The sequence below is a fragment of the Methylobacterium sp. A52T genome (assembly GCF_053346095.1).
This window is the reverse complement of record NZ_JBKFBI010000011.1, coordinates 1-57671: the sequence shown is the minus strand read 5'-3', so window position 1 is coordinate 57671 and position 57671 is coordinate 1. Positions and strand designations below refer to the sequence as shown.

Below are 57671 nucleotides of genomic sequence, written 5' to 3'. Positions count from 1 at the left end.
AGATCGAGGCGGAGCGCCTCGCCCTCGCGGCTCTCTTCGAGGCCGCGCCGGTCCCAGATATGCCGGTGAGTTCGGGCGGCGAGGCGCTGGCCCTCTATGCCGCCCATCTCGGCCGGACCTGGCCGGAGGCACCGCTGCGGGTTCTCGCGACGGCGCTGGAGGGCTGAGCGCCGGTCAGCCTTCTCCGCTCCGCCAACGCCGGACGCCGGGTGCATCGATGTCGAACAGGTCGAGAACCCGCCCGATCGTATGGTCCACCATTTCTGCGAGGCTCTCCGGACGCGCGTAGAAGGCCGGAACCGGAGGGGCGATGATCGCCCCCATTTCCGAGAGCGCCGTCATGGTGCGGAGGTGGCCGGTGTGGAGGGGAGTCTCCCGCACCATCAGGACGAGGCGGCGGCGCTCCTTCAGGGTCACGTCGGCGGCCCGCGTCAGCAGGCCGGATGTCACGCCGGTCGCGATCTCGGCCTGGCTCCGCATGGAGCAGGGAGCCACGACCATGCCGCGGGTCCGGAAGGAGCCGGAGGCGATTGAGGCGCCGATGTCCCCCTGGGCGTAGGTCTTGGCGGCCAGGGCGCGGACGTCGGCGACCTTGAGGTCGGTCTCATGGGCCAGCGTCACCTCGGCCGAGCGCGACATCACGAGATGGGCCGGGATCGCGAGGTCGCGCAGGATTTCCAGGAGACGGATCCCATAGATCACCCCCGAAGCACCCGAGATGCCGACCACAAGGGGCAGCGGTGTCATCGTTCCTCCCGGCCGCAACGGGCGCGGCGACCTTGCCGGTGACAGTATCGGGGTGTGCTCGCCCGTGTCGAATAACGTCGGCTGATCGCTGCCATCAGTCCGGGGGGCTCAACCGGTGATGATATGGGCCTGGAGTGCGGCCGCCGCCGCGTTCAACTCCTCCTCAAGGATACCGATGAGGAGCTGCGCCGCGTAACTGAGCGGTTTCTGCGGATGGTGGATGATCACCAATTCGCGGGCGATGCGCGGCGCGACGATGCGGTAGGCCTTGAGGGACCCGTCGGCGAGCTGTCGGCTGACGGCGATGCTCGGCAGCACAGTGAAACGCGTCGAGCGCGCCACAAAGTCCGCGATCGCGGGGGGCAGGTCGAGTTCGAGCTTTGGGCACAGGGTCACGTCCGCGGCGGCGACACGGCGGTCGAGTTCGACGCGCAGGCCGTGTCGGGTCGAAGGCAGGATCAGGTCGAGGGCGGCGAGGTCCGCCATCCGGATGGGCAGGGGCACCGGCAACGGTGTGTCGCGCCCGCCGACCACGACCATTTCCTCGTCGAGGAGGGGGGCCATGACGAGGCCGAGGCGTCGGGCCGGCCGGTTGATCACAGCGAGGTCAAGGGCGCCGGTGCCGACGCCCTCGATGAAGGTGCTGCTGTAGCCATCGGCCAGCGATAGCTCGACCTCTGGGTAGGCCGCCGCGAAGCGAGCGAGGACGCTGGGGATCACGCTCATCGACAGGGACGACAGGATGCCCGCCGTGACGCGGCCCGACACTGTTTGGGACAGGCGCGCCATGGCCGCCCGGGCGTCGGCGACATCCCGCTGGATCGGGTGGACCAGCCGGTGCAGCGTCCGGCCGGCGGCTGTCGGCACCATGGCCTTCGGCTGGCGGTCGAACAGGCGCTGGCCGAGTTCCCGTTCCAGCTTGGCGATCTGCATGCTGAGCGCGGGCTGGACGACGTTCATCCGCTGCGCGGCGCGGGTGACGCTGCCCTCCTCGAACAGGGCGACGAAGTAGGAGATCTGACGGAGATCCATACACGGGACCCAGGCGACACGAGCAACGCGCCAGAGGACCATGTGCGGGCCGGTCGGCGCAATTCAAACCGGCTGATGGGCGGCATCACCAATCGTTATTTTTCCCGCCTGCGAGAAGAGCTTAACGCTTACTCCCATGGCAAGCTTGGTTGAGAAGACCCCGCCGTGAGGACAGCATGAACGCGCCCAATCCCGTCCGTTCCCTCCGCGACTGGCTCGATCGGCTGTCCGGGGATGGGCGCCTCGCCATCGCGCGGCCGGGAATCGGCTTGCGCCACGAGGCAGCGGCGGTGGCGAACCGCCTCGACGGCCGGCAGGCCAGCCTATTTCCGCAGCCCGGGGGGCATCCGGGCACCATCGTCTCCGGGCTCGTGTCGAGCCGGGCCTGGATGGCGGAAGCCCTCGGCACCACGCAGGATCACCTCGTCGCCCATTTCCAGCAGGCCGCCGCCCAGCCGTTCCCCTGGCACGAACACAACTCCGCCCCCGCGCAGGAGGTCGTCCACCGGGAGGGACTCGACATCCTGAAGATCCTGCCGGTGCCGACTCTGAACGAGCACGACAGCGGCCCCTACATCTCGGCGGGCCTGATGATCTCCCGGGACCCAGAGACCGGCCTGCAGAACGTCGCCATCCTGCGCTGCCAAATCAGCGGTCCGGACAGGATCGGCGTGCTGGTCCTGCCCCGGCATACCGACAATTTCTACCGCAAGGCCGAGGCCCAGGGCCGGGGCCTCGAAGTCGCCCTCGTGGTCGGCGTCGATCCCGCCTGCCTCCTCGCCTCCCAGGCCATCGTGCCCCTCGGCCACGACGAGTTGGAGATCGCCGGGGCGCTCACCGGCCAACCCCTCGACGTGGTCAAGTGCCTGACGAACGGCGTGCGCGTTCCGGCGAACGCAGAGATTGTGATCGAGGGCCGCCTCCTGCCCGAAATCCGCGAGCCGGAAGGGCCATTCGGAGAATTCCCGCAATATTACGGGGAGCGGGCCAAGCGGCACGTCATGCAGGTCGATGCGGTGACGCACCGGCGCGATCCGATCTTTCATATGATCGTCGGCGGCGGCCTTGAGCATCTGCTGCTGGGGGCGATCCCCCGGGAGGCCACGATCCTCGCAACGCTGCAGCGCAGCTTCCCCGGTGTCGAGGACGTGCATCTGTCCCTGGGGGGAGTTGGCCGTTACCACCTCTACGTCCGCCTGCGGAAGACACAGGAGGGTGAGGCCAAGAACGTGCTGCTCGGGGCCTTCGCGGCCCACTACGACATCAAGCACGCAGTCGTGGTCGATACGGATGTCGACATCCACGTCCCGCAAGAAGTCGAATGGGCGGTCTCGACGCGGTTCCAGGCGGACCGAGACCTCGTCGTCATCCCTCACGCCCAAGGCTCGAAGCTCGATCCATCAGGCCGCGAGGGGGTCGGCGCGAAGATGGGTCTCGACGCGACCGTTCCGCTGGACGCGCCCCCCATGAAATTCAAGCGCATCCGTGTTCCCGGCGAGGCCGAGGTCGATCTCGACGCGGTGCTCGTGTCCGGCGCCGACTGGCGCGCGGCGATCGGCTGATCCCATGAACGCCTTGCCCGAAACGGTCGACGTGTTGATCGTCGGCGGGGGCTCTGCCGGCTGCGTGATGGCCCACCGGCTCTCCGCCGACCCGCGGCGCCGGGTGCTCCTCGTCGAAGCCGGCATCGATACACCGCCGGGCCGGGTGCCGGCGGAGATTCTCGACAGCTATCCGATGCCGCTGTTCCATGGCGACACCTACATCTGGCCGGGGCTCGACGCGGCGGTCACCCGCGACTCCCGCGGTCGCATGCGGCGGCGGGCCTATGAGCAGGGCCGGGTGATGGGCGGCTCGTCCAGCATCAACGTCCAGGCGGCCAACCGCGGGCTGCCCCGCGATTACGAGGCCTGGGCCGCGCTCGGCGCCGAGGGCTGGGCCTGGGACGACGTACTGCCGTATTTCCGCAGGCTCGAGACCGACCTCGATTGCGGCGGTCCGCTGCACGGCCATGATGGGCCGCTCCCGATCCGGCGCATCCTGGAGCCCGCATGGCCTCCCTTCGCCCATGCGGTCGCCCGCGCCTTCGATGCGACGGGGCTGCCCCGGCGCGTCGATCAGAACGGCGAGTTCGAGGACGGGATCTTCCCGCCGGCCTTCTCCAACCGGGACGACGCGCGGGTCTCGGCCGCCGCCGCGTATTTGGATGTGGGTACGCGGGCCCGGCCGAATCTCACCATCGCCGCCGGCCTCGAGGTCCGTTCGCTGGTGATGGACGGGCGCCGCGCGACCGGGGCCGTGCTGCGGCGGGGCGACGGATCCGAGCAACAAGTGAGCGCCGCCTCCGTAGTCCTGTGCGCCGGCGCTCTTCAATCGCCGGTGCTCCTCCTGCGTGCCGGGATCGGCCCGGGCGATGCGCTCTCCGCCTGCGGGATATCCGTCCGGCTGGATCGTTCGGGCGTCGGCGAGAACCTGCGGGACCATCCCGCTTTGACGATGGCCCAGGTCCTTCCCCGCCCGCTCCGGCTGCCCGAGACCTTCCGGCGCGCGAGCTTGCTGGCCCTGCGCTATTCGTCCGGCCATCCCGAAGGCTGCGCCTCCGATATGTATCTCACTGCCTCCGCCCGTGCCGGCTGGCACGCCCTCGGCGGACGCCTTGCGCTCTACTTCCTCTGGGTGAACCAACCGCACTCGGTCGGGCGCCTGCGCCTCGATCCGGCGAACCCGTCCGGCCCGCCCGACATCGATCTCGGCCTGCTCTCGGATCGCCGCGATCTCGAACGCCTCGCCTCGGGGATTCGGCTGCTCAGCGACCTCGTGGTCTCGCCCACGCTGAACCCCCGCTCCGACGACCTCTTCCCCGCGAACTATTCGCCGCTGATCCGCCGGTTGAGCGCCGTCTCCCCTCGCAACCGGTGGCTCACCGGCCTCCTCGCCCCCGTGTTCGATGCACCGGCCATGCTGCGCGCCCCGCTGCTGCGCGCCGTCCTAGGCGGCCACGCTTGGGCGACAGTGCTTCAGGACGATGGCGCTCTCGACGACTTTGTCCGGGACAACGTCTTCGGGGTCTGGCATGCGAGCGGTACGTGCCGCATGGGCCGGGCCGACGATCCCGGCGCGGTGGTCAATCCGGGGGGACACGTCATCGGAACCGACAACCTGTCCGTCGCCGACGCATCGGTGATGCCCCGCCTTCCTAGCGCAAACACGAACGTCCCGACCTTGATGATTGCGGAAAAGATCGCGGAGAGGATGATGGTGGAGATGGGATGATCCCTCTCGACACATTCGGCGCCTTTGCGGTGGCCGACCTACGGCTGGAATACCGTTTTGTCGGTCCGCAGCCGGACTTGGCGCCGACGCTGGTGTTGCTTCATGAGGGTCTCGGTTCTGCCACGCAGTGGGGCCCGCTGCCGGAAATTCTGGTCGAGAAGACCGGATGCGGTGTCCTGGCTTTCTCGCGCCAGGGTTATGGGGCCTCGAGTCCGGTGCCTCTGCCCCGCCGGACCGACTTTCTCGAACATGAAGCCTGCACCATACTTCCCCAGGTCCTCGACCTCGCGGGACTGCGAAGCGGCCTGCTGATCGGCCATTCCGATGGCGCCTCGATCGCGGCCCTCGCGTTGGCGGAGGGCGACACCCGCGTGCGGGGCGGCATCCTCATCGCGCCCCATTTTTTCGTCGAGGAGGCGACGCTGGCCGGGGCCCGACGGGCCCGGGACGCCTACGACAATGGCGATCTGAAGGTCCGTCTCGGCCGTCGGCATACCGATGTCGAGGGAGCCTTTCGCGGCTGGAACGACGCCTGGTTGGATCCGGCTCGGCGCGGATGGACAATCGAGACAGCCCTTACGCGATGGACCGTCCCGGCAATCATCATCCAGGGGACGAAGGATGCTTACGGAACTAAGGCCCAGATTGGTGCCGCTCGCAGACTTTGCCCCGCCGGTCTGCTGACTGTTTATGAGATGCCGAATGTTGGGCATCACCCACATCGCGAAGCGTTGGCAGAAACTGCCGACGTCATCGCCCGCTTCGTCACACCTGTCTTGAGCAGAAATTAAGTCTCCACAAGACAATGTCTGATTGGCCTTGAAACACACAGTCGCGAGGCCGGGTGCCGGCCCCCTTTCCCGTGGGGGGGGCAGGAGGCGGTGTCAGGTTCGTTGACAGGGTTATTTGGAGTCACCTGCCTCCCAGGCCTCATCCAGATCGAGCTTTCCAAATCCGGGCGAGGACAAAGCCCAGCCGTGGTACTGGGCACGTTCGCCCACGTTGCCGCCCGACAGCTTTCGGCGGGTTCGCGTCCTCGACGGAATGACCGGATTGGATCGGGTAAGAAGCTGTCCCTTTTTCCAGCAAGCCCCCTCCAAAGCGGACCGGCCGCTTTCGGCCAGCTCCGGGCTTCTCAGTAGGCGCCCCTAGACGACTGGGTCGGGTGGATCTTTGCCGTTCCGCTTTCGGACGCGACCATGGAAAAAGCAGACGCCCGGTGATCGTCCGAGTATGGTCGGAAGCCGCTAGCCCAATTTGAAGCCAAAGCTGCAGTTGAACTGTTGCGACCGTAAAGATCTTAATTTGATCCCGGCATTCAAGATCACCATCATCATCGCCCTACCGCAACTTATCGCGCCAGTTGATCGCCAATCGATAGCCGCCCTGATGATCCGGTTTAAGACCTCAATGTTCCGCGCCGGATTAGCCTAAGTAAGCGAGGAGCCGCTGGTCAATAAGGGGCTCCTCGCGTTCGTCCATTAGAGATTTCAGAGGCGGCAGCGACGTCAGGCCGCGGTCAATAGGGACGGTCGTCGACTATGGCTTGCCGCTCGGCGCCACGAACGGGTTCCTCTCGGCTGCCGAGCCGTTCTTGGCGTCGCATTCTTCCAGCCGGTCGAGTGCGGCGGCGCTTTTATCCAGCGCCACCTTGATGGTCGCGCCCTCGCCCTTCACGTCCAGGCCGTCGGCGAGCTTCAGCGACTTGAGGAACCGCTCGTCCTTGACCGGCAACGACACCGCGTTGCCGGAGGCAGCGACGTCCGCCTGCAGCGTGGAGGATCCGGCCACCAACTCGACCGGATAGCTCTTCCCGCGCCCGAGCCTCCATTTCGCCGAACTCATCGTCAGGTCGAGCCCCGCCGCGTCGCGGGTGAACCGGACCTCGACGCCGTCGTCCGTCGTCCGGGTCATCGTGCAACGGTCGAACTTCTGGCCTTTCAAGACGGCGTCGACCTTCCAGGGACCGATGGCGATGGCATCCGCCGGAGCCTCGGCACGGGCTGCGATGGATACAGCCGACAGGGCGAGGGCGGCAATGGCAAGGCGCATGTGGGTCTCCCGGTTCCGTGGACGGGACCATCTCATGAGAAGTCAGGGGGTTCCCGGACGCCAAGCCGCCCTCGGCCGAGGTCACGAACAACAAAGAGACAAGTCTCTCGGTTGAACGCGTCGGCGCACCGGACCCGCCGCAGCCTACCTCCTGCGCTCGCTCTGCGAGCGGCCAGTCACTCTCCCTCGCCCGGTCCTTTGACATCGGATGACGGGTCGCGCTCGTCCGGAGCCGGCGGTAGGTGAGCCGGCGGCAATCGCCCCAGACTGGGCGGCGTCGGCAGGCCGGCATCCTCGTCCGCCGGCGGCAGTTCGTCGGGTCCGGGCCTGTCACTCATCGTGATGTCTCCCATGATCGCGCCGACGCGACGGGCGTCACGCGTTTCCCCTGAAACTGGGGCCGCCCCTGCCTCCGCGCCATCGCGTTTCGGCACCTCAGGTCTTCGGGATCTCCATGCCGCGCCTCACCGCCGGCCGTTCGCCTACCCGCCCCAGCCAAGCGTGCACGTTCGCGATGTCGGCCAAGGTCCCCTCTAGCGGTTCCTTCAGGAACGACGTGGCCGCCAGCGTCCAGGCGTAGCAGGCCATATCGGCGATGGAGTAGTCCGTTCCCGCAAGGTACGGCCCATCGCCAAGGCGCCGGTCCATGACGTGCAGCAGGCGGTCGGCCTCTTCGGTGAACCGCTTAATGGCCAGCGGCGCCTTCTCGTCGGAACGTACCGCGAAGAAGCCGAGCTGGCCCAGCATCGGCCCGAGGCCGCCCATCTGCCAGTGCAGCCATTCCAGCGCCTTGTAACGGGCAGGCCCCGAGGGGGCGAGGAAGCGTCCCGTTTTCTCGGCGAGGTAGGTGAGGATCGCGCCGCTCTCGAACACCGACAGGGGACCGCCTTCCGCCTCGTCGTCGACGATGGCCGGGATCTTGTTGTTGGGCGAGACCTTCAGGAAGTCGGGCGCGAACTGCTCGTCCTTGCCGATGTCCACCGGCACCACGGTGTAGGGTAGCCCGCACTCCTCCAGCATAATCGGGATCTTGCGGCCGTTCGGGGTCGACCAAGTATAGAGCGTGATCATACGGTCCCTTCCGACTCGCGGCTTCCGTAGGACCCAACCACTATCGCAAGGTCGGGGATTCGCCGGGCTTGAGGTGGGGATCGCCGCCATCGGGACCGCCGAGCGACACGTGGTCGTTGAGGCGGCCGAGGTGTTCAAAGACATGCTCGAAGGCATCGGTCACGGCCCGCTCGAAGGAGCCGTCTCCCTTGCCTTGTGCGTCCCTCAGGGCGCTCAGCAGCGCGCGGTGCTTCTCGGTATCCGTCGACATCGCGTTTCTCCCGGTTGGCTGTTGATTTGGCTCAGAAGGCCAATTTGCCCGCGCCGTGCAGGTTCCCCAGGGCTTCCGTGGCCTCCCCTCTGGTGACCGCTCCGGATCGGACGAGGCTCTTCGCCCAAGCGCGTCGTCGCCGTCGGCGAGCCGACGAAAAAGTCGCGCCCGTCATCCGGTTTCGGCATCAGGTGTCAGGTATCGGACATCTTTGCGCCAGGAAGTCCGCTAGTGGACAACCCGACCGCCGGCGCCGCGACCATTCCCCGTGAATATCCGAACCTCGTCCACCATCGACGGCAACCTGCTGCTCGAAGCCCTCGATGCCGACGACCGCGCCCTGTTGGCGCCGTACGCCGAGCGCCGAGAGGTCCGTCGCGGCGACGTACTGTTCCGCGCCGGCGACGACGTCAGCCACGTTACCTTCCCTTCCCACCATTGCGTCGTCACCCTGGTCGTGCCGCTCATGGACGGGAAGTCGGTCGAGACCGCCACTGTCGGTCGCGAGGGCGCCATGGGAGGCGTCGTCAGCCACGGCTACCTGCCGGCGTTCGGGCAGGCCGTGGTCCAGGTCAGCGGCCCGGTCATCCGGATCGACGCAGTACGCCTGTCCGAGGCCAAGCAGGCCTCGAAGGGCGTCCGCGACCTGTTCGTGCGCTACGCCGACTGCCTGCTCGCCCAGGTCCTGCAATCGGTCGCCTGCAACGCCGCGCACACCATCGAGCGGCGATGCCTGCGCTGGCTCCTGACACTGCAGGACCGGATCGGCACGCCCGAATTGCCGGTCACCCACGAACTCCTCGCCGACATGCTCGGGGTGCGTCGCGCCTACCTCACCGAGGTTCTCGGGCGCATGCAGCGCGACGGCCTGATCACCATCGGCCACGGACGCATCACCCTCCCGGACCGGAAACGCGCCGAAGCCGGCTCGTGCGAGTGCCACGCCGCGGTTCGGCGCCACTTCGAGGAGGTGATGGGTGCCGTCTACGCGCCCGGCGGTCGCATCGTCGCCGTCGATGTCGGCGACCCGGAGCGGCTAAGGCCCCCGTCCGCACTCGTGAAGGACGCGACCCCGTGAACCAGGTCACGCGTCCCGCCCGGGTCGAGGAGGACGCGCGGCTGGCCGCGCTCGCCGCGTTCGACATCCTCGACACCCCGCCCGAGCGCGGCTTCGACGACATCGTCCATCTCGCGCGCCGCCTCTGCGCCGCGCCGGTGGCCCTAGTCAGCCTGGTCGACCGCGACCGCCAGTGGTTCAAGGCGCGCGCAGGCTTCCCGCCCTGCGAGACCGACCTCGACCGCTCGGTGTGCAAGTTCGTGCTTGCCGAACCCGGCGTCCTGCAGATCCCGGACCTGACGCGCGACCCCCGCACCCGCGCCAACCCGCTGGTGACCGGCGAACCGCGCCTGCGCTTCTACGCCGGCGCGCCCCTACGCACGCCCGAGGGGCAGGTGCTCGGCAGCCTGTGCGTCATCGACCACGTGCCGCGCCCGGGCGGCCTCTCCCCGGAACAGGTTGTGGACCTTGAGGCGCTCGCCCGGCAGGTCATGGACCAGCTCCTGCTGCGCCGGTCACTCTCGGATCGCGACCGCGTCGGGCGCCAGGGCGAGGCTGTCGCCGCGACCCTGGCCGGCGTCGCGGCGGCGGGGGGCGACCTCGACGAGAGCTTCCGGGCTGTGCTGGCGGGCGCGATGCGCGCCGTCCCCGCCGCCGAGGCCGGCACGGTCGAGATCCGCGAGGGCAATTCCCTTGTCTACCGCGCAGTCACGGACGGCCTCACACCGCATCTCGGCCTTCGCGTCCCGCTCCGGGGTAGCCTCGCGGGTGCCTGCTACCGGGAAGGCGTCCCGCTTCTCGTTCCCGATGTCCTGACCGATGACCGGGTCGAGCCTGAACTGGCCGAGCGGCTTCGCCAGCGCTCGTGCATGCTGGTGCCCGTCCGCCGCGGCGGTGTCGTGGTCGGGGTCCTGAAGCTGCAATCGAGCCGCCCGAACGCCTTCGCCGAGGAGGATCTGCAGGTTCTCGGCGTCCTCGCCGGTTCCGTCGCCTCCGGCCTTGCAGAGGCCGGCGAGCGCGCCGCCAACCGAGCGGCAGCCCTGACCGAGTACCGTCGTCGCGCCGTGTTCGACAGCGCGCAGGACTACGCCATCATCCTGCTCGACCTCGACGGCCGGATCACGGACTGGAACGCGGGCGCGACCCGGATCCTCGGCTGGCGTCCCGAGGAGATGTGCAGCGAGACCGCCGACGCGTTCTTCACGCCGGAGGACCGGCGCGATGGCATCCCCGCCATGGAGATGCAGTCCGCCCTGGAGACGGGCACCGGCGTCGACGAGCGCTGGCACCTGCGCCGCGACGGCGAGCGGTTCTGGGCCAACGGCGAGATGATGGTGCTGCGCGACGAGGCCGGCGCAGCAATCGGCTTCATCAAGATCCTGCGCGACCGGACGGAGCAGAAGGAGGCCGCCGCCCGCCTGCAGGAAAGCCAGGAACGCTACCAACTGGCGGCGCGCGCGACCAACGACGCAATCTGGGACTGGAACCTCGCCACCAACCACGTCCTGTGGAACGAGGCTCTGACCGAGGCCTACGGCCATGCTCCTGCGACGGTCGAGCCGACCGGAGAGTGGTGGATCGCGCAGGTCCATCCCGAGGACCGCAACCGCATCGACGCCTCGATCCACGCCGTCATCGACGGCGTCGGCACGACCTGGACGGAAGAGTACCGCTTCCGGCGCGCCGACGACTCCTACGCGCACGTGCTCGACCGCGGCCACGTCATGCGGGACGCGGACGGCCGGGCCTGCCGCATGATCGGCGCGATGCTCGACCTGACCGCGCGCATGCGGGCCGAGGACGCCCTGCGCACGAGCGAGCGCCGCTTAGGGCTCGAACGAGGACTGCTGGAGGCGATCTTCCGCCAGGCGCCGGTCGGTATCTCCATCGCCGGAGCCGACGCCGGGAGGCCATCGTCCCTGAACGCCAAGGCCGAGGAGATCCTCGGCCACGGGCTCGGGACCCAGGGCGACGCCCGGTACGTCTCCTACGGCGCCCTGCACCCGGATGGTCGCCGGTACGAGCCCACCGAGTACCCAACCCTCCGCGCCCTGCGGAAGGGCGAGACGGTGCGCGGCGAGGAGATGCGCTATCGCAACGCCGAGACGGGCGAGCTACACCTCCTAGAGGTGTCGAGCGGACCCGTGCGTGACGACGAGGGCGCGATCCAGGCTGCGGTGACCGTGCTGGTCGACGTCGGGGACCAGCGCCGGGCGGATGCCGAGACGCGCCGCCTCGCCGCCCTGGTCGAGCAGAGCCAGGACTTCATCGGCCTGGCGGCGCCCGACGGGAGCGTCGACTTCGTTAACGAGGCCGGTCGGCGCCTCATCGGGCTGCCCGACCTCGCCGCGGCCAGGGCCATGCCCATCGTGGACTACTTCGTGCCGGGGGAGCGCGCGCGCGTCCTCGAACAGGTGCTGCCGGCGGTCGAGCGGGACGGGTTCTGGGAGGGCGAGCTCAACTTTCGTCACGTGGTCACGGGGGCTGCGGTCCCGGTCCTGTACAACCTCTTCCCCGTGCGCGACGCCGACGGGCGCAAGCTCGGCTACGGCACCGTCACGCGCGACCTCACGGAACAGAAGAAGGCGCGCCAGGCCCTGCAAGCCAGCGAGGCGACGCTGCGCGCCGTACTCGACACGGTACCGGTCGGCATCCTGTTCGCGGAGGCGCCGTCCGGTCGTATCGTCGCCGGCAACCGGCGGCTGGAGGAGATCTTCCGCCATCCGATACTGCCGTCGCCCAACGCCGACAGCTACGGCGAATGGGTCGCCTTCCACGAGGACGGTCGCCGGGTCGCTCCGGAGGAGTACCCGCTCAGCCGCCTCATCCGGGAAGGGGTCGAGCACGCCGAGATGCGCTGCGAGTACCAGCGTGGCGACGGTACCCGGCTCTGGATCGAGATCGCCGGTGCGCCGATGCGCGACGACACCGGCGCGGTGGTCGGCGCGGTTGTGGCGGTCGCCGACATCGACACCCGCCGCCGGGCCGAGGAACGGCAGGATCTGCTCAACCAAGAGCTCTCGCACCGGATGAAGAACCTGCTGGCGATGGTGCAGGCCATCGCCGCCTCGACCCTGCGCGGCGCCACCGACATGGACGCGGCGCGGGAGGTCCTCGGCAGCCGGCTGGTCGCGCTCGGCAAGGCGCACGACGTACTTCTCGGGGGCGCTGCCGAGAGTGCTTCCCTTGCGGCTGTGGTCCGGGAAGGCGTCGGCGTTCAGGAATCGGCCAGTCGGCGCGTCGCGTACGAGGGCCCGGACGTCGAGATCGGCGGCAAGGCCGCGCTGTCCCTCGCCCTCACCCTGCACGAGCTGACCACGAACGCGGTCAAGTACGGCGCGCTATCGGTGCCCGACGGCAAGGTCTCCCTGACGGCCTCGCTGGTCGGGCCGGCGGACGCGCCGCGCCTGCGCATCGCATGGATGGAAACCGGCGGTCCTCCGGTCGTGCCGCCATCGCGAAAGGGGTTCGGGTCGCGCCTGATCGAGCGCGGTCTGACGGCGCAGGTCAACGCCAACCTCTCGCTCGACTACCGCCCAGAGGGAGTGGCGTGCGTCGTCGAGGCGGCGCTGGCCGATTTTCAGGCGCTGGCCTGACGTTGCGGCGCAACGAAGGGTCGGGCGGGCCGTTGCCGCTTGCCATGACCGATGCCCCGAACGCGAAGACGGCCCTGGTGGTCGAGGACGAAATGCTCTTCCGCCTGGAGGTCCGCGACCTTCTCGAAGCGGAGGGTTATGCCGTGGTCGAGGCCAGCAACGCCGCCCAGGCACTCGACCGGCTCGTCGACGGGGTCGTGCTGGTGGTCACCGACGTGCGCATGCCGGGCCGGATGGATGGCCTGGCGCTCGCCCGCGAGGTCACCCGTCGACGATCCGACGTGGCCGTCGTCGTCGTGTCGGCGCAGGTGACACCTCAACCTGGTGACCTGCCCGACCAAGTCCCTTTCGTCGAACGCCCGTTCTCGGAGAACCGCTTCCGCGAGGCAGTCGACAGGGCCGTAGCGGCAATGACCGCGGGCCTGTGATGCAGTCGAATTCCGCGACTGCCGGGCGGCGCGACGCCGAGACCTGACCAAACGACGCACCCGATTTTCGCCCCGGCGTCGCCGAAGGCGTTGGCCCCCCCACGGACGCCGGTTAGAGACCGAGGCCATGAGCATCGAGGATCTTCGGGGGGAGGTCGAGCGGCTGCGCCAGCGCGAGAGTGAGTTGGTGGCGGAAGTCGCCCGCCTGCGCGCCGGTCGGGAGCCGGATGCCCCCTCGACCGCGAGCGCGGCGGGCGTCGGGACACTCAGGCCCGACCTGCTGTTCACCGCCGCCGACAAGACGCGGATGGCGATGATCGTCACCGACCCCAACCTGCCGGACAACCCCATCGTCTTCGCCAATCGAGCCTTCCTAGAGCTCTCTGGCTACGCGGCCGAGGAACTCGTGGGGCGCAACTGCCGCTTCCTCCAGGGCCCGGAGACCGATCCGGCCCATGTCGACCGCATCCGTGAGGCGGTCGCAGCACGGCGGGACGTGGTGGTCGAGTTGCTGAATTATCGGCGCGACGGCAGCACCTTCGTCAACGAGCTGTACGTCAGCCCGGTCTTTGGCCCGCACGGCGAGCTCCTGTTCTTCTTCGGAAGCCAACTCGACCTCACGCGCTTCCGAGAGCAGGAGGGGCACGCCGTCCGGCGGGTCGCATCCTTCCGCAGCCTGCTTGAGGACGGCGAGGCCGGGTTCTGCATCATCGAGATGCGGTTCGACGGGGAAGGCCGGGCCGAAGACTACCGCTTCGTCGAGGTCAACGCCGCCTTTGAGCGCCAGTCCGGGCTCGCGAATGTCGAGGGCCGCTGGATGCGCGATCTGGAACCCGAGATTGAACGGCATTGGTTTGACACTTACGGCGAGGTCGCCCGTACGGGACGCGACGCGCGGTTCAGGAGCGCCGCGTCGAGGCTGGGACGTGTCTTCGACGTTCACGCGGTGCGCATCGGCAGCCAAGCGCAGAACCGGGTGGCGGTGCTGTTCGAGGACGCCACCGCCAAGCAGAAGGGCGAGGAGCGGCGGGAGGCCAGGGACCGCGACCATCTGTTCGAGCGCGACCTAGTCTGGCGGACGAGCCGCGACCTGCTCGTGGTCTGCGGCCTCGACGGGACCATCCGTGCCGTCGGCCCGGCTTGGACCGAGACGCTCGGCTGGCCGGCCGGCAGCCTGGTCGGGGTCCGGATCGACACGCTCGTGCACGCGGACGACCGGGAGGCCGCGTCTCGTGCATTCGCGACCCTGCGCGACGGGCGACCCCTGGTCGACCTCGACGTCCGGTTCAGGACCGCGGACGGCGGCCACCGATGGATCTCCTGGAACGCCATACCGCAGGGGGACCGCTTCCACGCCACCGGCCGGGACGTGACCGAGCGCAGGGCGCTTGAGGAGCAACTGCGCCAGTCCCAGAAGATGGAGGCGGTAGGGCAGCTCACCGGCGGCGTGGCGCACGATTTCAACAACCTGCTGACCGTCATCAAGTCGTCGACCGACCTGCTGAAGCGACCGAGCCTGAGCGACGAGCGCCGGGGCCGCTACGTCGAGGCCATCTCCGACACGGTCGACCGCGCCGCCAGGTTAACCAGTCAGTTGCTGTCCTTCGCCCGGCGGCAGGCATTGCGCCCGACGGTGTTTGACGCCGCGCAGTCGGTGGGCGCCATCGCCGACATGGTCCGTACGCTGACCGGGGCCCGCATCCGCGTCGAGACCGACACCGATGCCGGCCAGGACGAAGCCGGCCGACCACTGCCCTGCCACGTCGATGCCGACCCCAGCCAATTCGACACGGCACTCGTCAACCTCGTCGTGAACGCCCGCGACGCGATGCAGGGCGAAGGACGGCTGCGCATCGCGGTCAGGCGGGCCGACCGCCTCCCGGCCCTGCGCGCGCATCCGGCCGTGTCGGGCGACTTCGTGGCGGTGTCGGTCTCGGACACAGGTGCCGGCATCGACGCGGACCTGATGGAGCGCATCTTCGAGCCGTTCTTCACGACGAAGGGTGTTGGGCACGGCACCGGGCTCGGCCTCAGCCAGGTGTTCGGGTTCGCCAAGCAGTCCGGCGGCGACGTCGCGGTCGACAGCGAGGTCGGCGTCGGGACCACCTTCACCCTGTTCCTCCCACGCTCCCCCCAGACCGAGGCGTTGGACCCCGTCCCGGACGATCCGGGACCCCTCTCCGAGGGGCACGGCACGCCGGTCCTGGTCGTCGAGGACAACCTGGACGTAGGCGCGTTCGCCACCCAGGCACTCGGGGAACTCGGCTACCAAGCCGTCTGGGTGAAGGACGCTCAGTCTGCCCTGGCCGAGATCGAGGCCTCCGGCCAGCGGTTCGAGGTGGTCTTCTCCGACGTGGTGATGCCCGGCATGAACGGGGTCGACCTAGCCAGGGAGATCCGACGGCGGTGGCCCTACCTGCCGGTGGTGCTGACCTCCGGGTACAGCCACGTCCTGGCCTCGGAGGGCACCGACGGCTTCCCGCTGCTGGGCAAGCCCTACTCGGTCGCCGACCTCAGCCGGGCGCTGCGCAAGGCGTTGCGGCAGCGGTTGGCGCTGACGTTCGGCTGATAGTGGCCGAGGCGGCGGAAAGCGCCGGCCGAGGGCGCATCCGTGGGGCATCGCATGCGTTGTCGTCCGGCGTCCATGGCGCACGCGAAGGGGTTTCCACCATGCAATCGGATACGCCACGCCCGGGGGACGACCCGCTGCCACCCATCGGCGATCCGCCGCCGGACCCGGCGCCGCCTGACGGTGACCCGCCGACCGAGCCGCCGGCACCGCAGACGCCCGGCGCAATCAACGCGTCCTGAGCCCCATGCGATCCGAGGGCATCGAGGACATGACCATCGAGCGCAAGCTGGTCTATGTCGCGTCGAACGACGACCGCTGGTTCCTCTGCCTCGGGCACGCACCGACGGACGTGTTCGTTCTGCATGAGCCGAACGGTCCCTCGGGCGGGAAGCCATCCCGCGTCGAGCTGCACGATTTCCTGGCCTCCGCGGTAGGTAGTCCAGAGCGGCTCGCGCTCCTCGCTATGATCGGTTCGCTCGTTGCGGTCCCCGACGCCGCCGTGCCCGCGTCCTCGACCGAACCGGAACCCGGCGCCGCCGGCGCCGAACCGTCGCCGGGCGAGGAGGCCTCGTTGGCCTGAAGCGGTCCACCGCGCTGCGGGTTGACGCGTCCTACGGTTTGAGGGGCGGGCAGGCATGGACACCCTCCACCCCGCCAAGCCCGGCCGGTGGGAAGCCGTTACAGCCCTTTCGCGACCCATTCTCGAGGCCGGCGCTCCCCGAAGATGATCCGCCAAGCGGGCCACGACGAGCATGACGCTGGGGCCGTTATAGCTTACCGCCTCTGATCAGGCTTCCGACGTCTCCGGTGACTGACCTTGTTCAGGACGCGGGAAATCTGTTCGGCGGAATAAGGCTTGTGGAGGAGCTCGAAGCCATGGGCGCCCTTCTCCGCCAGGACGTGGCTGTACCCCGAAGCCAGCACCACGGGCAGTTCGGGCAGGCGGCGGCGTAGTTCCTCGGCTAGCGCAACGCCACCCATGCCCGGCATGACCACGTCCGAGAAGACCGCGTCGAAGCCGGCGCCGTCGCCGCCGAGCCGATCCAGGGCCTCCTCCGCGTTGGCGGCCAGCGCTGTCACGTAACCCAGGTCTTCCAGGATCTGCGTGGCGAAGCGGCCGACCTCGATGTTGTCCTCGACCACGAGCACGCGGCGCCCCTCGCCCCAGGCGAGCTCCCCGGCATCATTGGGCACCGGCGCGTCGACCGGGTCCACCTGCGGAAGGTAGAGGGTGAAGGTCGTGCCCTTTCCGACCGCGCTGTCCACGTCGACGTCACCGCCGGACTGCTTGGCGAAGCCGATGACCTGAGAAAGGCCGAGGCCCGTACCCTTGCCCACCTCCTTCGTGGTGAAGAACGGCTCGAAGATGCGGGCCAGCGTGTCGGGGGCAATGCCGCTGCCGGTGTCGGAGACGCTGACGGCCGCGAACGGGTTGCGGGACGGGCCGTGTCCGCGGATGGCCGGCATCGCCTGGTCGCAGGCGAGGCGCAGGGTCAGCGTGCCCTCGCCCTCCATCGCGTCGCGGGCGTTGATGGCCATGTTGACGAGCGCCGTCTCGAACTGGCTGGCGTCGGCGCAGATGAAGCAAGGGTGCTCCGGCACCTCGACCACGACCCGGATACGGGCGCCGGTGACGGTGTCGACCATCTCGGCCACGGCCTGGAGCCGCGCGCCGACGTCGAAGGTCTCGGGCTTCAGCGCCTGCCGCCGGGCGAAGGCGAGGAGCTGACCGGTGAGCTTCGCCGCCCGATCTACAGTGTCAGACACCGCGTCCATGTACCGGGCTCGCCGATCCTCCGGCAGGTCCGGTCGGCGCAGGAAGTCGACCGAGGAGCGAATGATGGTCAGCAGGTTGTTGAAATCGTGCGCCACGCCGCCGGTGAGCTGGCCGACCGCCTCCATCTTCTGCGACTGCCGCAGCGCCTCCTCGGCCTGGGCGAGGCTGACCGCGTGGGCACGCTTGTCGGTCACGTCGCGCGCGACGCAGTACAGGCGCCCATCTGCCGGCACCGCCGTCCACGACAGCGTCCGGTAGCTGTCGTCACGGGTGCGGAAGCGGTTCTCGAAGGCCAGCGTGGTCGCGCCTCCGGCAAGCCGCCGAACCTCGGCGCGGGTTTTCTCTCGGTCGTCGGGATGCTCCAGCCATTCCGAGGTGCGTCCAACGACGTCCCGCGCCTGCCAACCCAGGATCTGGGTCCAGGCTGGGTTGACTGCCAGCCAGATGCCGTCGGCATCGGCGACGCCGAGCATATCGTGACTGACCTGCCAGATCCGGTCGCGCTCGGCCGTGCGGGCGGCGACTTCCCGCTCCAGGTCCTCGTTGACCCGGCGCAGGGCGTCCGCCGCCTCGCGCCTCACGCGGGCAAGCTGGAGGTTCGCGCCGACGCGCGCGATCAGCTCCCGCGCCGAGAACGGCTTCGTCAGGTAATCGTCGGCACCCGCATCGAGCCCCTCGACTTTGGCCTCGTCGCCGGCTCTCGCCGAGAGCATGATGACGGGCAGATCGCTCATGGCCGGGTCGGCCCGCACGGCAGCGAGCAGGCCGAAGCCGTCGAGGCGGGGCATCATCACGTCGGTGAGCAAGAGGTCGGGCCGACGCGCACGGGCGGCGACGAGCGCCATCTGACCGTCCGGCACGGCCTCGACGTCGTATCCCTGGGCCTTGAGCAGGCGGGCGACGTGCTCGCGCATATCGGCGTTGTCGTCGGCCAGCAGGACATGGCCCGTGGACGAGACACCATGGCTGACCGGCTCGACGTCGAGGATCAGGTCCTCCGCCCCGGCGCCGCCGTCGATCCAACGCTTGGCCTCGGCCACGAATGCCTCGACCCGTGCCGCGGTCAGGCTTGGCGTGAAGCCTTCCACTGCCGTGCCGACGCCGTCCTGCGCGAGGGGGAGCGAAACCCGGAACGTGCTGCCCCGGCCCGGCTCGCTCTCGACGTGGATGGAGCCGTGGTGGAGGCGGACCATCTCCTGCACCAGGGCGAGGCCGATGCCCGTCCCCTCGAAGGTGCGCCCCTGGGCTCCCTCGACCCGGTGGAACCGGTCGAACAGCCGAGGAAGCTCTTCGGCGGGGATGCCCGTGCCGGTGTCGGCGACGGTGAGCACGGCGCACTCGCCCTCCCGCTCGATTCGCACGGTGATCCTTCCTTCGAGCGTGAACTTGAAGGCGTTGGAAAGGAGGTTGAGCACCACCTTCTCCCACATCTCCGGATCGAGCGGCACGAGCGCGTCGAGGTGTGGGCAGTCGACGGTCAGCGTCAGGCCCGCCTGCTCGCACAGCGAGCGGAAGTTGCCGGCGAGTTCGGCAGTGAACCGAGGCAGGTCGGTGAGCCGGAAGGCGGCCCGGGCTCGGCCGGCTTCGACCCGGGAGAAGTCGAGCAGGCCGTTGACGAGGCGCAGCAGCCTGAGGCCGTTGCGGTGGGCGACGGTAGCCAGCGCCCGGTTGTCGGGCAGCACGCCGGCCGGCGGCTTGGCGAGGATCTCCTCCAGCGGGCTGAGCATCAGCGTCAGCGGCGTGCGGAACTCGTGGCTGACGTTGGAGAAGAAGGCCGTTTTGGCCCGGTCGATCTCGGCCAGGCGCTCCGCGCGGGCCCGTTCCTCCTGGTAGGCGAGCGCGTTGGTGACGGCTGCGCTGAGGTTGGAGGCGACTTGCTCGCAGAAGACCTGGTAGCGCTCGTCGAACCGCAGGCGCGGGCTGATGCCGATGACCGCGATCCCGCTGGTGCGGCCGCCCGTTCCGGACGTGACGGGCATGACCCGCGCCTGGGTGACCGGCTCCGGCCATGGCCCGCCCGGCAGGCCGGGCATCCGCGCGTCGAGCCCTTCCAGCAGCAAAGGCGTCCCGGTGGCGGCCACCTTGCGCAGGGACCAGGGGTCGCCGTCCGCCTCGCTCGCCGGGGCTAGGTGGGTCATCGCGTCCGGCATGCCGACCTGGCCCGTCAGGATCAGGCCCTCGCCGTCGGCATCGAAGGTGTAGAGCAGCGCGAAGGGCACGTCGTGCGGGTCGCCTGCGAGCACCTCGGCGGCGACGGCGTAGGCCTCCGTGGTCGTTTTCGCCTCTATGGACCGGGCGGCCAGGTCGCGCAGGAGACGCGTGCGGCGGTCGGCGACGACCCGGAGTGTCGTCTCGGCCACCGCCGTGAAGATGCCCTCGACGCGGCCCTGCTCGCCGCGGATCGGGCTGTATGAGTAGTAGAAGTAGCACTCCTCGACGTAGCCGAAGCGGTTCAGAGGCAGGAGCTGGTCGTCGGACCACGTCGCCTCGCCCGTTTCGAAGACCGTGTCGAACATCGGGCCGATGATGTCCCAAATCTCGGCCCAAACCTCGGTGCCGGCGCGGCCGAACGACCAGGGATGCTTGTCGCCGACGACCGGCCGCCATGCGTCGTTATAGATCAACGCCCGCTCGGGCCCGTAGTACAGCACGACGGGGAAACGGGTGGTCAGGCAGATGCTGACCGCCGAACGCAGGGACTGGGACCAGCCGGAGACCGGACCGAACGAGGTCTGCGACCAGTCCATGGACCGCATGAGCGCGCCCATCTCGCCGCCGCCCGCCATGAAGCCGGTGTCGACATGTGCCTCGGCCGCGTCAAACGGGATGCCGGCCTGCCGCAGCAGCTCCCGAAGCCTGGCGTTCTCAACCAGGATTTTCTGGTCGGCGCCTTCCGCGCGCACGAAGGGAAGCACTTTATCGGACACGGATCCCGGTCAAATCCATTGGTCGGCAAGGAAGCCGATATCGGTCAGTTGATGAACTAAACCAAGGCCGTGCCCGGGGCATCGGCCTTCATATGCCGGCGTACCAAGCGTAGCCCTGATCCTCCCAGTAGCCGCCCTTGCCCTCGCCGATGTCGGCGAAGCTCTCCAGCACCTCGATGCGCATCACGTACTTGGCCTGCTTGTAGCCGAGGTTGCGTTCGAGACGCAGCCGCAAGGGGGCGCCGTTCGCCACGGGCAGGGCTTTTCCGTTCAGCTCGTAGGCGAGGATAGTCTGGGGATGGAAGGCGTCCACGAGGTCGATGCTCTCGTAGTAGCGAACGGGCGCGTCGTCGCCGGTGGAGGTTCCCTCGGCGGCTTGCTGGCCCCCGGAATCACGCTTGTCCTCCCCCTCGCCCGATTGCTTCGTCATCGCAGGGTTGGCGTTGCCGCCGGACGAGACGTCCTCCGTCCCGTCCCCTTCGGCGCCCTCGTCCTCGCCCTGGTCCATCGTGTCGGCGCAGCGGAACACGACGTAGCGCGCCTGCGGTTTGAGCCGTGCCCGGTCCAGGATCTCGGACAGGGGCACGCCGGTCCACTTGCCGATGCAGCTCCACCCCTCGACGCAGTCATGCCGGGTGATCTGCGTCCGGGAAGGAAGCTTGCGCAGCTCGGCCAGGGAGAGCTTCAGCGGGGTCTCGACGAGGCCGCCCACCTCCAGCCGGTAGTCCGCGAACTTGCGCCGCTCCAGCGCCTTGTAGGCCTTGTCGGGCGGGTCCTCGGTGCCGTTCGGCTTGAACCATGGCGAGATGTCCGCCTCGGCGTACTCGGGCGCGAGCGTCCGCTTAGTGAGGAGCAGCCGTTGCACGAACTGGTTGGCGTCCTCGCCGGTCTTGAGCGTGCGCCGGAACCAGTCGGCCTCGCCGAGACGGTCGCAGCCCCCAAGCATCGCGGTACCGGCCGCTGCGGTGGCGCCGAGCAGGAGGAAGCGTCGGCTGGGAGGCTGGATCATGCGCGGTGCTCCCGGACATCATCCCCCGCCGCGGGCTCGATCCGGCGCTCGATCACGAACCAGCCGGTGAGCATGCCGCGCATGTTGTTCCAGAAGCCCGACAGCACGACGAGGGCGACGTGGACGACGACGAACAGCACCAGCAGGGCCGCGACGACAAAGTGGACGGTCCGCGCCGACTGCCGCCCGTCGAACAGCGTCAACAGGAACGGGAACGCCGCGTCCATCGCGGGCGACATCGCCAGGCCGGCCAACACCTGCACCGGCAGCAGCACGAACAGGACGACGGCGTAGGTGAGCTTCTGGATGACGTTGTAGCGCTTAGCCTCGTCCCCTTCAGGGAAGCGCAGCGTCAGGTGCTCCCAAACCGAGGCGGCGAAATGCCGGACTTGGTCGCGCTGCGGGACGACGCGGAAGCGCAACTGCCCGCTGAACAGGCCGTAGAGCAGGTGAAAGGTGCCGTTCAGGACGAAAGCCCAGGCGAAGAAGAAGTGCCAACTGCGGCCGCCGGTGAGGTCCTGGTCGCTCGGCAGCGTCAGCCACGACGGGAAGCCGCGGTCGGCCGCCTCGCCGTCCGCACCGGTCGATGAGCCGAGATAACCGGTGGTGTCGAACGTGTGGCCCAGGACCGTCGTCACGCCCTTGGGCGGGTCGTCATCGGTCTGGGACATCGCCAGCAGCGGCGTGTCGAATGTCGAGACCTTGCCCCAATACAGGGCCGGGTGGGCGTTGAAGATCTGCAGGCCGCTCGTCAGCAGAACGAGGAGGCAGAGGGCGTTGACCCAGTGGGTGATCCGGATGACCGCGGGGTGCCGGAACATCCAGCGCCGATGCTCGACCTCGCCGGTGTCAGGGGCGGAGCGCGTCAGGTAGGTCCGTGGCACGTGGGCGACGTATCCTGGTGAACCGCGGGGCGCGGCGACCGGCCCGAAGGTCGAGCCGCCGCGTTCGGGATGGCCGCTTACATGCGGTTCATCATCATCTTCCGCTTCATCATCCGGCGCTTCATCATCTTCTTATGCATCATGCGCTTCTTCATCATCATTCGCTCGCTGTGCGTCATGCGGACCTGGGTGACGCCGGCGGGGGCCGCCTGAAGGCCGTTCGGGCCCATCGGTGCGGCCGAGGCGGCACCGGTGCCGAGCGCGAGGCCGCCGAGGACCGAGGCGGCGAGGGCGAGGGCGGTGATCTTCATTCGATGTCTCCTGTTCGGGGAAGGAATCCCCTGTCGCACAGGGAGGCAAGGCGATGCACCCACCGTAAGTTCCTGATTTTCTGAATAAATTACCTGCGGACGATGGCCGTCAGACACGGTTTTGGGGGCGCCGAAGCGAAGCCTCGCGCCGCGCCCTGACCGGGCGTATGCCCGTCCGTACGAAGGCTTGTCCTGAAAGGTTTCAGCTTGGGCCGGGAAAGGCGTCCCTGCCGTCATGCCGACGTTGGCATGATGGTGGGATCAGGTCCCAACCCGCCATGCGCGGCGTCATACCAGTTCCATGGGGCCAGGATGCGCCAATCGGCGCGGATGCGACGTCCCGCCTCGATCCGCACCGTGAACCCCCGTCCATCGAAGAACTCCAGGAGCGGCATGGTCAGGTTGCGGCCGATGCCGGCCGTCTCGCGAAACCGCCCGACCGTCAGCAGGCCCTCGGGATGCTCCCGCGCCACCGCGTCCGCGATGCGCGCCAGTTCGGCGACTGCCTCCGGCAGCGCGTAGTAGCTATTCGAGACACGCACGAGCCAGCCGAGGCGGCCGACCTTGTCGAGGAGGCGGCGGAGTTCGTCGGGCTGGCGGCCCAGGCGCTCGGCGAGCACGGTGAGGCGGGGCTGGTCCAAGCCCGCCTCCTCCAGCACGGCGCGAACGGTATCGTAGACGACGGCGTCGGCCGGACGCAGGCGCGCCACGTGGCCGGGCAGGTGCAGGAGCGCGCCGCGTCGTAGGACCCGTTCCGTCCGGACGAGGCCGTCGAGGGCGGCCGGGAGGGCCGGACGGTCCCCGGCCTCCAGCGTCGATGCGATCTCGTCGTGAGCGAGCCCGGGGTTGTCGGGCTGCGCCATATGCGTCCGGGCGAGTTCGGACATTACGCGCGCGGCCAGCACGGCGATCCGCGAACCCTGGAACGCGAGCCGCGGGCCATCCTCAGCGACGACCGCACCCTCCTCCGCGACGAGGGCGTCCAGCGTCGCCGCGGGCAAATTGCGCAGGCGGGCGAGGCGGGCGAGGTCGACCCCGGGTCTGGAGGTGGCGAGGAGGCCTCGGAGGGCGCGGCCGTCATCCACGGTGTCGAGCGCCGCGACGACCGCCCGGCGTTCCGGCGTCCAGGGGCCCCGGCGCGGTCCGTCCACGTCGAGCACCCGACCGCCCCCGAGCGTACGCACGGCCGAGACGTCGCGCAGGACGAAGCGGTCCCCGGCCAGGGCGCCGATCTCGCGGTCGAGCGTGATCACCGCCCGGGCGGTCGCGCCCGGTTCGACCGAGCCAGCCCCGGGGAGCAACAACCGTCCCGTCACCGCGGCCGCCCCGAGATGGAGATGCATCGGGGTACGGTGGCGCAGGGGCCGACCCTCGTGCGGCAGCACGCGCACGGAGACGTCGAGGCGGGTCGCCGGGCCGTGCAGGTTCGGCGCCAGGACCCATGTGCCCCGACCCACGTCGTCGAGGGACAGCCGGGGACCGACCAGGTTCAAGGCGCAGCGCTCCCCGGCGCGCGCGGCCTCGGCCACCGCGTCGTGGACGCGCACGCCGCGCACCCGGACCTCGCGTGCGCCGGGCGAGACGAGCAGCCGGTCGCCCACGCGGACCGTGCCGGCATGCACCGCGCCGGTCACGACCAAGCCGGCACCGGGCACGGTGAAGTGCCGGTCGACGGCGAGCCGGAAGCCACGGTCAGCACCGGTCGGGACGTGGGAGCCTGCCGTGGCCTCCAGCAGGCGGGCGAGGTCGTCGATGCCCGACCCCGTCAGCGCCGAACAGGCGACGACCGGCGCTCCCGCGAGGCCGGTACCTGCGAGGAGGGCATGTATCTCCGCGGTCACCGCGGCGATGCGCTCCGGGTCGGCGCGGTCGGCCTTCGTCACGGCGACGATGCCACGGTCGAGGCCGAGAAGGTCGAGGATGACGGCGTGCTCGCGGGTCTGCGGCATCACTCCGTCGTCGGCCGCGACCACCAGCAGCGCGCAGGACACACCGGTGGCGCCCGCCACCATGGTTCGTACCAGGCGTTCGTGCCCCGGCACGTCGACGAAGCCGAGCGGGACCCGCAGGCGGCCGTCCAGCGGCGCGTAGGCGAAGCCGAGATCGAGAGTGATGCCCCGGACCTTCTCCTCGGGCAGTCGGTCGGCGTCGATGCCGGTGAGCGCCTTCACCAACGCGGTCTTGCCGTGGTCGATGTGGCCGGCGGTGGCGACGATCATGCGGCCTTCTCGTCCGCGGAAGGTGGCGGCGCGGGAGCCCCCCGCGCCGCCTTCCGCCTCAACCCTTGATCCGGGTCTCGGCGAGTTCGGACATGCAGGTGTCGTAGGGCGTGAACGCCACTCGGTCCGACACTGCGAACAGGGTGAAGGGCGAATACAGGAACAGGGCCTTGGCCTCGTCCTGCAGGTACCGCTCCACCTCGCGCACCACACCCTCCGTCCCGGTCTCCGGCGTATGCAGGAGCTTGTCGTAGAGGGCGTCGAACCTCGGGTCCTCCGGACCCTGGCGCAGGGTCGCGTCCTTCCCGAAGAACTCACGGTGCACGCAGGCCACCGGATATTGCGGCGTCCAGTCGAAATACCATTCGAGCTTGACGTCGAACTCCTCCGGCAGGTCGCCCCGGTCGCTGACGAAGCGGCAGCCCAGGCCGACCTTGGCGAGGCACTGGCCGATGGCCTCCACCACGCCCTTCCAGGCGGGCGAGGCCACGAAGACCAACTCCCGCCCCCCGAGGCCCAGGCCGTCGAGCGTGCGCTTGGCACCTTCGGGGTCGTGTAGCATCGGCTTCATGTCCGGGTCCGCGCCGTAGCGGCCGGGCTGGATGAAGGCCGGGATCACCGTGCCGTAGCCATGCGCTCCGTGCTCCAGCACGAAGGCCTGGTCGATGGCGAGGTTGAGCGCCCGACGGGCCTCCGGGTTGCGCCAGGGCGAGTCCGGACGGTTCTCGTTGAAGACGCCCGTCAGGATCGTCTTCGCCTTCTTCGTCTGGATCTTGCCCTTGTCGCTCGCTGGGAAGGCGTGCGCCTCGTCCGGCGTCAGGTCGAACACCACGTCGACCCGGCCGTCACCGGCCGCCACCGACTTGATGCCCTCGGCCTTGCCGATCAGGTTGTCGTAGACGATCCGGACCGTCGGCCTGCGGGCCGGGTTCCAGTACGTCGGGTTGGGCTCCATGACCACGCGGTCGGAGCGGCTATCGATGAGCGAGACGCCCTCGGTGAGCACGAACGGGCCAGTCCCCCACGGACCAGGCGCGTCGATGACTCACCAATGACCTTCGGCCGAACCCGTCTTCGGGTCGACGAAGCCCCACTCGTTCCAGAACCGCGTAGACGGTAGGTGCATGCCGCGCAGCTTCATCAGCGCCGCGGAGTCCCCGCCGGGGAAGCGCATGCGGATGGTGCGCTCGTCCACCGCCTCGCAGGTCACGTCCCGGGCGAAGTTAAGGAAGGCGCCCGGCGGGTGCGGGTTGGTCCATTCCTGAACCTTGTCGAAGCCGAGCTTGAACATCGCCGCGTTGAAGGGCTCGCCGTCCTGGTAGACCGCGTCCCGCATCGTGAGTTCGAGGGTCTCCTTATCGAGCCAACGCCAGCTCTCGGCGAGGCTCGGCTGGCCGATGCCGTCGTGGTCGACGCGGTTGGCCTCCTCCATCGTGTTCCAGGTGATGGAAAGCCAATTCACCGGCGACGGGTCGACCACCGTCACCGTGTTGTGGGGTCCCCAGGGCTGGCCGCCCCCTGGATCCCCGGTCGCTTGGGCGTCCATGTTTCCTCCTGTGTTCGACCCGCATGGCGTGCGGGCATCGTCCGGCCCATCACGAGCCGACAAGTTGGAGGGCGCCGGCAATGACGCATGGCCCTCGATAGATCCGCCCGGGTCGCCGGCCATCCCGCCGTCGAACCCACGCAGGAAAAGTTCGCCTCCGCAGGGAGCATCGCCGCCTGCGCGCGGTGCATCCTCAGTCTGGGTCGTCGTCCCGGGCCATGCCCGTCGCGGCGACGCGGTCGGCGAGTTCCTTCAACTCCTGGCGCAGGTCGGCGAGGTCGCGGTCGTCTAGCCCGGTGCGGCAGACTACGGCCTGCTGAGCCTCCGAGACCCTGACTTCCAACGACCGGCCCGTCTCCGTCAGGGCGACGAGGACGACGCGCCGGTCATCGGCACGGGCGCGAGTGACGAAACCTGCAGCCTCCAGCCGGTCGACCAGGGGCGTGATCGCGCTGGACGCGAGTTGCAGCCGAGTGGCCAGGTCATGCACCGCCGTCACGCCGTCCTGCCAGAGCGCCAGCATGACGAGGTACTGCGGGTAGGTCAGCCCGAGCTCGCCCAGTAGCGGCCGGTAGGCGCGCACGACCGAGTTCGTCGCGGCGTAAAGGGCGAAGCAAAGTTGGTCGTCAAGCCTGAGCCCAGGCTGCTTGGTCGATGTCGCCATTGAGCGGCGCTCCGTTCAGACCTGAATCATTCACGCGTGAACGATGCTGTCAACCCGTCGGTTTCCCTGGCCGCATCGGAGAACGACCCCGGCGCGAAGGTCGCCCAAATGCGCGGCGATTGGGTCAACAGGACCGGAAATGGTGAAATTTTGGCACGAGAGAGAAGGGGGGAGGATTAAAGGCCGGCCTGATACGTTTAACTTGCCCCTGAATAGATACGGCAATGTCGTTGCCGTCTTCTAGTCGGGACCACTTAGTCTAGCTGGCATCAGAAAATGATTTGAAGCAGCTTTAGCTCGCGATGTGACTTGGATGATACATCGGCGACATGCGTTATCGTCTAACTTGCGGCGCGATTGGTGTCACGAACAAGAGATTGCCGTGATTAAAAACCTGCTTGGTATTCTGGTTGCGAGCACCGCTCTGACCGGCGCCGCCTCGGCCGCCGACCTGCCGCGCCGCGCCGCGCCGCAGCCGGTGTTCACCCCCGTCCCGGTCTTCACCTGGACCGGCGCCAACTTCGGTATCAACGCGGGCTACGCCTACACCGAGTCGGACACGATCCGGACCGTCGGCATCGGCGCCCTTCAGAGCAACGTGAACAACCTGCTGCGCAGCCCGGCCGTCCGCCTGCCGCAGGACGGGTTCTCTGCCGGTGGTCAGGTCGGGTACAATTACCAGCTCACCCCCGGCTCCGGCATCGTCGTCGGTATCGAGGCTGACGCCCAGTACATGGATCTGCAGCGCACCGGCGTGCAGTCGATCTTCCGCCCGGCCTTCAACCCGAACGTCCTGACCAACACGTACCGGACGGACCTGAGCTTCCTCGGCACCGTCCGCGGCCGCGTCGGCTACGCCTTCGACCGCGTCTTCGTGTACGGCACCGGCGGCTTCGCCTACGGCGACGTGATCCAGCGCGTCGGCTTCCAGACCGCCGCGCCGCTGACCTATTTCGGCAGCCGCTCGCGGATCGACACCGGCTACTCCTACGGCGGCGGCATCGAGTACGCGTTGCCCACCGACTCGTTCCTGAACTTCTTCCGGTCGAACGCGGTGACGATCAAGGCCGAGTACCTGCGCTACGACCTCGGCAGCCACAACCTGCTGGTTGGCTCCGTCGGCGGCCCGGGTGTCGGCTACATCTCCCGCTTCCGGACCGAGGGCGCCATCGCCCGCGCCGGCCTGAACTTCAAGTTCGGCTCCTACTGAGATCCGGCCGAGCTGCTCCCGGCGCTGTGCCGGGAGATGCGACGGTGGGCGAGGGGTAGTTGGTCCTCCTCGTCGCCTTCCGCCGCATGAGAGCAGCCCTCCGGCTGACCTTCGTATCCCCAGCCCGATCAAACTGGCCGCGAGGTCGGCTACACCCTGGGAGCCCCCCGCTCCTGGGGTGCTTTTTGGTACGCCCACTTCCTAGTCGGGGCCGCATATGCCGAACGAGTGCTCGGGAGCGGTTCGCGAAGGGCTATGGCCGACCAGTCGCTGGTGGCTTGCTCCAGTTGATCCCAGAGCGTCCGCTTCGTCCGGGCCTGCGCCGGAAAGCGTCTCGGCCCTAATCCACCCTGAACGGCCATCTTGCTTCCGACCCAATCCAGTCGAAAAGCTCGATCCGCCTCGGCCGAGAAAGCAGACACCCCACGCCCAAGTCACAGCCGACCTGCGGCCGTCAAGCTGGCACGGTCAACGATTTCGATTGCGCCCCGACGAAGTTCGATCAGGCCCGCCTCAGCCCATTGCCCCAGGAGACGGCTGACCACCTCACGAACGCTGCCGACGTCGTCCGCGAGCTTCTGATGGGTCACCGCGGCGACACCCCGCGGATCGGCCTCGGCCAGGAGCCGTTGCGCGAGGCGCTGCTTCAGCGGCGCGAATGCGACCTCATCGATCAGCGTGAACAGGCCGGACATCAGCCGCGTGTAGTCGTCCATGACGAAGCTGCGGAACGCGGCGCTCTCGCCCATCAGGTGCTGGAACGTGCCCACCGGCAACGCCGCCAACTCGGTCTTCTCCTCGGCCACGCTCTGCGCCGGGAACGTGCCGCCGGACAGCAGGCACTGCGTGGTCAGGGCACAGGTGCCGCCGGGGCCGACCTTGTAGATCAGCACCTCGCGCCCGCCCTCCGACATGCGGAAAATGCGCGTGCGGCCTTCCAGGCACATCAGGTAGTTGGCGCACTCGCCATCGAGTTCGTAGGCGATGGCGCCGGCGTCCAGGACCGGGAAGTGGACGGTTCCCCGGGCGATCTGCAGGTGCGCCGGGCTGAGCGCTTGAAGCAGCGGAAACCGGTCGATCCAACGTTCGACCTTCTGGGCATCCGTCATGGCGGCGCAGTCCCCCCGGCCATGACGACGGGTTGATCGTCCGGCTCGCGTTGCGTTTTTCTCCCGCCGCGCCGGACTTTTGTGACCTGGGTCACCGACCGGGTGCAGCGGGCCGGCATAGCATCGCGCCACAACGAACACGATACGGCGCCCGCCCTGTGTGGCGCCGCCGGGAGTGAACCGATGCGCCGCCTCGCCCTCAGCTTCATGCTCGCCGTCCTCGCCGCCGGCCCCGCCTCGGCCGAACAGGACCTGCTGCTCGGGGCGGACATGTCCTCGCCCGCCATGACCAAGCCCGAGATGAGCCGCGCCGACGTCGAGTCGATAATCAAGGCCGCGGACGGCAAGCCGGTCGACCTGCACGACAAGTCCCTCTCCGGGCTCGATCTCTCAGGGCTGAACCTCCGGGGCGTCAACCTACGGACGGCGCGCCTGAACAAGGCCAACCTCCGTGGCGCAGACCTCAGCGGCGCGAACCTCGAACAGGCGTGGTTCCTGAAGGCCGACCTGTCCGGCGCCAAGCTCGCGGACGCGAAGATGTTCGGCATCACCGCCCGGGACGCCAATTTCAGCGGCGCCGACCTCAGCCGCTCCATGCCCATCGGAGACTTCAAGGGCGCAAACATGAGCGGCGCGACGTTGGTCGACCTCAAGGGCGGGGCCGACATCAAGAACCAGTCCATGGGTCTGATGCGTGCCGTGTTCACCTCGGTGAACCTCTCCGGCGCGAACCTGAAGGGAGCCAACCTCGGCAGGTCGCGGCTGGAGTATGCCGACCTCAAAGACGCCGACCTCACCGACGTGGTGCTGATGGGCTCGGATTTGTCAGGCGCCAACCTGACCGGCGCCACAGTCACGGGCGCGGACTTCAAGAACGTCGACGTCAGCGGTGCTCGGCTCATCGACCTCAAGGGGCAGGCCGAAGCAAAGGACTGGGCGGAAAGGGTGAACGTCGACCGCGCCATCACCGAGGCGACCAATTGAGCCGACCATCTGCCTAGACCCATCACCAAGGATACAGACAGCCCATGACCACCCGTCGCTTCCTTCTCGGCGCCCTGGCCGCCGCTCCCCTGCTGTTCGGTACCGCCGCGAATGCCGCCGAGGCGGTCTTCAGCCCCGAGGCCTTTGAGGCGGCGCAGAAGGCGGGCAAGCCGATCCTCGTCCACGTCACCGCGCCGTGGTGCACTGTATGTGCGGCGCAGAAGCCGATCCTGGCCAAGCTGGAAGCCCAGCCTCGGTTCAAGGACCTTCAGGTGTTCGACGTCGACTTCGACAGCCGGAAGGACGTGCTGAAGCGGTTTGGCGTGACGAGGCAGAGCACCCTGATTACCTTCAAGGGTGAGAAGGAGACGGGTCGTTCGGTCGGCGATACCCAGCCCGAGTGGATCGAGGGCGCCGTCGAGAAGGCGTTGTAGGTCGGTCGTGGCCACGACGTTCGGCCTCGCGTTCCTCGCCGGCATCCTCTCGGTGCTGTCACCCTGCGTGCTGCCCTTGCTGCCTCTGGTGCTTGGTGCCGCGGCATCGGAGCACCGGCTCGGCCCCGCAGCCCTTGCCGCCGGCCTCGCGCTGTCCTTCGTGGCCATCGGGCTGTTTGTGGCGACCGTGGGCTTCGCCATCGGCCTCGACGGCGATGTCTTCCGCACTGTCGCGGCCATTATGTTAGTCCTGATCGGGCTCGTCCTGATGGTTCCGGCTGCCCAGACCCGGTTCGCCGTCGCCGCCGGTCCGGTGAGCAACTGGACCGAGGGCCGGTTCGGCGGTTTCTCGACCGCCGGGCTCCTTGGGCAGTTCGGGGTCGGGCTGCTGCTCGGGGCGGTCTGGAGCCCCTGCGTCGGGCCGACCCTCGGGGCCGCCTCCCTCCTCGCCTCTCAGGGGCGGGACCTGGGCACGGTGGCGCTTACGATGCTCCTGTTCGGTCTCGGCACCGCCCTGCCGCTCCTGCTCCTCGGCGCGCTCTCGCGCGAGGTGCTGATGCGCTGGCGCGACCGGATGATGGGGCTCGGCAAGGGGCTGAAGGTCGCCCTGGGCGCCATCCTCGTGGCCACCGGCCTGATGATCGCCACGGGCTACGACAAGGCCGCGGAGACCATCTTGGTCAACGCCTCGCCGGCTTGGCTTACGAACCTGACCACCCGGCTTTGATGGCGGGCACGCCGTAGACACTCTTCGTCAAGCCGTGCTTGGGCCGGCAAAAGGCGAGCGGCGGTGAGAGGGTATCGCGGCCGATGGCGGGCGCCGCGCGAACCCTTCTGACGGCTCGCACGTGCCCTGCGGACGAAGCCGTGCCATAGGTATGTCCTGAATCGGCCGATGCGCCGGAGTCCGCCGGAATTTGCTTTCCCGCGGCAAGGGAGGAACCGTGCTGAACGTGGGGACTCCTGCCAACGCGGACCTCGCGCGGCTGATCGCGGCCGTGGCCACGGGCGACCGCATGGCCCTGCGCGCGCTCTATGACGCCGCCGCCCCGAAACTTCTCGGGATCATCCTTCGTATCCTGAGGGACAGGGGCGCGGCCGAGGATGCGTTGCAGGAGGTGTTCGTGCGCATATGGCAGCGTGCAGGCACCTATGATCCGAGGACCGGGCCCGCGACCGCATGGCTCGGCGCCATCGCCCGGCACAAGGCCATCGACCGCCTTCGGCAGGACCAAGCTACCCGCCTGACCCAAGCCGATGAGGACTGGTTCGAACGCCTTACCGATGCAAGCGACGGCGAGGCGGACCTCGCCCGCCGTGACGCCCTCGCGCATTGCCTCGAAGCCGTCGAGCCCGCCCAGCGCGACTGCCTCGTCCTCGCCTATTGCGAGGGCTGGTCACGCGAGGAATTGGCGGCACGGCACGACCGCCCCGTCAACACGGTCAAGACGTGGCTGCGCCGCGGCCTCATGAGCCTCCGCGGCTGCCTGGAGGCGACATGAGCGGCGATGCTGGCACGGGCGCCGCGCCCTTCTGGGCGGAGGATCCCAGCGGCGCGGCTGGGGAGTACGTCCTCGGGACCTTGGCCGCCGACGAGCGCGTCGCCTTCGCCTTGGCGATGGAGCGGGACGCTTCCCTTCGCGCGGCGGTGGCCGATTGGGAGGCGCGACTCGCTCCTCTCACGGCGACGGCCCCATTGGTCAAGCCCGCGCCCGATGTATGGGATGCAATCGAGGCCAGGATCGGGACGGCACACTCACCCGTCTTCGATGCCGGTGGCGCGACCGTCCGCAGGCTGGAGCGCGGGCTGCGGATCTGGCGGCTCGCCGCGGGGGCTGCGACTGCGCTCGCGGCCGGCCTGGCCCTCTGGCTCGCGGTCGGGCCGCGGCCTTCCACCACCGACCGGCAGTACCTGGCCGTGGTCGACCGCGGCGGGACCCTGCCGGCGCTGATCGTGCGCGTCGATCTCGACGGCGGCACCGTGCAGGTCCGCAGTCTCTCGGCGGAGACGCCGCCGGACCGCAGCCTGGAGCTCTGGTTCGTGCGGGCGAATGCCGCGCCGCGCTCGCTGGGCCTCGTCACCGACCCGGCGGCACGCCTGCCCGTGCCGGCCGCCCTCCGTGCCGGTGCGGAGGGTGCGACCCTCGCGGTATCGGTTGAGCCAAAGGGCGGCTCGCCGACCGGTGCGCCGACCGGCCCGGTCGTCTATTCGGGCAAGCTCCTGCGGGAATGAGGCGGGCTTCGGCTTCCGCCGATGCCCGCTCCCCCGCGATCAGGGCATCAGCACGCCGCTGATGACGTGGATGACGCCGTTCGACTGCATGACGTTCGGGATGGTCACCGGAACGGTGTTGCCCTTCACGTCGGTGACGTAGACCTTTTTGCCCCTGGCCGAGACGGCGAGCGGTTCGCCCTCGACGGTGGTGAGTTGGTTCTGTCCCTCGGGCTTCTTGGCGAGCGCCATCAGGTCCTTGGCGGTGTAGACGCCCGGGACGACGTGGTAGGTCAGGATCTTCGTCAGCGTCGCCTTGTTCTGCGGCTGCACAAGGTTTTCAACCGTACCCGGCGGCAACTTCGCGAAGGCGGCGTTGGTGGGCGCGAACACCGTGAAGGGACCTGGGCCCGAAAGGGTGTCGACGAGGCCGGCGGCCTTCACGGCGGCGACCAGGGTGGTGTGGTCTTTGGAGTTGACCGCGTTCTCGACGATGGTCTTGCTCGCGTACATCGGCGCGCCGCCGACCATCGGGTTCTTGGCGAGCGCCGGCGCGGCGACTGCGACGAGGCTGAGGCCGAGTGCGAGGCGTAGAAGGGTCTTGGACATGGTGTCTCCCTGATACTGCGCCCCTCCAGGGACGTCGCAGGGTCCTACGGGGCTCGGCGGGAGAAAAGTTTCAGGGCCGCTTGACGCCGCCGCGAATGCGTCCGCAATCGCAAGTGACCTCGCTTGCGGTGACCCGATGGTTTGGTCAGCCCATCCGCGCGTGGACGTGACCTATCGCTCACGGGGTGGACAGACGGTGGATGCCATGTAGTCCGACACGCCACGTCCGGGAGGTGAACCGTTGCCGCCCATCGGCGATCCGCCGCCGGACCCGGTCCCGCCGGAAGACAATTCTCCGAGCGAGTCACCGGCGCCCCTGCCTCCTGAGCCGATCAATGGGGGCTAGCGACAACCTCCGGGCATCAGGAACTTGCGTCCCTCAGCGGGCGCAAAGGCACGACGTTCGCAGCCTCCTTCGCCGCTGCGACACTTCCCAGGACCTCGGCGACCTTGCGGGCGAGCTGCTCGCGCTTGAACGGCTTGCCCACGAGGTGCACGCCGTCGTCGAGCCGGCCGTGGTGCACGATGCTGTTCTCCGTGTAGCCGGACATGAACAGCACCCGCACCTCGGGGCGCAGGGCCTGCACCCGTTCCGCGAGCTCGCGCCCGCGGACCTTGCCCGGGAGGACCACGTCGGTCAGCAGCAGGTCGACGGACGCCGCGTTGGTCCCGAACACCCGGAGCGCGTCCTCGCCGTCAACGGCTTCCAGCACCCGGTAGCCGAGGTCGGAGAGGATCGCGCAGGCGATCTCGCGCACCCCCGCCTCGTCCTCGACGACCAGCACCGTGGCCGAGCCGCGGGGCAATTCGACGGGCGCGCCCGTGAGCGGCGCGGCGGCCACGGCACCGACCGCGCGGGGCAGGTAGATCTTCACGGTCGTGCCCTCGCCGGGCTCCGAGTAGATCTTCACGTGCCCGCCCGACTGCTTGACGAAGCCGAACACCATGGCGAGGCCGAGCCCGGTGCCCTTGCCGTCGGGCTTGGTTGTGAAGAACGGCTCGAACACCCGCGCCACCACCTCCGGCGTCATGCCGTGGCCGGTGTCGGAGACCGCCACCATGGCGTAGTCGCCGGGCGTGATCTCGGCGTTGTCCCGGGCGTAGGCTTCGTCGAGGACCTTGTTGCCGAGCTCGATGGTCAGCCGGCCGCCGCCCGGCATCGCATCCCGGGCGTTCAGGGCGAGGTTGAGGACGGCGCTTTCCAGTTGGGCCGGATCGGCCATCGCCGGCCACAGACCGGCGGTCTCGACGTAGCGGACCTCGATGTGCTCGCCGAGCGTGCGCCGCAGGAGCGGGATCAGGTCCGGCATCGTCGCCGCGAGGTCGACTGGCGCCGGGGCGAGCGGCTGCTTGCGCGCGAAGGCGAGGAGTTGGCCCGTCAGGGTCGCGCCGCGCTGGGCAGCCCAGGCCGCGCGCTCGATCCGCTGCTGCAGCCTGGCGTCGCCGTCGAGCTTGGCCCGGACGAAATCCAGGTTCCCGAGGATGACCTGCAGCAGGTTGTTGAAATCGTGCGCGATGCCGCCGGTCAGTTGCCCGACCGCCTGCATCTTCTGGGCCTCGCGCAGCACGGCCTCGGCCTGGGCGCGCTTGGTCATGTCCGAAATGGTCAGGACGAAGCCGCCGTCGGGCATCGGCGTCCGGCGGATCTCAAGGTGATGCCCGTCGGCGCGCTCGCGCTCGTAAGTGACCGCCTCGCGGGGATTCCGGCTGCCGTGGCGGACTTGATCTTCGGTCTCCAGGGCGGGGCGGCCGGGTTCGCCGGTATGCTCGACGAAGGCGCCGTAGGCGGTGCCCGGCCGGAGCATGGCCTTCGGCAGGTCGAGCAACGCCTGGAAGCACTCGTTCCAGTTCGCAAGCCTGCGGTCGGGGCCGAACACCGCGACGCCCTGGCTGAGGCTATCTATGGTGGTGCGAAGGCGCAGCGCCAGGGCCCGCTGCTCGGCCTCGGTCGCGTAGGAGCGCGACCACGCCCGGTTCAGGAGGCGAGCGGCCCAGAGCAGGGTCAGGACCGCCAGCGCCGATCCGACGATGACCATCCAGCGCACCCAGGCGGCCCGGGCGTCGTTCTGGGCGAGGCGCTCGTCGAGCAGCCGCTGCTCGTCGCCGAGCATGCCGTCGAGCAGGGCCTCGGCGTCCCGCATGTGGTTGCGGCCGGCGTCACCGTTGACGATGCGCAAGGCGTTCTCCAGCCCGCCGTCGCGGCGCGCTTGCAGGGTCTGGGCGAGCTCTTCCAGCTTGTGCTGGATGGCCGGCGCCAGGGCGCGGATGCGCTCCTGCTGCGCGGGGTTGTCGGCGGTCAGCTTCTGCAACTCGCCCTGCAGCAGGCCCAGCCGGTCACGGGCAGCGTCGTAGGGGCCGAGGTACTCGTCCCGGCCGGTGAGGACGTAACCGCGCTGGCCGCGCTCGGCGTCGCGCAGCGCGATGGCGAGATCCTTGGTGGTGCTGAGGACGCGGTAGCTGTGCTGCGACCACTCCCGGGCCGCGCGCGAGGCATTGAGGCGCTCCCAGGTCACCGCGCCGACCAGGGCGACAATGGCCATAAGGACGCCGAGCACGAGGAGGTTGGCGCGCCTGACGAGGTACTGGGTCATGGTTTCCGTGACTACGCCGGCCGCTCGCGGCTGCCTTTCGACGCAACTGGCATGCGACCTTGGCCGGAAGCGAGGGACGCGGGCATCGTCTGCCCGCGGGTCCGTGGCCACCGCATGGGGCGCGATTGCGGGAATTTGCGGGCGGGCCGACGGAGGGGGCGCACTTCAATGTGATGGAGACGGCCCCGGTCTGCGTCATCGTCCGCAGTGACTAGGCTCCCCTCGGAGCGTTGTCGGATGCGATCGTCCAACCGGAGCCGTTATGCTGGACCCGTTCTATGCCGCATTCCTCCTCGCTGTGGAGGCATAGAAGGTCATCGAGTTGCGGCTCGTGCGGATCGCCTGGGGCGGCGCCGAGGGCCAAGCCGAGATGGTCTCGATGGTCGGCGAGAAGGTCGTGGCCGCGATGGAGGCCGCCAACACCCTGATGGCGGGCGGCAGCCAGGGAGACGTCATCGCGCGCTACCGGGAGCTCGTCGCGGACAACACCCACCGGCTGATGGGCTAAGCCGACTTTGGAGACGACAGGCGGTAGGCTGTCATAAGCCGACATTGCGGGCGTACCTGCCCTGATCGCGCGACTTGACGAAGCAATTTTCGAGACCCGCACGTGAATTTTACGTCCTTCCGCGGCCGTGTCCGCTTACGGGAGGCGCTCAGCCGCGCGTGAACGACTGAGTTGGGTCGGTAGGAGGCCGTCCGCTTTTCCGGCGGCTTGTCTCAGAAGTAAGCCGGCAGCTTTCGGCCATTTCCAGCCAATTGCCGAGGGTCTGCTTCCGTCGGACCCGCTTCCCAAACCGGAACAGCTGCAATCCACCCAACCCAGTCATCAGAAGCGTCGACTACCGCGACTGGAGTTGGCAGTAAGCGGCCTGTCCGCTGTAAGGCTCACATCGCGAGCAAGCGGACGTTCAGCGCGGCTCACTTGGTGGGCTAAGAGTTACGTCCGCAGCACCTTCGACATCATACCACTGAAGGTCTGCATCAAGTTGCGAAGCGGGCGTGGCGCTGCTGATGCTGACGCAAGCTGAGCCCCATGTTTGATCCCTGTCGCAATGATCCGCTCTTGAGCCCTAAGTCCCGCTTCAGCACAGGTGTCTGAGGCGGTGTGATGAGCGGTTCGACAACAAGGCCGCCCTTTCCATGGGGCGGCCTTGTTGTCCTTTGGCGCGTTTTTGGAGGCCTCAGGTTTCCCCGTAGTCCAGTTCCGGTCTCCGCTCGCAGATGTTTCTCTCCACAGTGGACGGAACTGGTACTGACCTTCGCCACATGTTGCCTTGTGACTTCGCCCAGGCGATCACGAGCTGAATTAGAGAGACCTTTCACAGTGAAATGCCCGCCGCCGCACGCCACCGATTAATCCCGGAGTGTCGCGCCGCATGCCGAGCCTCCGCGTCCTTGCGAGGCTCCAATGCCACCCCACGTCGATCCCCCGAGACCTGCATCACCGCCTAGATTGTAGGTCTTCAGTGACTTCCACCAGGAGTGGCTAGGGAACTCCTGGGACCCTGCAGCGCACGCTCCTCCCGGGGGCTTCGACGTGGCCGTGGTCGCCGGCGACATCCACATGCCCCTGACCCGGTCCCTGGAATGGCTCGCAGAGCGCCTGCCCGGCGACCCGCGATCTACACCCCGGGCAACCACGATAGTTGGTGGAACGGTGGCGAAGATCGCTACACGATCTACGACCAGTTGGAGCGCGGGCGGGACCGAGCGGCGGCGCTCGGCATTCACATGCTTATCGACGACACCGTCTTGATCAACGGCACGAGATTCCTCGGCGGCACCTTGATGACAGATTTCCGCCTGGGCTCCTTCGGGCTCACGCATGCATTCCGGACCGCCCAGGGGCGCTACGGAATGATGGACTACCGCTGAATCAGGAAGGGGCCCTGCTCCCGGAACAGGATCGAGCCGGGTGAGGTGCTCGCGACGCACCGGACGACGCGGGCCTTCATCGAGGACGAGCTCGCCCGGCCTCATGATGGTCCGACCGTGGTCGTGACCCACCACGCCCCGCACCCTGCCAGCCTACGGGATCCGCATACTGATCTATCCTGGTGCTACGCTTCTGACCTAACAGACCTGATCTTGGACCGCGGGCCGGAGCTATGGGTCCACGGGCATGTGCACCGGGCTGCTGACTATCGGGTCGGGCTGACGCGCGTGGTCTGCAATCCAAGGGGTCACGCCGACGAACGGTCGAACTTCATTCCATCCCTGGCCGTCGAAGCATGGTGACGGACCGCACCTTGATACGCTGAGCGTACGGGAGCCGGGCGTGCTGGCGTAGGTCTGCGCCGGTTTTGAAGGGGACTCCGCGAACAGGCGCAATTGACCTCAGCTCATCGCGCGATAAGCTGAATAGCGTAGTTCGAGGATTCGGCATGGCCCCCACCCCCGAAAAAGAGACCGGCGTGCATCAGTTTCTGCGCCGCTACCTTCCCCGTCCGGAGCGGCTGGCAGCCGCGCTGGTGACCGAGTTCAACCTGGTCTCGTGCGGGGAGGACCAGGTCCTGTGCCGGGCCGGCGAGGAAGCCCATTGCGTGTGGATCATCGAGACGGGGGAGTTCTGCATCCGCTCGACGCACAGGCTCGCCGGCCGCGGACCCGGCGACATCATCGGTGAGGCGGCCTTCTTCAGACCCCGCCCCGATGGCGGCCCGGCGCGGCGCGGAGCCGACGTCATCGCGTTGCGGCGGTCGTCCGCGTGGAGGATCGACCGGTCGGTTCTGGAGGCCCTGGATCCCGAGTGCAGGGCGATGTGGCTGGAGGCCGTCTGCGGCGCCCTCGTCGTCAAGCTCGACGAAGCCGTGGTGCATCGGGCTGCGCTGACCGGCGAGGTCGTGGACATCGAGAGCATGGTCTCGCGGTTCGTCTGCCCGGACGGGGTTCAGGCGGCTCTCGGCGCCATGCGGATGGCCGCGACCAAGATCAAGCCGGTCAACAAGGGCATGGTCGTCTGGTTCAGCGACATCTCGGGGTTCTCCGCCTATGCGGAGGGGCTCGACCCCGCGGCGGCCGCGGCGGCGCTCGAACTCATGGTTGAGCCGCAGGTCCGCGCGATCAACGCCGCCGGCGGCCAGGTCGACAAGTTCCTCGGTGACGGCCTGATGGCGTTCTGGCCCTGCCCGGACGAGGACCGTTTGGCCAAGGCCGCGAATGCCGCCGCGAACGCCGCCCTGGCGGCGGTGCGGGATGTCGGCCAGGTCGCGGCGGACAACGGCCTGCCGATGGGCCTGCGCATCGGCCTGCATCTCGGCGAGGCGATCATCGGCGATTTCGGTGCGGCGGGACGGAGCGCCTACACCATCATCGGCGAGACGGTGAACACGGCGAGCCGGTTCGAGCAGTACAAGCCCAAGGAAGGACAGCCGAACGGTTCCGTGCGCATCAGCGACCGGATTTTCGGCCGTCTCGATGCCGATTGCCGAGCGCGGTTCAGCACCGAGCCGTTCGCCATGCCGGCCAAGCATGACCGTGCCTACCCCGCCCACTTCTCCATCGACTGAGGAAGGACCGACCATGGCCTGGGACGTCTCGCGCAGCCGCACGCGCATCGCCAACCTGATGAACACCGTGCCGAAGGCGGCGGTGGTCGTCGAGAATTTCGATCAGGGCTACCTCACCCGGCGACGGGCCGACCTGACGGCTCGCGGAAAACTCCTCGGCCGGGACGAGGCACCGATCTTCAGCGTGCCGGATCGGAAAGCGATCCTCGTCGATGGCGTCCACGTCTACGTGAACCTCATCGGCTATCACGACGCGATGCTTGAGGACGGACGCGAGACCGAAGCAGCCAGCCGGCGCCTCATGCAGTTCCTTCACCTGCATTACTCAGCGGCCGACCGCATCGTCACCGAATATGAGGCGCAGCGTGTCGATTTCCACGGCCCTCGCCTGCACGCCGTCGTCGTGACGCCGCCCGGCGACGAGCGTCAGCGCGTCCTCCGCGCCATCGCGATGGCGAACGCGCTGAAGGAAACTATTGAGGAGGCTGCTCCTCGCCTGGGCAAGTCCAAGCTGAGCACCCGCGTTCGCATCGGCATCGACACCGGGAAGGCGGTCGCCATCAGCAGTGGCAGGAAGCACGAGCCGGAACCCCTCTTCCTGGGCCGACCGGCGAACTACGCGGCCAAGATCGCGGCGGGTGACATGCCGGGGATCTTCCTCAGCGACAACGCCCGCGATGTGCTCGGTCAGAACCGCACCGGCTCGTTGCTCCAGGAGCGCGCCATGGCCCTGTCCGAGAGGGACCGCATCCAGTTCCTCAACGAGAAGCTCGGGCGCCCCTCCTGGATGCAGGATACCCAGCCTATCCGCGCCCAGGTCGACGCCGCCATCCGGGCGTTGCAGAGCGACCGGGTGCTCATGGAGAACCTCTCCGAGGCGGTGTTTCACTTCCACCACCACGAGCCCCCGCTCCGCACCATCGATTTCGGCCTCTTGGTGCCGAGCAACTCGGTGCGCATGCCGATGATGTCGATCTTCGCCGATCTGGACGGCTTCACCGCATACGTGGACCGCTGCATCGCCTCGCATCAGATCGCGCCGATGGTGGCCAACCTTCACGTCATCCGGGGCGAGCTCGCCGCGGTCGTGAAGGATGACTTCAACGGCAGGAAGGTTCGCTTCATCGGCGACTGCGTGCACGGCATCGTTGCCGAGGGCTCGCGCTACGAGACCGACAAGGCCGCCTCCGTCGAGACGGCTGTCAGGATGGCGGGCGGCATCCGCTCGTCGTTCAACCTGTGTCAGGCGATGCTGCCGGGCATCGCCGACCTGGGCATCGCCATCGGCCTGGAACTGGGACCGACGCCGGTGACGCGGCTCGGGATTCGAGGGGACCGGAGCGTCCGGTGCGCCTCCAGCCGCGCGGTTTCGGGCTCGGAGGCCCTGCAGCAGGAGTGCTCGGGTATCGAGACGAGCCTCGGTCCGGCCGCCAGGGAAGTCGCCCATTCCCGCGTGAAGCAGATCTTCCGCACCGGCAAGGCCTCCAACCTCGATTACGAGGCCGTCGATGCCCTGCTCGGGACGCCGTCGGCACCGGCCGTGTCGAGGTTGGCGGCTGCGGCCCCGGCCATCCGGCGCCCCGAGCCGGAGCATCGCTTCCATGGCAACGGCTGACAGCCCCTTTCGGCTGGCAGTCGCGGAAGCGCCAGCCTGGTTCCTGGTTTACGCCACGTCCATCCACCGGATGACCGGCTTGGCGACCGTCACCCTCAACGCCGCCACGGCGGCGTTGAGGGTCGAGCTTGAGGTGATGCAGGTGGGTGGGGCTGTCCGGGTGCGTGAGCGCGCTCCGGGCACGATCTTTCCCGTTCGCTGCTTCGAGCGGCATATCGAGGGCGGTGGCTGGTTCTGCCTCGGTCTGCGCCAGCACACGACCGTGACGGATCCGCAATCGGCCGCGGGATGGTGGAACCGGCTGGAAGATTTCCTGCGCATGCAGCGAACGGCAGCCCGGACCGGACTTTGGCCCGAGCAACACGCCCTGTCGCATGGCGACGCCGGCTTGCACCATCAGCTGGCTTTGGATCACGCCGAGAAGGCCGGCCTCGTCGACGCGTACGAAGCCTTCATGCAGGGCGACACTTCGGTTCTGGCCTTCCTTGATCCGCTCTTGAGAAAGACGGGCGACCGTCTCCGAAACGGCCGTTGTCCGTGCCCGTGCGGCCGCAGACGCCGGGATGGGCACGCTGTCTTGAGGCGAAACTGCCCGCACCGCGATGACGTCGTTGGCGTGTTGCGACAGGAGAGGCTCCGCAAGAAGGAGCTGTCCCAATTCGTGGCTGACGCGAAGAGCCGTGGCATGACCTGTTGCGGCACCATGCAGGTCTGCCCGCTTCAGTGACCGACGGACCCGGACGCGCCTAGCATGGCCCTGCCGGACGCATGCGCCGTTGAGAGAACGCCCACATTCACCATACCTTTGCGGATGGGTACCCGACCGAATCAGTCGGTGGTACGCTGATCCGCGAATTGGCTGACAATGGCAGATCGACAATGTCTTCGACCTTTGGCTCCTATATTGCTGCCCGCAGAAAGCAGCTTGGCATAAGCCAAAAGGAATTGGCTAGCATGATCCAGAAGGAGGATGATGATCGGCCGATCACGCCACAATATTTAAATGATATTGAAAGAGATAGAAGGCAGCCAACATCTGACCACATCATTAGTCAATTCTCTGAGGCTTTGAAGGTCGAGGCAGACTATCTTTTTTACCTATCGGGCATATTGCCATCTGACGTCAGGAAGGCAAACATTCCACGAGAGGATGTCGTGCAAATGTTTAGTGCATTCCGTCGAACATCCAAGTAAACGCTCAGGATGGTCTCTTGGGTGACAGACAGGACGGGGCGGTTCGGCACGCGTCCGTATTATCTGGAGAGAGACCTCGACCAAGCTTGCGAGGTCATCGTTCGTCGTTTTCTGGAAGACAGGGTGGGCCGCATCCGCTTCCCGCTGACTACAGACGAACTCTTCGTGCTGGTCGAACAAAATGTTTCTGATCTCGATGTATATGCCGACCTGACCGATGACGGGTTTGACGTCGAAGGCGTCACAAATTTCGCCGTCGGAAAGCAACCTGAAATCAAGGTATCCGGAACGCTCTCCGAAAGCGCCTCACGGGAAAATCGCTACCGAACGACGCTCGCCCACGAACTAGGTCATGCCGTCTTTCACGACGAAGTTTTTCAAATGCGGTTTGCGTCAGGTGACCTGTTCACCGACCGGGCAGGCGCTCGCGTCGTCTGCAAACGCGACACGATGGTGGACGCCCCCCATTCTGATTGGATGGAGTGGCAGGCGTCCTACGCCAGCGGCGCTTTCCTGATGCCCCGTGAGACGCTCAACGGAATACTCCGGCCTCTCGTGATCGCGAGCGGAAAACTCGCTCCCTTCCTGGTAGGATCAGAGCCTGCCAATATTCTGATTGCCGCCGTCACCGACGCCTTCGCCGTATCGCGAGACGCTGCACGGGTGCGCCTCACCAAGCTGAAATACCTCTCTGATCGGCCAGCACCGGCAACGCTTTTCGACTGACACGCCAAGGCGCACCACTCGGCCGTTCGCTTTCTGGTTGCGGAATCCAAGGATTCGAATTGCAAAGCTTCGAATCGCGTGGGATTCTGAGCGGGCGCTATCCGGCTATCTGGCTATCCGGACTTTGGGTCGAAGCGGACGATGGGCAACACAGAGGCATCACGCGTCCGCGCCGACGGCCGGCGGCAGCTTCTCGTCTACCTGCCTCCGGAGCTCATCAAGGACCTGAAGAAGCTCGCGGTGGACGACGAAACGACCGCCTCCGCCATCGTGGAGGAGGCGGTGCGCCAATGGATCGAGAAGAGAACGTCGGTGAACCGTGACGAACACGCGGCCGACTGAGGCGGGGTATGTGTGGCGATGAGGCCGGTGGTTTGGACACCTCTTGTTCGGTTCCCCCTGTTCTGGGGCCTGTTCGTCATCGGATACACCGGGTCCTATTTCCTTCCCGTTCTGTCGAGCCGGTCGAACCTCGCGCTCGTCGGTGCGGTCGGGGGCGAGATCGGGCGCGGTGACTTCGCCAACGTCGGGCACCCTGAGTTCGCCTTCGCCCTGGCCTGCGCCATCGTCTCGACGGCCGTCGGGCTGGCGTTCGCCTCGCTGATCGCCCACGTCCTGGCGATCCGGATATCGCTCCGGTTGGCCCGGAAGCAGTTCGGGGCCGACGCCCCTGACGAGAAGGCATTCCTGGCCAACTTCGACCGCATCAACCAGAGACTGTCTCGCCATGGCCTCGTTGGGCACGCCTGGCAGGAGTTCGCCAAGACGTGCATGCGCGATCAGGTCGTGATCCGCACGATGAGGCCGGCCTCGTTCTTCGGCCCGTCCGTCGTCCGCGAGCGCCTGATGGGCATGAAGCTCATGCCCACTGTCCCCGGCTACTTCGTCGGGCTCGGGCTGCTCCTCACCTTCGTCGGCCTCGTCATCGCGTTGTCGAAGGCGGCGGCGGGCGTGGCCGGCTCGCCGGAGGGGATGACGCAGTCGCTGCGCGAGCTCCTCGACGCGGCGACGTTCAAGTTCTCGACCTCCATCGCAGGCCTCTTCTCGTCGCTGTTCCTCGCGCTCGTCTTCAAGGTCTACTCGATCATCATCGAGACGGGCTTCGACCGGTTCTGCCATCGCATCGAGGACCGCACCCACTTCCTGGCACCCCAGTACGTGCTGACGCAGCTCGCCGCCTCGAACCGTGAGCAGGTCGAGCAACTCAAGAACATCAACGATGCCCAGTTCTTCGACCGCCTCGGCCAGGTCATCGGTCCGGCGTTGGAGGCCGCCGTGGGCCGGGCGGTGACGCCGCTGGCCGACCAGTTGCAGGCGACCGTCGGAAAGCTGGAAGACAACAGCCGTACCGGCACCGAGGGCCTCATGAACAAGTTCATGGACGCCCTCCATGGCGGGGCCGGAAACGAGCTCAAGGACCTTTCTGCCACGCTCGCGCAGACCAAGGACGCGCTCGGCGCGGTCAAGTCCGACTTGGCCGGTTCAGGGCAGGACTTCGCGCGGCGGATGTCCGAAGCCACCGAGCGCCTGGCCGGCCTCATCTCGGATGCCGGCAACCAGTTCCAGGCGAACAATCAGGCGAGCCGGGAGACCATCGAGAGCCTTCTCAGGTCGCTCGCGGTCTCGGCGGACGCGACCCGGGAACGCCTGGACCGCGACATGGCCGAAGCGGGACGGATGGCGACCACAGCCGTGCGCGACAGCATGACGGGCATGCTGGATCAGGTGGAGCGGCAGATGGGCTCGTTCCGAGAGACCGTCGCGGCCATCCAGGACCAGATCGGCCGCGAGGCCGAGGCCGCCGCCGCGCGGTCCCGCGAGGCCACGGCACAGACCGTGGCAGCCGCGGGCAAGGCCGCCGCCGAGACTGCCCAGGCGATCAAGTCCGGCTTTACGGAAACCGTCGAGAAGTTCGGTGCGGACGTCGACAGGATGTCGGCCGCCCTGCGCTCGTCCGAGCAGGCCTTCGCCTCCCAGACGGCCGCCGCGAGGGAGACGGTGGACCGGACGAACGAGGCATCGGTCGCGTTCGGGAGGGTCGCGAGCGACGTCACGGCCGCCTCGACGCCCCTGCTGCAGGCTTCGGAAAGGATTGCCGTATCGACCAGGGCGATGGAGGAGGCGACACGCGGTGCGGTCGAAGGGCTCAGGCTCGGTCAGGACGCTGCCAAGTCGCTTGCTGACCGCTTGGAGCAAGGCCACCAGGCGGTCGAGACGGCTTGGCGGTCTTACGAGGAACGGTTCGGCACGGTCGACCAGGCTCTTTCGGACGCGGTCCGAGCCCTCGCCTCCGAGACGGCCAAGCAGCAGGAGAGCATCGCCTCGTTCGCGGTCAAGATCGACGAGGGCTGCAGCCTCGCCGTCCAGCGGCTGCAAGCCATCGCCGGCTCATTGGCGGAGAACACCGACGACCTCTCCGAAACGTTCGATACCTTCCTCGCGAGGGTGCAGAAGATGGCCGCCGAGGACGCGTAAGGCCAAGCCATGCTCAGCACCACAGAGGAACAGGTCGAAGAGTCCGAGAACTACTTCATCTCCATGACCGACATGATGGTCGGCATGCTGTTCATTTTCATCATCATGCTGATGGTCTTCGCCCTGAACTACCGAAAGGGCGACGACGACTCCAAGCGGATCAAGGACTGCCTGACGGAGCTGCTAACCAAGAACGCGGCTCTCAGCGCCGACATCAACGACAAGGTCAACAAGATCCAGGGCGACGTGCGCAACCAGATCGAGGCGCTGGAACTCGCCGCGGATCAACGCCGCCGCCTGCTCACCGACATCAGCAAGCGCCTGATCGCGCAGGGGCTGGCGGTACAGGTGGACGAGCGTAACGGGGTGCTCCGACTGACCGAGGACGCCGTTAGGTTCGCCCCAAACCGATCCGATCTCGACGCCCGTGCGCGCGACGCCCTGACCCGCATCGGCCGCGTCCTCACCGACGTCGTGGCCGAGTACGCCGCCTGCAAGCAGGGTCGTACGGAAGCGTGCGGCAAGTTCCAGGGCGCCTCGCTGGAGACCATCTTCATCGAGGGGCACACCGACACGACCGGCGTCCCGGACCTCGCCGAGCGTGACCGTCGAAACTGGCTGCTGTCCACCGAGCGCGCGACAGCGACCTACCGCGAGATGACGGCGGGGTCGCCCGATCTGCGGGACTTCCGCAACCGGCGCGGGGAGCAGATCGTGTCCGTATCGGGGTACTCGTCGACCCGGCCTATCGCCTCCGGCGAGGACCGCGAGGCTTGGGAGAAGAACCGCCGCATCGACCTCCGTTTCGTGATGGATGCCGACACGACGATCAACCTCAGGGACATCATCGCCCTCAACGACGAGGTGAAGGCGCAGATCAGCCGCTTGGCGGCGATCAGCCAGGACAGCATCGCCGCATGCAAGTGAAGAGCGCCATCGCGGAGATCCGCACCCGGCCGTCGACGTTTCCGGCGTTGCCGACGACGGCAGCGCTGGCGGTGGTCGCCCAGGAGATCCCGGCCCCCACCATCGAGGTCGAGCCGGCACCGCCGCCGGATCTCGACCAGATCGCCACGCGGATCATCCAAGCCTTCTCCGCGGGCGCTGTCCCCGAGCGCAGGGACGTAAACCTCGCCCCGTGGTGCCTGTGGGACGGCAAGAGGCCGCTGGTCCGAGAGCCCACCGTCCTTGCCAGGTTTCTCGCCCACGTGCGGACGGCATCTCGCAAGTCCACCTTCAGGCGCCTGGCGTCCGCGTACATCGTGCGCTTCGACCCGAGCGAGGCGGACCGACCCACCTCCGCGCTCAACGATATCGCCGCCACCCTTCGCGACCTCGCGTCCCGCATGACCGGGCCGCTCACCGAGGCTGCCCGCTACCTCAATCTGTTCGACCCTCGGACCGCGCCCCGCACGATTGCCGGCATCGCGCTCGACCGGAAGATCTCCCCGAGCCGGGTCTTGGCCGATTTCGGGATCCAGAACCTCGGCGCCGAGGCCGGCCTGGCGGAAGCCGCCTTCCTGGCCGGCCTGGACCGGCTGAGGACGGACAGGTCGCTCAGCCCCCAGGCGAGGCTCGCGTCAATCCAGGCTTGGGGCACGAGGCAGGACGGGTCGGTCATCTTCGAGCATCGGCGCGGGACCTACGTCGACGCCCTGGTGCTGCCGCTGGCCGATGTCGACGTGGACCGCACGGCGATGGACGCCACCCTGAAGTTCCTCGTCGCCCGGTTCGGGGACCCCCGCCTGAAGCAGGCGCGCTGGCAGCCGATGACCAGCAAGCCGACCGTTCTGAAATGGCTGACGGCGCTCTCCCTGCGGCAATTCCTCGATGTCGTCGACCAGGGTGCCTACGACTTCCAGTGGCGGTATCGCCGCGCCTTCTGGGAGGCCGTCCATAGGCGCGGCCTCATCGACGATGCCTGGGTCGTCTTCGATGAAGTCGGGGACCGGACGGCCAAGCGTCTATTCGACGTGAAGGCACCCTACGCGCGTTGGACGAGCGGCGGCCGCAAGCCAATCGAACGCGGCCATGCCGTACTGCTCCTCAAGGTCGGTCGAGGCGTTGTCGCCGAGTGGAGCCACAACGGCCGCTGCAACATCTGGCACGACAGGGCCGATCCGACGGCCCCGGCCCTGAGCAAGTCCCTGTACGATACGGACGAGGTCCGCGTGGGCCGGCAGAGCACCCCGCAGTTCAAGGTGGCGGAGATCACGCACGCCGGGTCCGAGGGCTACAATTGGCAGGTGAAGGTCGCGAACGAGATCTTCCTCCTCACGAACGTGCGCGTGATGGAGTCGGAGTACAGGGTGTGAGATGGTGCTGAAGCTTCGGACCGAGTGCCGCCCCGACCATGTCGAGGTCACCCTGGTCGAGCCCCCACGGGTCAGGATCCCCCTTTTCGGCAAGGCCAGCATCAGACCGGCTGCCGAGTGGGCAAGCGTTCCTGAGCCGTTGGCGCAAGCCGTTCGGCGGCTTCTTCCTCTGGTTGCGGAGGGTCAGGCCGAATGGAAGGGTGACACCCTCATCGTCGGCAACTCCGCCGCTGCCGACCTGCCATCCGGTCTGGCTTCGATGATGGGGATGCCGGAGATCGCCCCGTTGATCGTGGACATCTCTTTCCGGGGCGCCATCAGCGACGAGAAGAGCCGCATCGATACCGAGTGGCGCGAGACGTCTTACGGCCGGATCACGCCGACCCGATCCGGGATCGAGATCCGTTGGGGCGAACGGTCGGGCCGACTGACCGCCCCGCTCTATCGACTGCTCGAAGCCATCGAAGGCTACAACTCGACTTCCGGCCAGGACATCGACGCCAGGGTCGCGCGATGGAGCGAGGTCACCTCGGCGCTCGCGGTCGTGAACCCGGATTCCGTTAAGGCGGACAGCTACACGAAGGGCCTGACCGTCTTCCAGGCGGGATCCTTCGCCCTGGACGTCACGCGGAAGGGTGACGCGATCGATTTCGTGCCCGTGCTCATGAGCCGGGAACGGGCCCGTTCGCTCGAAGACGACGCCCCCGTGATCGAGGAGGATGCCGACGTCGCGGGCGGGGCCTTCGATGAACTGATTGACGTCGAGACCTCGACCCTGCTCGCCCATGCCGACCAAAGTGCCTTCGAACGGACGTTCGAGACCGCCGCCGGCGTGAGGCGGGCCTACAACCTACGCCGGAGTACGTACCTCCTGGTGGATCCGGGCCTGCAGAAGGCGCTCGAAGTCGTCCGGACCATGCGAACCGCCCCGGAGGACCGCAAGCGCGCCTTCGTGAAGAACCCGAGGACGCAGATCGCCCTGGATCTCGGCCTCGATCCCGGTGACCCGACGGTATCGGCGCTCTTCGTCGAGACGAAGCAGTATTCTGACCGTGTGATCGGGCTGGGCGTCTGGGAGAAGCCAGAGCTTTCTTGGCTGTCGAAGGCCAGCACGGAATGGCTGCCCGAGAAGTTCCCGGTGGTGGTTGAAGGTCGTCCTTCCGAGATCACCCTGAAGGACGCGCGGCAGCTCGCCACCGACGTCCCCAAGGCCGAAGTCGAAGGCCGGGAGCGGGTCGCCTGCGGTGACGGCGAGCTACCGGTGCCGGTGGCACGGGATATCCTCCGACAGGTCGCCGACGTCATCCACGAACGGCAGCCCGTCGATGAGAGCGTGCAGCCTGCCGACGATGACGAGCCGGCCGTCAGCACGTCGGCCGCCGGTACGGCGGGTCCGCGCGAGCCGGTAGTGGTCAAGATCGAGACCAACTTCGAGGACGTCACGTTCGAGGTGACGCGCAAGCCGCGGCCGACAGTGATCGGCGATGGTCTGCCGACGGACCGCATGGGGCGAACGAGCTTCAAGCCGCACCAGGTCGAAGGCTTCGACTGGCTCGTCGGGGCTTGGAAGGCCGGCTGGCCTGGTGTCCTGCTGGCCGACGACATGGGACTTGGGAAGAGCTACCAGGGCTTGGCCTTCCTCGCCTGGATGAAGGCGAACCGGAAAGCGGCCAGGGCCAAGGCGGCCGCGGGCGTCCCCAAGGGCCCCCTTCTCATCGTCGCGCCGACGTCCCTCCTCCAGAACTGGATCAAGGAGGCCGAGAAGCACCTTGCACCGAACGCTTTGGGTGAGAACCGCGCCGACGTCTTCGGTTCTAGCATACGCAAGTTCCGAAACCCGGATCAGGCCGCGCGAGACCAAGGCGAGACGCTGAACTGGAGGCTTTTGGAGAAGCAGGACTGGGTCCTGACGACCTATGAAACGCTCGCCGACAACCATGTATCGTTCGCGCGGGTCGGCTTCTCGGCGGTGCTCTTCGACGAGATGCAGAAGGTGAAGGACCCGGGGACGCTCAACACCTGGGCCGCGAAGGCCGTGAACGCCGATTTCGTGCTCGGCCTGACCGGCACGCCAATCGAGAACCGGATCGAGGATCTTTGGTCGATCATGGACCGGGTTTTCCCCGGCTTCCTCCGAGACCTGAAGACGTTCTCGAACACGTACAAGAGCGGCGACATCGACCGCTACCGGGACCTTTCGGACCGGATGATGAAGCCTCTGGACGGCGCGCCGGCGATCATGCTGCGCCGGATGAAGGACGACGTCCTGGAGGGCCTGCCGACCAAGACCGTCACGCCCTACCGGACAGTCATGCCGGACGTGCAGGCGAAGGCTTACGGCGACGTCGTTGCCAAGGCCCTCGGCATGGAAGGTCCGCGGGCTCGCGGTGCCATGCTCGAAGTCATCCAGAATCTCCGAGGCATATCGCTTTACCCGGGGGACGCACTCTCGGACGATCTTCTGTCCGTGGCCGGCTGCGAGGCGTGGATCGCCAGGTCAGCCCGGCTGGGAAAATCCTTCGAGGTGCTCCGCGAACTGGAGCGTCTCGGTGAGAAGGGGCTGATCTTCGTCGAGCAGCGGAGCATGCAGGCGCAGATGGCGAACGCCATGTCGACGATGTTCGGCATGGAGCGACCGCTCATCATCAACGGCGACACCCCCGGTCATCGGCGCCAGGACATGGTCGATGATTTCCAGGCGAGGCGTCGCGGCTTCGACGCGATGATCCTGTCTCCGAAGGCCGCGGGCGTGGGCTTGACGATAACGGCGGCGAACCACGTGATCCATCTCAGCCGTTGGTGGAACCCGGCCGTCGAGGATCAGTGCAACGACCGCGTCTATCGGATCGGCCAGGAGCGCCCCGTGACCATCCACGTCCCGATGGCCGTCCACCCGGCGCTCGGGGATAAGACTTTTGACGTGACGTTGGATAGACTTCTGGACGGGAAGCGGAGAATGTCCCGTAATTTGCTGATGCCGCCCGTGTCGGACAGCGATCTCGATCAGGTGTTCGCGACGGCCTTGGCAGCATAGGCGGAAATCATGCGCGTCTTCGCCAAGCGGTTCTACGGCTTCGATCCCGAGAGGCATCCCGTCATCGCCTTTGGCAAGGCCGGAAACAGGGACGCCCTCATCACCGGATCGTCGCCGGGCGACCTCATCGTGTTCGTTGGGACCCAGGGCGAACCGACCGCCGAGCATGAACGTGGCCGTCTCCTTGGCATGGCGGAGTTCGCGCGCATTCCCGTCGATGTCCGTGACGTGATCGATCCTGCCAGGATGGACCCGAGCTTCTATGCGGCCGATGGATCGCTTCTATGGCCCAAGGGCCTCCCGATCCTTCGCGCTTGGCGGTTCGCGGACCCACGACTGAAGCTGATCGACGTTCTTCGCGAGCAGCTGACGTTCGAGGCCACCGTCCGTGCCGTCCGGCTCGACGAGACCGATACGCGCGCGGTGCTGGCGCTGCCGAAGACGGAGGTGACGGTTCCCCTGGTCCCGAGTGTCGCGAGGCTGCTGGCCTTGAGCGACGCCCTGGCATCCGGTCGTCCCACGACCGGACCGACACCGACAGACTGGACCGGAACCGTCACGAGGACCACGGAGGCAGACGCTTGGACCTACGCGATGCGTTTCGGGAAGCGCGGCGTGTGGAAGGTCGGGCACACCCAGGACATCGATCAGCGCCTGAAAGATGTCAACAAGCACGTACCCGTCGAGGAAATCGGTGAAGGCTGGAACCTCGCCCTGAAGCAACATTGGACGAACTCGGTCGCCGCGCACGCGATGGAGCAGCGCGTGTTCCGGAGCCTGACGGCTTCGAGGACCGTCGACGAACGTGTCAGATGCACCGAGGCACAGATGCTCTCGGCATGGACTTCCTCCTTGGCAGGCTGAAGCGGGAATGCAGCCTCAGCCTGAACCATCACCGACAGGGACCGACTGGACCCCGACAGAAGTCGCCGCGGTCGTGGCAGACTACTTCGCCATGCTTACGGACGAGTTCGCCGATCGCCCATACAATAAGAGGGAGCACAACCGGGGGCTTCAGGCATCCACCGGCCGCTCGGCGGGATCCATAGAATTCAAGCACCAGAACATCAGCGCCGTCCTGACCGAGCTCGGACTGCCCTGGCTGCGCGGCTACAAGCCCCGCTTCAATTACCAGGACGCGTTGGTCGCCGAGGTGGAGCGACACCTGTCCGGCATGGTGGGGCTGGATGCCGTGCCTGCCTCGCCGCGTCGGCGTGCTGACACCGTCTCGGAAACGTTCGTGCTGCCGCCGTCCCCTCGTGATGTCCCCCGCAACACAGTCATTGAGCGCCTCATTCGCAAGTTCGATCCGGCCAGCCGGGACGAACGCAACCGTGCACTGGGCACGGCCGGCGAGGAGTTCGTGATTGAGGTCGAGAAGCGCGGCATTCATGCAGCCGGGCGCCCCGACCTGATGGACGAGGTCGTTTGGGTTTCGCGCGACGAGGGCGATGGCGCGGGTTACGACATTCGCTCGATCAATCCTAAGACGGGCAAGAAGCTCCTCATCGAGGTGAAGACGACCCGCGGCGGGAGGACGACGCCCTTCTTCGTGACGCGGAACGAGGAGGCGATATCCCGTGAGCGACCGGACGAATGGAGGCTGTACCGCGTGTTCGACTTCGCGGCGGCACCTCGGATCTTCGTGCTCCCTCCGCCACTGGATCAGGCGGTCAACCTGACCCCGGCCACGTGGTCGGCATCATTTCGCTGATGGCGTGAGCCTGGGTGAAGCAGCGAGTCGTTGACCTTGCCAACGTAGAGCTGTGTGCCCCGGCATGGCACGGGTTGCGACCAGCGCCCTTCGGGTTCAATCAAGGCCTTATGTTCGCACAGACCAAATGCACGGCTCTCCGGGCGGGGATCCCCGCACCGGCACACGCCGATTCCTCCCGCGGATAGCCACGCGCGCCCGGGAGACCTTTGAAGGTTCGCTCCCGATGACGACCACCCTCCGGAAACCCGCTGCCTCCTAGGCCAGGCTTTTCTCCGGCCGCCCCCGTCCCGGGCGCACTTGCGACCGTCCGACATTCTTTAGAGCTGACCCGCCGCCATCGAGGGCGGCCGGCTGCCCCTGCGCGGAAGCAGCTTTATGAACAATACCCTCAAGCCGCCTAGCGGGCGGTGCGACGCCTGTGCGGGCTCGCCCTGACCGGGCCACCTCCGCCATTCGATTGATGTTCCCTCCCGCCTTGTCGGCGAAATCTTCCGCCGTCTGACGCTCGCTGCTGAGACCTACCCTAGCGAGCCGTTCACCCGCATCGTCAGGACAATGCTCGTCGCTATGGGGCGTGCCTGCCTGACGGAGGCCGAGGCGCAGGTGCGGTGGCTCCGAGAGCGCGGCGAGCCGGCCCGATGCAGGGTCCGGGTCAGCGCGACCGCCCGTCGGGTCGACTTCGACGCTCGGGACCTGAGCGACCCCTAGTAGCGCGCCCTCGAACAGGATCCCCCCGATGCCCTGCCGCCTCCGCCTCAAACCGAAACCCTGCGCCTGTCGGCGTCCGTTCCGCTGCCTTACTGTAGCCGGTCCGTGACGGGGACATGGGTATGATGGACCTTATCGCCAGGCATGACGCGGCCGCCGGGCGGGACGCCGCCCGGCTGGTCCGGGCCGGCCTTGCCGAGCAGCTCGCCGGGGCCCTCGCAGCGGCCCCCCGCGAGGCGGTCGCCCGGGCCGCCGAGCGGACGCCGAGCCTGCGCCGGTATCCCGTCGGCATGGCGAGTCCGAAGGTGAGGACCGCCCTCCGGTCAGGCGACATCGCCGCGTGGGACCTCGACCGCCAGCTCGCCGTGGCAGCATCTCTGGGCCTGCGGGCGCGCATCGTCCTGGAGCCAGCGCAGCCCGACGGCGGGCCTCAGAAGGGGCAGTCGACGTTCGGCGCGAGCCGACCGTGCAGCTGCCGGAGCGCCTCGGCCCTGGTCATGCCCAGCGTCATCAGGCGGTCCATCGCGATCCTGAGCACATCCTTCACCGTGAACGACGGCTCCTCGCTGCTCCCGGTCCGCTTCGCGACCTGCTCGGCCACATACCCGGCGGTGACCATGGCATCGACGATCGCCGCGTCCCGGGCGGCCTGCCGGCGGACGGCCGCCTCCTCCTCGGCCCGCCGGGCGCGCCAGTCCGCCGTGCGCGTGGCGGCCGCAGCGGCGAAGCGGGCCTCCTTCTGGCGGGGCGTCTCGCGGGCCGGGAGGACATCGACTTCCGTGTTGTCGTGCTCGGCCATGGGGATCGACATGTGCATCGGGAGGCTCCTCTCGGCCGGGGCGGCTCAGAGGGAGACTGCCATATACGTATGCATACAAGCGCATCGCCGCGGCCGGACGGCCGATCGTACGTGATGTCACGTATGGCCCGGATCGTCGTTGCAGAGTGCCGAAGTAACGGGGGGACAGGTCGTTGGGCGAAAACACTCTCGACTATACGTGAGCCGTGGACCGGCAGGCAGGTAACGCGATCTTGGGGCCTGCAGAGGTGGGTTTATTTGGTGGGCTGACGTGCGCCCTATTCGGGCGCACAGGGAAAGGCACAATAGCCCAGGACAATTTTTACCGAGATTTGTGGACGGCCCGGACGGATTCTTGACGGAGGATTCCGGCCAGGCCCACTTTTGGTGGGAGAGATCGCCCCGCCTGGAGAGAGCCATGAACAACGTCACCGCCCACGTTTGCGCCGACGTCGCCGGCCGCGGGGCCATGGCTTTCTCCCTGATGCACGCCGCGGTCGATGGGGTCATCGGCGCGGTCGCCGAGCAGCGCGCCGACGACCGGGACGCCGTCACGCAGCTCGTCGCCGAGCTCGGCCGAACCCGTCGCGTGGCCGCCGCCGCGCAGGCCGAGGCCGCCCGGCTCGCCGCAGAGAACGCCGCCCTGCATGCAGCCCTCGCGCGCAGCCGGGCCGCCCTCCGGGGCTACGCGGCCGCCATGTCTGCCGCCTGAAACGAAGAGGGCCGCCCCGGTCTCCCGGGACGGCCCTTGTCAGCAGCGCGGTCCGCTCAGGCGAGGCGGGCGAAGGCGGCGAATGTCTCGTCGTCTGCGCGCTTGGACGGCCCGAGCTTCCGAAGCAGGGCGAGGCCGTTCGCCTCGATGTCAGCATCAGGCCCGGCCGGGGCTGCCTCTGCCGCCGCGGTGTCGGCACGGAAGCGAGCCTCGATCTCGTTCGGCCGCATGAACGCGATCTTCGTGTACTGCTCCTTCCTCATGCGGCCGATCCACGCCGCGGCGTCGGCCGGAAGCGGCTGGCGGGCCGGGCGGCTGTAGTCCGGCCCGTCCACGAGGTCGCAAAGGTGCGTGCGGAGGAGCTGCCCGAGCGACAGCTCGCGGGGCGCCGCCGCACGGGCCGGCTCGTCCATGGCGGCCCGAGCGACGTCGGCGGCCGTGACGCCCCCGCCGATCCCGAGCATCCGCAGGGGCAGCGTGGCCGCCCCCATCAATGCCCGCATGAGCGCGGCCAGAAACCTCATCATGATGTGTCCCCCTTGTCCTGTGGGCGGCCCCGGGATTGGGGCCGCCCGTGCGTGGAGTGTGCCTCGGCGCCCTGAAAGTCAGAGCCCGATGGTCGGGGCGTCTGTCGCGGCGGCGCGGTTCCGGAGGGTGGGGGCCGACCCGAAGAGCACGACGCACAGTGGATCGGGGAGCTGGCGGCGGTGCTGGTGGAGCAGGCCGAGGGCGTGGGCGGCATGCCACTGATCCAAGGCTTCCATCTCGGACAGAGTATGCCCCGTCCAGCACGTCGCCTGTGACCAGCCCTTACCGTTCTGGACGGCGGCCCAGTCGTCGTCCATCGCGCTCAAGATCCGGCAGGCAGACAGCGCGCCCGCGCGCACGTCCTCATCCCACACCCGTTCTAACCAAGCCGCCGGTGGGGTCTTCGCAAGCCTCATGGCCGCTCGACCGATGTTGCCATGGGCGTTGCCGACCAAGCGCTCGCCCTGCCAGAGGTCCGGCCGCGCCCAGTATACCTGCGCGACGAGATCGCGCGCCTCGGCCAGCAGGCGGCCCAGTGCCCAAGGGCGACCCTCGATGAGGGCGGCCAACTCCGTACGAATCGGGGCGGCCAGCGGCTCGACCTCGGCGACTTCGCGCTGGTGGCGCTCTTCGGCGGCGCGGGCCTTCTCGGCGCGGGCGGAGGCGGCCTCGCGGATCGCGCGGTCCGCGGCGTTCGCCAATCCGCACAGGTCGACGGGACCGAGGTCCCACCAGCAGGGCATCAGGCCAGGCTTGCGGTGGCCCTTGTCGGTCCAGCTGTAGCCAGCATCGATGAGCGACTTCGGCGCTCCCTTATAGGCGTCGGAGAATTCCTGGGTGGCGATGTCTGCCACCCACAAGGAGAGCTCGTTTCCGTAGCGCTTGAACGTGCCAGCGTGGCTCCACGCGGTGCCGAACTTCAGCGGCGGGCGGTTCATGGGGTGTCTCGAAGAAACCGGGGTTGAGGGGCCAGCGTCCCCGCTGGCACGCTTATAAGTACACCCGAGTTTGCATGTCGCAAGTAGCGACCTCAGCAATAGGTAGTGCTTGGGAGGGTTAATGCTGGTTCTATGGTGTGTAGGTCCGACACACGTTCGTCTGACACATCGGAAACTCACGGGTTTCCAATAATTCTGCTTGACGAATAACTGGCGCTGCATATCTTGCTCACAAGCGGCCCCGCTTATGCGTGGGCGCCACACCTGGGTTTTCAGGGTTCTCCCCCCGTGTCTGATGATGTTCACGTCGAGGCTAGTGAGCCTCTGCGAGCGCTCGCGCTCGCCATCGAGGAGGCCGGCTCGATCCGGGCCCTCGCCACGAAGATCGGCCTCTCCGAGCAGTACGTCGGCGATGTGCACGCCCGCCGCCGCCAGCCCGGCCCCGCGATCCTGCTGGCCCTCGGGCTGGTGAAGGTCGTCACCTACGCCCCGGCCTCCTCCGCGCAGGAGGCCCTCTGATGCCCTGGGATCCAGCGCACCGGGCCCTCGTCCTTGAGATGTGGCCCACGGGCTGCGGCACGCCCGCGATCCGTGCCGCCCTGCTCGACCTGGGCATCGAGAAGACTAAGAGCTCAATCATCAGCATCGCCTTCCGGGCTGGCCTTGCCTTCCAAGGCGCCCGCCACCGCAAGGCCCCCTCGAAGCCGGCGCGCGTCCCCCTGACGCCAGAAGAGCGCGCCGAGCGCGAGCGCGCCCGGGCTGCCCGGCGCCGTGCCCGGGACGCCGCCGCCGCGGGCCGGCCCGTGCCCCCGCCGCGGCCCCGCGTGGCGCCGA

47 protein-coding genes and 4 pseudogenes (1 of these 51 running past the window's edge) are annotated in these 57671 nt (G+C 68.0%); 32 read left to right on the top strand and 19 right to left on the bottom strand.

The genetic code is table 11. The annotated features are described in order from the left end of the window. Positions 1 to 167, top strand: partial view of a TIGR02444 family protein gene (locus tag ACLBYE_RS04940; protein WP_043758529.1) — the 3' portion only. Its footprint begins 301 nt before the window's first position; 167 of the gene's 468 nt are visible here — the last part of the coding sequence; its start codon lies beyond the left edge, outside the window; the stop codon is at positions 165 to 167. Positions 168 to 174: 7 nt separating this feature from the next. On the opposite strand, the gene ACLBYE_RS04935 is transcribed toward ACLBYE_RS04940, so the two are convergent. Together ACLBYE_RS04935 and ACLBYE_RS04930 are read right to left on the bottom strand one after the other, a co-directional pair. After that, the gene (locus ACLBYE_RS04935; RefSeq protein ID WP_012321644.1) at positions 175 to 747 is read right to left on the bottom strand and encodes a UbiX family flavin prenyltransferase; all 573 of its coding nucleotides are present in this window, start codon (positions 745 to 747) and stop codon (positions 175 to 177) included. Between the two features lie 108 nt (positions 748 to 855). Beyond that, complete coding sequence (locus ACLBYE_RS04930; RefSeq protein ID WP_043758526.1) at positions 856 to 1779, bottom strand: LysR family transcriptional regulator; 924 nt, start codon at positions 1777 to 1779, stop codon at positions 856 to 858. Between the two features lie 176 nt (positions 1780 to 1955). On the opposite strand from ACLBYE_RS04930, the gene ACLBYE_RS04925 reads away from it, so the two are divergent. Genes ACLBYE_RS04925 through ACLBYE_RS04915 form a run of 3 tightly spaced genes read left to right on the top strand, consistent with a single transcriptional unit; the run spans position 1956 to position 5843 of the window. Then, entirely contained in the window at positions 1956 to 3341 is a 1386-nt protein-coding gene (locus ACLBYE_RS04925) for a UbiD family decarboxylase (protein WP_447693283.1), read from the top strand. A gap of 4 nt (positions 3342 to 3345) precedes the next feature. Beyond that, a complete protein-coding gene (locus ACLBYE_RS04920) occupies positions 3346 to 5052 on the top strand; it encodes a GMC family oxidoreductase (protein ID WP_447693282.1) in 1707 nt (568 codons plus the stop codon). Further along, positions 5049 to 5843: an alpha/beta fold hydrolase gene (locus tag ACLBYE_RS04915; protein ID WP_012321648.1), complete on the top strand. Its 795-nt coding sequence runs from the start codon at positions 5049 to 5051 to the stop codon at positions 5841 to 5843. Before ACLBYE_RS04920 ends, ACLBYE_RS04915 begins: the two co-directional genes overlap by 4 nt. Positions 5844 to 6591: 748 nt before the next feature. Here the strand turns inward: ACLBYE_RS04915 and ACLBYE_RS04910 are convergent. From ACLBYE_RS04910 to ACLBYE_RS04900, 3 genes are all read right to left on the bottom strand, one after another. Then, positions 6592 to 7104 carry a hypothetical protein gene (locus ACLBYE_RS04910; protein WP_447693281.1) on the bottom strand — a complete coding sequence of 171 codons (513 nt, stop codon included), beginning with the start codon at positions 7102 to 7104 and terminating at the stop codon, positions 6592 to 6594. A 435-nt stretch (positions 7105 to 7539) separates the two neighbouring features. After that, entirely contained in the window at positions 7540 to 8175 is a 636-nt protein-coding gene (locus ACLBYE_RS04905) for a glutathione S-transferase family protein (protein WP_447693280.1), read from the bottom strand. A 40-nt stretch (positions 8176 to 8215) separates the two neighbouring features. Further along, positions 8216 to 8425, bottom strand: a complete 210-nt coding sequence (locus ACLBYE_RS04900; protein ID WP_043759356.1) for a hypothetical protein — start codon at positions 8423 to 8425, stop codon at positions 8216 to 8218. 268 nt (positions 8426 to 8693) lie between these two features. On the opposite strand from ACLBYE_RS04900, the gene ACLBYE_RS04895 reads away from it, so the two are divergent. From ACLBYE_RS04895 to ACLBYE_RS04875, 5 genes are all read left to right on the top strand, one after another. Further along, entirely contained in the window at positions 8694 to 9503 is an 810-nt protein-coding gene (locus ACLBYE_RS04895) for a Crp/Fnr family transcriptional regulator (protein WP_447693279.1), read from the top strand. After that, positions 9500 to 13078 carry a PAS domain S-box protein gene (locus ACLBYE_RS04890; protein ID WP_447693278.1) on the top strand — a complete coding sequence of 1193 codons (3579 nt, stop codon included), beginning with the start codon at positions 9500 to 9502 and terminating at the stop codon, positions 13076 to 13078. Before ACLBYE_RS04895 ends, ACLBYE_RS04890 begins: the two co-directional genes overlap by 4 nt. A gap of 2 nt (positions 13079 to 13080) precedes the next feature. Beyond that, positions 13081 to 13506 (top strand): response regulator, encoded by a 426-nt coding sequence (locus tag ACLBYE_RS04885; protein ID WP_447693277.1) that lies wholly within the window; start codon positions 13081 to 13083, stop codon positions 13504 to 13506. 127 nt (positions 13507 to 13633) lie between these two features. Then, positions 13634 to 16075: a PAS domain S-box protein gene (locus tag ACLBYE_RS04880; RefSeq protein WP_447693276.1), complete on the top strand. Its 2442-nt coding sequence runs from the start codon at positions 13634 to 13636 to the stop codon at positions 16073 to 16075. Between the two features lie 271 nt (positions 16076 to 16346). Continuing rightward, the gene (locus ACLBYE_RS04875) at positions 16347 to 16658 is read left to right on the top strand and encodes a hypothetical protein (protein ID WP_447693275.1); all 312 of its coding nucleotides are present in this window, start codon (positions 16347 to 16349) and stop codon (positions 16656 to 16658) included. A 194-nt stretch (positions 16659 to 16852) separates the two neighbouring features. Here ACLBYE_RS04875 and ACLBYE_RS04870 read toward each other — a convergent pair. From ACLBYE_RS04870 to ACLBYE_RS04835, 8 genes and pseudogenes are all read right to left on the bottom strand, one after another. Then, a pseudogene (locus ACLBYE_RS04870) lies at positions 16853 to 17908 on the bottom strand (ATP-binding protein); the annotation flags it as partial. A gap of 138 nt (positions 17909 to 18046) precedes the next feature. Beyond that, positions 18047 to 19834 (bottom strand): annotated as a pseudogene (locus ACLBYE_RS04865) (ATP-binding protein); the annotation flags it as partial. Positions 19835 to 20870: 1036 nt separating this feature from the next. Then, the gene (locus ACLBYE_RS04860) at positions 20871 to 21791 is read right to left on the bottom strand and encodes a molybdopterin-binding protein (RefSeq protein ID WP_447693274.1); all 921 of its coding nucleotides are present in this window, start codon (positions 21789 to 21791) and stop codon (positions 20871 to 20873) included. Further along, positions 21788 to 22675: a cytochrome b/b6 domain-containing protein gene (locus ACLBYE_RS04855; RefSeq protein ID WP_447693273.1), complete on the bottom strand. Its 888-nt coding sequence runs from the start codon at positions 22673 to 22675 to the stop codon at positions 21788 to 21790. The genes ACLBYE_RS04860 and ACLBYE_RS04855 overlap by 4 nt, the downstream gene beginning before the upstream one ends. Before the next feature lie 77 nt (positions 22676 to 22752). Beyond that, positions 22753 to 22986: a hypothetical protein gene (locus tag ACLBYE_RS04850; protein ID WP_042672433.1), complete on the bottom strand. Its 234-nt coding sequence runs from the start codon at positions 22984 to 22986 to the stop codon at positions 22753 to 22755. Positions 22987 to 23219: 233 nt separating this feature from the next. Beyond that, the gene (selB, locus tag ACLBYE_RS04845) at positions 23220 to 25205 is read right to left on the bottom strand and encodes a selenocysteine-specific translation elongation factor (protein WP_447693272.1); all 1986 of its coding nucleotides are present in this window, start codon (positions 25203 to 25205) and stop codon (positions 23220 to 23222) included. Between the two features lie 58 nt (positions 25206 to 25263). Continuing rightward, positions 25264 to 26637 (bottom strand): annotated as a pseudogene (locus tag ACLBYE_RS04840) (ABC transporter substrate-binding protein). A 307-nt stretch (positions 26638 to 26944) separates the two neighbouring features. Beyond that, positions 26945 to 27415 (bottom strand): MarR family winged helix-turn-helix transcriptional regulator, encoded by a 471-nt coding sequence (locus ACLBYE_RS04835; RefSeq protein ID WP_447693271.1) that lies wholly within the window; start codon positions 27413 to 27415, stop codon positions 26945 to 26947. A 382-nt stretch (positions 27416 to 27797) separates the two neighbouring features. Between ACLBYE_RS04835 and ACLBYE_RS04830 the strand changes: the two genes are divergently transcribed. Further along, positions 27798 to 28625: an outer membrane protein gene (locus ACLBYE_RS04830; protein ID WP_447693270.1), complete on the top strand. Its 828-nt coding sequence runs from the start codon at positions 27798 to 27800 to the stop codon at positions 28623 to 28625. Between the two features lie 434 nt (positions 28626 to 29059). On the opposite strand, the gene ACLBYE_RS04825 is transcribed toward ACLBYE_RS04830, so the two are convergent. Beyond that, positions 29060 to 29734, bottom strand: coding sequence for a Crp/Fnr family transcriptional regulator (locus ACLBYE_RS04825; protein WP_447693269.1), 675 nt, complete (start codon positions 29732 to 29734; stop codon positions 29060 to 29062). Between the two features lie 183 nt (positions 29735 to 29917). On the opposite strand from ACLBYE_RS04825, the gene ACLBYE_RS04820 reads away from it, so the two are divergent. From ACLBYE_RS04820 to ACLBYE_RS04800, 5 genes are all read left to right on the top strand, one after another. After that, positions 29918 to 30718, top strand: a complete 801-nt coding sequence (locus tag ACLBYE_RS04820; protein ID WP_447693268.1) for a pentapeptide repeat-containing protein — start codon at positions 29918 to 29920, stop codon at positions 30716 to 30718. A gap of 44 nt (positions 30719 to 30762) precedes the next feature. Beyond that, a complete protein-coding gene (locus ACLBYE_RS04815) occupies positions 30763 to 31152 on the top strand; it encodes a thioredoxin family protein (protein ID WP_278307204.1) in 390 nt (129 codons plus the stop codon). A 7-nt stretch (positions 31153 to 31159) separates the two neighbouring features. Then, entirely contained in the window at positions 31160 to 31879 is a 720-nt protein-coding gene (locus ACLBYE_RS04810) for a cytochrome c biogenesis CcdA family protein (protein WP_447693267.1), read from the top strand. A gap of 289 nt (positions 31880 to 32168) precedes the next feature. After that, complete coding sequence (locus tag ACLBYE_RS04805) at positions 32169 to 32654, top strand: sigma-70 family RNA polymerase sigma factor (protein ID WP_447693293.1); 486 nt, start codon at positions 32169 to 32171, stop codon at positions 32652 to 32654. Further along, positions 32651 to 33385, top strand: coding sequence for an anti-sigma factor (locus ACLBYE_RS04800; RefSeq protein ID WP_447693266.1), 735 nt, complete (start codon positions 32651 to 32653; stop codon positions 33383 to 33385). Before ACLBYE_RS04805 ends, ACLBYE_RS04800 begins: the two co-directional genes overlap by 4 nt. Positions 33386 to 33424: 39 nt before the next feature. Here the strand turns inward: ACLBYE_RS04800 and ACLBYE_RS04795 are convergent, their stop codons facing one another. Next, positions 33425 to 33973, bottom strand: a complete 549-nt coding sequence (locus ACLBYE_RS04795) for a fasciclin domain-containing protein (protein ID WP_279889491.1) — start codon at positions 33971 to 33973, stop codon at positions 33425 to 33427. A 362-nt stretch (positions 33974 to 34335) separates the two neighbouring features. After that, positions 34336 to 36564, bottom strand: coding sequence for a CHASE3 domain-containing protein (locus ACLBYE_RS04790; protein ID WP_447693265.1), 2229 nt, complete (start codon positions 36562 to 36564; stop codon positions 34336 to 34338). A 316-nt stretch (positions 36565 to 36880) separates the two neighbouring features. Here ACLBYE_RS04790 and ACLBYE_RS04785 point away from each other — a divergent pair, with 316 nt between their 5' ends. From ACLBYE_RS04785 to ACLBYE_RS04720, 14 genes are all read left to right on the top strand, one after another. Further along, positions 36881 to 37072, top strand: a complete 192-nt coding sequence (locus ACLBYE_RS04785; RefSeq protein WP_447693292.1) for a hypothetical protein — start codon at positions 36881 to 36883, stop codon at positions 37070 to 37072. A 1082-nt stretch (positions 37073 to 38154) separates the two neighbouring features. Beyond that, the gene (locus tag ACLBYE_RS04780) at positions 38155 to 38442 is read left to right on the top strand and encodes a hypothetical protein (RefSeq protein ID WP_447693264.1); all 288 of its coding nucleotides are present in this window, start codon (positions 38155 to 38157) and stop codon (positions 38440 to 38442) included. A gap of 428 nt (positions 38443 to 38870) precedes the next feature. Further along, the gene (locus ACLBYE_RS04775; RefSeq protein WP_447693263.1) at positions 38871 to 40076 is read left to right on the top strand and encodes an adenylate/guanylate cyclase domain-containing protein; all 1206 of its coding nucleotides are present in this window, start codon (positions 38871 to 38873) and stop codon (positions 40074 to 40076) included. Between the two features lie 13 nt (positions 40077 to 40089). Next, the gene (locus ACLBYE_RS04770) at positions 40090 to 41691 is read left to right on the top strand and encodes an adenylate/guanylate cyclase domain-containing protein (RefSeq protein ID WP_447693262.1); all 1602 of its coding nucleotides are present in this window, start codon (positions 40090 to 40092) and stop codon (positions 41689 to 41691) included. Further along, positions 41678 to 42418, top strand: a complete 741-nt coding sequence (locus ACLBYE_RS04765) for an E2 domain-containing protein (protein WP_447693261.1) — start codon at positions 41678 to 41680, stop codon at positions 42416 to 42418. Before ACLBYE_RS04770 ends, ACLBYE_RS04765 begins: the two co-directional genes overlap by 14 nt. A 152-nt stretch (positions 42419 to 42570) precedes the next feature. After that, positions 42571 to 42885: a helix-turn-helix domain-containing protein gene (locus tag ACLBYE_RS04760; RefSeq protein ID WP_447686014.1), complete on the top strand. Its 315-nt coding sequence runs from the start codon at positions 42571 to 42573 to the stop codon at positions 42883 to 42885. A gap of 21 nt (positions 42886 to 42906) precedes the next feature. Further along, the gene (locus tag ACLBYE_RS04755; RefSeq protein WP_447693260.1) at positions 42907 to 43611 is read left to right on the top strand and encodes an ImmA/IrrE family metallo-endopeptidase; all 705 of its coding nucleotides are present in this window, start codon (positions 42907 to 42909) and stop codon (positions 43609 to 43611) included. A 141-nt stretch (positions 43612 to 43752) separates the two neighbouring features. Further along, on the top strand, positions 43753 to 43953 hold the full coding sequence (locus tag ACLBYE_RS04750) for a ribbon-helix-helix domain-containing protein (protein WP_447693259.1): 201 nt from the start codon (positions 43753 to 43755) through the stop codon (positions 43951 to 43953). Positions 43954 to 43971: 18 nt separating this feature from the next. Beyond that, complete coding sequence (gene zorA, locus ACLBYE_RS04745) at positions 43972 to 46086, top strand: anti-phage ZorAB system protein ZorA (protein ID WP_447693291.1); 2115 nt, start codon at positions 43972 to 43974, stop codon at positions 46084 to 46086. Between the two features lie 9 nt (positions 46087 to 46095). Beyond that, positions 46096 to 47013: an OmpA/MotB family protein gene (locus ACLBYE_RS04740; RefSeq protein WP_447693258.1), complete on the top strand. Its 918-nt coding sequence runs from the start codon at positions 46096 to 46098 to the stop codon at positions 47011 to 47013. Further along, positions 47010 to 48401, top strand: coding sequence for an EH signature domain-containing protein (locus tag ACLBYE_RS04735; protein WP_447693257.1), 1392 nt, complete (start codon positions 47010 to 47012; stop codon positions 48399 to 48401). Before ACLBYE_RS04740 ends, ACLBYE_RS04735 begins: the two co-directional genes overlap by 4 nt. A gap of 1 nt (position 48402) precedes the next feature. Further along, the gene (locus tag ACLBYE_RS04730) at positions 48403 to 51435 is read left to right on the top strand and encodes a DEAD/DEAH box helicase (RefSeq protein ID WP_447693256.1); all 3033 of its coding nucleotides are present in this window, start codon (positions 48403 to 48405) and stop codon (positions 51433 to 51435) included. 9 nt (positions 51436 to 51444) lie between these two features. Beyond that, complete coding sequence (locus tag ACLBYE_RS04725; protein WP_447693255.1) at positions 51445 to 52299, top strand: hypothetical protein; 855 nt, start codon at positions 51445 to 51447, stop codon at positions 52297 to 52299. Positions 52300 to 52372: 73 nt separating this feature from the next. Continuing rightward, positions 52373 to 53149, top strand: a complete 777-nt coding sequence (locus tag ACLBYE_RS04720; protein WP_447693254.1) for a DUF3883 domain-containing protein — start codon at positions 52373 to 52375, stop codon at positions 53147 to 53149. 1141 nt (positions 53150 to 54290) lie between these two features. On the opposite strand, the gene ACLBYE_RS04715 is transcribed toward ACLBYE_RS04720, so the two are convergent. Then, positions 54291 to 54677 (bottom strand): hypothetical protein, encoded by a 387-nt coding sequence (locus ACLBYE_RS04715; RefSeq protein ID WP_447693253.1) that lies wholly within the window; start codon positions 54675 to 54677, stop codon positions 54291 to 54293. Between the two features lie 400 nt (positions 54678 to 55077). On the opposite strand from ACLBYE_RS04715, the gene ACLBYE_RS04710 reads away from it, so the two are divergent. Next, a complete protein-coding gene (locus tag ACLBYE_RS04710) occupies positions 55078 to 55371 on the top strand; it encodes a hypothetical protein (protein ID WP_447693252.1) in 294 nt (97 codons plus the stop codon). 56 nt (positions 55372 to 55427) lie between these two features. On the opposite strand, the gene ACLBYE_RS04705 is transcribed toward ACLBYE_RS04710, so the two are convergent. Together ACLBYE_RS04705 and ACLBYE_RS04700 are read right to left on the bottom strand one after the other, a co-directional pair. After that, positions 55428 to 55898: a hypothetical protein gene (locus ACLBYE_RS04705; RefSeq protein WP_447693251.1), complete on the bottom strand. Its 471-nt coding sequence runs from the start codon at positions 55896 to 55898 to the stop codon at positions 55428 to 55430. A 78-nt stretch (positions 55899 to 55976) separates the two neighbouring features. Next, positions 55977 to 56837 (bottom strand): hypothetical protein, encoded by an 861-nt coding sequence (locus ACLBYE_RS04700; RefSeq protein WP_447693250.1) that lies wholly within the window; start codon positions 56835 to 56837, stop codon positions 55977 to 55979. 288 nt (positions 56838 to 57125) lie between these two features. Between ACLBYE_RS04700 and ACLBYE_RS04695 the strand changes: the two genes are divergently transcribed. Then, on the top strand, positions 57126 to 57356 hold the full coding sequence (locus tag ACLBYE_RS04695; protein WP_447693249.1) for a hypothetical protein: 231 nt from the start codon (positions 57126 to 57128) through the stop codon (positions 57354 to 57356). After that, positions 57356 to 57671: pseudogene (locus tag ACLBYE_RS04690) on the top strand (hypothetical protein); the annotation flags it as partial. The gene ACLBYE_RS04695 and the pseudogene ACLBYE_RS04690, both read left to right, overlap by 1 nt.

Excerpts from the sequence above, each read along its gene's own strand:
- ACLBYE_RS04935 (WP_012321644.1), bottom strand. The coding sequence starts at position 747 with ATGACACCGCTGCCCCTTGTGGTCGGCATCTCGGGTGCTTCGGGGGTG.
- ACLBYE_RS04930 (WP_043758526.1), bottom strand. The coding sequence starts at position 1,779 with ATGGATCTCCGTCAGATCTCCTACTTCGTCGCCCTGTTCGAGGAGGGC.
- ACLBYE_RS04925 (WP_447693283.1), top strand. The coding sequence starts at position 1,956 with ATGAACGCGCCCAATCCCGTCCGTTCCCTCCGCGACTGGCTCGATCGG.
- ACLBYE_RS04920 (WP_447693282.1), top strand. The coding sequence starts at position 3,346 with ATGAACGCCTTGCCCGAAACGGTCGACGTGTTGATCGTCGGCGGGGGC.
- ACLBYE_RS04915 (WP_012321648.1), top strand. The coding sequence starts at position 5,049 with ATGATCCCTCTCGACACATTCGGCGCCTTTGCGGTGGCCGACCTACGG.
- ACLBYE_RS04910 (WP_447693281.1), bottom strand. The coding sequence starts at position 7,104 with ATGCGCCTTGCCATTGCCGCCCTCGCCCTGTCGGCTGTATCCATCGCA.
- ACLBYE_RS04905 (WP_447693280.1), bottom strand. The coding sequence starts at position 8,175 with ATGATCACGCTCTATACTTGGTCGACCCCGAACGGCCGCAAGATCCCG.
- ACLBYE_RS04900 (WP_043759356.1), bottom strand. The coding sequence starts at position 8,425 with ATGTCGACGGATACCGAGAAGCACCGCGCGCTGCTGAGCGCCCTGAGG.
- ACLBYE_RS04880 (WP_447693276.1), top strand. The coding sequence starts at position 13,634 with ATGAGCATCGAGGATCTTCGGGGGGAGGTCGAGCGGCTGCGCCAGCGC.
- ACLBYE_RS04875 (WP_447693275.1), top strand. The coding sequence starts at position 16,347 with ATGACCATCGAGCGCAAGCTGGTCTATGTCGCGTCGAACGACGACCGC.
- ACLBYE_RS04860 (WP_447693274.1), bottom strand. The coding sequence starts at position 21,791 with ATGATCCAGCCTCCCAGCCGACGCTTCCTCCTGCTCGGCGCCACCGCA.
- ACLBYE_RS04850 (WP_042672433.1), bottom strand. The coding sequence starts at position 22,986 with ATGAAGATCACCGCCCTCGCCCTCGCCGCCTCGGTCCTCGGCGGCCTC.
- selB (WP_447693272.1), bottom strand. The coding sequence starts at position 25,205 with ATGATCGTCGCCACCGCCGGCCACATCGACCACGGCAAGACCGCGTTG.
- ACLBYE_RS04835 (WP_447693271.1), bottom strand. The coding sequence starts at position 27,415 with ATGGCGACATCGACCAAGCAGCCTGGGCTCAGGCTTGACGACCAACTT.
- ACLBYE_RS04825 (WP_447693269.1), bottom strand. The coding sequence starts at position 29,734 with ATGACGGATGCCCAGAAGGTCGAACGTTGGATCGACCGGTTTCCGCTG.
- ACLBYE_RS04820 (WP_447693268.1), top strand. The coding sequence starts at position 29,918 with ATGCGCCGCCTCGCCCTCAGCTTCATGCTCGCCGTCCTCGCCGCCGGC.
- ACLBYE_RS04815 (WP_278307204.1), top strand. The coding sequence starts at position 30,763 with ATGACCACCCGTCGCTTCCTTCTCGGCGCCCTGGCCGCCGCTCCCCTG.
- ACLBYE_RS04805 (WP_447693293.1), top strand. The coding sequence starts at position 32,169 with ATGGCCCTGCGCGCGCTCTATGACGCCGCCGCCCCGAAACTTCTCGGG.
- ACLBYE_RS04800 (WP_447693266.1), top strand. The coding sequence starts at position 32,651 with ATGAGCGGCGATGCTGGCACGGGCGCCGCGCCCTTCTGGGCGGAGGAT.
- ACLBYE_RS04795 (WP_279889491.1), bottom strand. The coding sequence starts at position 33,973 with ATGTCCAAGACCCTTCTACGCCTCGCACTCGGCCTCAGCCTCGTCGCA.
- ACLBYE_RS04790 (WP_447693265.1), bottom strand. The coding sequence starts at position 36,564 with ATGACCCAGTACCTCGTCAGGCGCGCCAACCTCCTCGTGCTCGGCGTC.
- ACLBYE_RS04780 (WP_447693264.1), top strand. The coding sequence starts at position 38,155 with ATGGCTCGCAGAGCGCCTGCCCGGCGACCCGCGATCTACACCCCGGGC.
- ACLBYE_RS04770 (WP_447693262.1), top strand. The coding sequence starts at position 40,090 with ATGGCCTGGGACGTCTCGCGCAGCCGCACGCGCATCGCCAACCTGATG.
- ACLBYE_RS04765 (WP_447693261.1), top strand. The coding sequence starts at position 41,678 with ATGGCAACGGCTGACAGCCCCTTTCGGCTGGCAGTCGCGGAAGCGCCA.
- ACLBYE_RS04760 (WP_447686014.1), top strand. The coding sequence starts at position 42,571 with ATGTCTTCGACCTTTGGCTCCTATATTGCTGCCCGCAGAAAGCAGCTT.
- ACLBYE_RS04750 (WP_447693259.1), top strand. The coding sequence starts at position 43,753 with ATGGGCAACACAGAGGCATCACGCGTCCGCGCCGACGGCCGGCGGCAG.
- zorA (WP_447693291.1), top strand. The coding sequence starts at position 43,972 with ATGAGGCCGGTGGTTTGGACACCTCTTGTTCGGTTCCCCCTGTTCTGG.
- ACLBYE_RS04740 (WP_447693258.1), top strand. The coding sequence starts at position 46,096 with ATGCTCAGCACCACAGAGGAACAGGTCGAAGAGTCCGAGAACTACTTC.
- ACLBYE_RS04730 (WP_447693256.1), top strand. The coding sequence starts at position 48,403 with ATGGTGCTGAAGCTTCGGACCGAGTGCCGCCCCGACCATGTCGAGGTC.
- ACLBYE_RS04725 (WP_447693255.1), top strand. The coding sequence starts at position 51,445 with ATGCGCGTCTTCGCCAAGCGGTTCTACGGCTTCGATCCCGAGAGGCAT.
- ACLBYE_RS04715 (WP_447693253.1), bottom strand. The coding sequence starts at position 54,677 with ATGCACATGTCGATCCCCATGGCCGAGCACGACAACACGGAAGTCGAT.
- ACLBYE_RS04710 (WP_447693252.1), top strand. The coding sequence starts at position 55,078 with ATGAACAACGTCACCGCCCACGTTTGCGCCGACGTCGCCGGCCGCGGG.
- ACLBYE_RS04705 (WP_447693251.1), bottom strand. The coding sequence starts at position 55,898 with ATGATGAGGTTTCTGGCCGCGCTCATGCGGGCATTGATGGGGGCGGCC.
- ACLBYE_RS04700 (WP_447693250.1), bottom strand. The coding sequence starts at position 56,837 with ATGAACCGCCCGCCGCTGAAGTTCGGCACCGCGTGGAGCCACGCTGGC.